Origin of the sequence: Antrihabitans cavernicola (assembly GCF_008297975.1) — a bacterium.
GTDB classification, from domain to species: Bacteria; Actinomycetota; Actinomycetes; order Mycobacteriales; family Mycobacteriaceae; genus Antrihabitans; species Antrihabitans cavernicola.
On record NZ_VLNY01000002.1, the window covers coordinates 225,185 to 282,855 of the forward strand.

The 57,671-nt window shown below is 64.7% G+C and carries 53 protein-coding genes and 1 pseudogene (2 of these 54 running past the window's edge); 31 read left to right on the forward strand and 23 right to left on the reverse strand.

Translation table 11 applies throughout. From position 1 onward, the window contains the following. Positions 1-448: the beginning of a type I pantothenate kinase gene (gene coaA / locus FOY51_RS04830; protein ID WP_149429071.1), read on the reverse strand. Its footprint begins 485 nt before the window's first position; the window shows 448 of its 933 coding nt (coding positions 1-448); the start codon lies at positions 446-448; its stop codon lies off the left edge, out of view. Positions 449-574: 126 nt separating this feature from the next. On the opposite strand from coaA, the gene FOY51_RS04835 reads away from it, so the two are divergent. Next, positions 575-1,798, forward strand: a complete 1,224-nt coding sequence (locus FOY51_RS04835; protein WP_149429072.1) for a DUF885 domain-containing protein — start codon at positions 575-577, stop codon at positions 1,796-1,798. On the opposite strand, the gene FOY51_RS04840 is transcribed toward FOY51_RS04835, so the two are convergent. Beyond that, entirely contained in the window at positions 1,743-3,122 is a 1,380-nt protein-coding gene (locus FOY51_RS04840) for an alpha/beta hydrolase (RefSeq protein ID WP_187776180.1), read from the reverse strand. The genes FOY51_RS04835 and FOY51_RS04840 overlap by 56 nt on opposite strands. Before the next feature lie 193 nt (positions 3,123-3,315). Between FOY51_RS04840 and FOY51_RS04845 the strand changes: the two genes are divergently transcribed. The 11 genes from FOY51_RS04845 to FOY51_RS04895 all read left to right on the forward strand — a co-directional run bounded on the left by FOY51_RS04845 (position 3,316) and on the right by FOY51_RS04895 (position 14,235). Further along, entirely contained in the window at positions 3,316-4,590 is a 1,275-nt protein-coding gene (locus tag FOY51_RS04845) for an HNH endonuclease signature motif containing protein (protein WP_149429074.1), read from the forward strand. Positions 4,591-4,639: 49 nt separating this feature from the next. Continuing rightward, on the forward strand, positions 4,640-5,935 hold the full coding sequence (glyA, locus tag FOY51_RS04850) for a serine hydroxymethyltransferase (protein ID WP_149429075.1): 1,296 nt from the start codon (positions 4,640-4,642) through the stop codon (positions 5,933-5,935). Between the two features lie 271 nt (positions 5,936-6,206). Continuing rightward, entirely contained in the window at positions 6,207-7,535 is a 1,329-nt protein-coding gene (phoH2, locus tag FOY51_RS04855) for an RNA 5'-3' helicase PhoH2 (RefSeq protein WP_149429076.1), read from the forward strand. Positions 7,536-7,618: 83 nt separating this feature from the next. Beyond that, on the forward strand, positions 7,619-8,215 hold the full coding sequence (locus FOY51_RS04860; protein WP_149429077.1) for a biotin transporter BioY: 597 nt from the start codon (positions 7,619-7,621) through the stop codon (positions 8,213-8,215). Continuing rightward, complete coding sequence (locus FOY51_RS04865) at positions 8,212-9,345, forward strand: AMP-binding enzyme (protein WP_149429078.1); 1,134 nt, start codon at positions 8,212-8,214, stop codon at positions 9,343-9,345. Before FOY51_RS04860 ends, FOY51_RS04865 begins: the two co-directional genes overlap by 4 nt. Further along, positions 9,342-10,466, forward strand: coding sequence for a thiolase family protein (locus FOY51_RS04870; RefSeq protein WP_235916118.1), 1,125 nt, complete (start codon positions 9,342-9,344; stop codon positions 10,464-10,466). The genes FOY51_RS04865 and FOY51_RS04870 overlap by 4 nt, the downstream gene beginning before the upstream one ends. After that, positions 10,463-11,143, forward strand: coding sequence for an energy-coupling factor ABC transporter ATP-binding protein (locus FOY51_RS04875; protein ID WP_149429079.1), 681 nt, complete (start codon positions 10,463-10,465; stop codon positions 11,141-11,143). Before FOY51_RS04870 ends, FOY51_RS04875 begins: the two co-directional genes overlap by 4 nt. Continuing rightward, positions 11,140-11,739, forward strand: a complete 600-nt coding sequence (locus tag FOY51_RS04880) for an energy-coupling factor transporter transmembrane component T family protein (protein ID WP_149429080.1) — start codon at positions 11,140-11,142, stop codon at positions 11,737-11,739. Before FOY51_RS04875 ends, FOY51_RS04880 begins: the two co-directional genes overlap by 4 nt. A gap of 48 nt (positions 11,740-11,787) precedes the next feature. Further along, positions 11,788-12,441: a L,D-transpeptidase family protein gene (locus FOY51_RS04885; protein ID WP_187776181.1), complete on the forward strand. Its 654-nt coding sequence runs from the start codon at positions 11,788-11,790 to the stop codon at positions 12,439-12,441. A 177-nt stretch (positions 12,442-12,618) separates the two neighbouring features. Further along, on the forward strand, positions 12,619-13,269 hold the full coding sequence (locus FOY51_RS04890) for an LGFP repeat-containing protein (protein WP_149429081.1): 651 nt from the start codon (positions 12,619-12,621) through the stop codon (positions 13,267-13,269). Between the two features lie 108 nt (positions 13,270-13,377). Next, positions 13,378-14,235, forward strand: coding sequence for an acyl-ACP desaturase (locus FOY51_RS04895; protein WP_235916119.1), 858 nt, complete (start codon positions 13,378-13,380; stop codon positions 14,233-14,235). A gap of 9 nt (positions 14,236-14,244) precedes the next feature. On the opposite strand, the gene FOY51_RS04900 is transcribed toward FOY51_RS04895, so the two are convergent. From FOY51_RS04900 to glpX, 4 genes are all read right to left on the reverse strand, one after another. After that, positions 14,245-15,882 (reverse strand): serine hydrolase, encoded by a 1,638-nt coding sequence (locus FOY51_RS04900; protein ID WP_503487659.1) that lies wholly within the window; start codon positions 15,880-15,882, stop codon positions 14,245-14,247. A gap of 72 nt (positions 15,883-15,954) precedes the next feature. Further along, positions 15,955-17,358 carry a class II fumarate hydratase gene (locus tag FOY51_RS04905; protein WP_149429082.1) on the reverse strand — a complete coding sequence of 468 codons (1,404 nt, stop codon included), beginning with the start codon at positions 17,356-17,358 and terminating at the stop codon, positions 15,955-15,957. A gap of 13 nt (positions 17,359-17,371) precedes the next feature. Next, positions 17,372-19,024 (reverse strand): fumarate hydratase, encoded by a 1,653-nt coding sequence (locus FOY51_RS04910; RefSeq protein ID WP_149429083.1) that lies wholly within the window; start codon positions 19,022-19,024, stop codon positions 17,372-17,374. A gap of 32 nt (positions 19,025-19,056) precedes the next feature. Next, positions 19,057-20,097 carry a class II fructose-bisphosphatase gene (gene glpX / locus FOY51_RS04915; protein ID WP_149429084.1) on the reverse strand — a complete coding sequence of 347 codons (1,041 nt, stop codon included), beginning with the start codon at positions 20,095-20,097 and terminating at the stop codon, positions 19,057-19,059. 116 nt (positions 20,098-20,213) lie between these two features. Here glpX and FOY51_RS04920 point away from each other — a divergent pair, with 116 nt between their 5' ends. Next, positions 20,214-20,789 (forward strand): DUF4245 domain-containing protein, encoded by a 576-nt coding sequence (locus FOY51_RS04920; protein WP_149429085.1) that lies wholly within the window; start codon positions 20,214-20,216, stop codon positions 20,787-20,789. A 20-nt stretch (positions 20,790-20,809) separates the two neighbouring features. Here the strand turns inward: FOY51_RS04920 and FOY51_RS04925 are convergent, their stop codons facing one another. The 3 genes from FOY51_RS04925 to FOY51_RS04935 are packed head-to-tail and all read right to left on the reverse strand — an operon-like array spanning position 20,810 to position 22,912. Continuing rightward, positions 20,810-21,043 (reverse strand): exodeoxyribonuclease VII small subunit, encoded by a 234-nt coding sequence (locus FOY51_RS04925; RefSeq protein ID WP_149429086.1) that lies wholly within the window; start codon positions 21,041-21,043, stop codon positions 20,810-20,812. Positions 21,044-21,047: 4 nt separating this feature from the next. Further along, a complete protein-coding gene (xseA, locus tag FOY51_RS04930; RefSeq protein ID WP_149429087.1) occupies positions 21,048-22,337 on the reverse strand; it encodes an exodeoxyribonuclease VII large subunit in 1,290 nt (429 codons plus the stop codon). Continuing rightward, the gene (locus FOY51_RS04935; RefSeq protein ID WP_149429088.1) at positions 22,334-22,912 is read right to left on the reverse strand and encodes a lipid droplet-associated protein; all 579 of its coding nucleotides are present in this window, start codon (positions 22,910-22,912) and stop codon (positions 22,334-22,336) included. Before FOY51_RS04935 ends, xseA begins: the two co-directional genes overlap by 4 nt. A 99-nt stretch (positions 22,913-23,011) precedes the next feature. On the opposite strand from FOY51_RS04935, the gene FOY51_RS04940 reads away from it, so the two are divergent. After that, positions 23,012-24,019, forward strand: coding sequence for a 4-hydroxy-3-methylbut-2-enyl diphosphate reductase (locus tag FOY51_RS04940; protein ID WP_149429089.1), 1,008 nt, complete (start codon positions 23,012-23,014; stop codon positions 24,017-24,019). Positions 24,020-24,032: 13 nt separating this feature from the next. On the opposite strand, the gene FOY51_RS04945 is transcribed toward FOY51_RS04940, so the two are convergent. Continuing rightward, the gene (locus FOY51_RS04945) at positions 24,033-24,884 is read right to left on the reverse strand and encodes a DUF6542 domain-containing protein (RefSeq protein WP_149429090.1); all 852 of its coding nucleotides are present in this window, start codon (positions 24,882-24,884) and stop codon (positions 24,033-24,035) included. A gap of 23 nt (positions 24,885-24,907) precedes the next feature. After that, positions 24,908-26,059, reverse strand: a complete 1,152-nt coding sequence (locus FOY51_RS04950; RefSeq protein ID WP_149429091.1) for a DNA recombination protein RmuC — start codon at positions 26,057-26,059, stop codon at positions 24,908-24,910. A gap of 100 nt (positions 26,060-26,159) precedes the next feature. On the opposite strand from FOY51_RS04950, the gene FOY51_RS04955 reads away from it, so the two are divergent. Further along, complete coding sequence (locus FOY51_RS04955; RefSeq protein WP_149429092.1) at positions 26,160-27,326, forward strand: exonuclease SbcCD subunit D; 1,167 nt, start codon at positions 26,160-26,162, stop codon at positions 27,324-27,326. Then, positions 27,323-30,301 (forward strand): AAA family ATPase, encoded by a 2,979-nt coding sequence (locus tag FOY51_RS04960; protein WP_149429093.1) that lies wholly within the window; start codon positions 27,323-27,325, stop codon positions 30,299-30,301. Before FOY51_RS04955 ends, FOY51_RS04960 begins: the two co-directional genes overlap by 4 nt. On the opposite strand, the gene FOY51_RS04965 is transcribed toward FOY51_RS04960, so the two are convergent. From FOY51_RS04965 to FOY51_RS04990, 6 genes are all read right to left on the reverse strand, one after another. After that, positions 30,252-31,406 carry an AI-2E family transporter gene (locus FOY51_RS04965; RefSeq protein WP_149429094.1) on the reverse strand — a complete coding sequence of 385 codons (1,155 nt, stop codon included), beginning with the start codon at positions 31,404-31,406 and terminating at the stop codon, positions 30,252-30,254. The two genes, FOY51_RS04960 and FOY51_RS04965, sit on opposite strands and share 50 nt — an antisense overlap. A gap of 13 nt (positions 31,407-31,419) precedes the next feature. Next, positions 31,420-31,914 (reverse strand): methylated-DNA--[protein]-cysteine S-methyltransferase, encoded by a 495-nt coding sequence (locus tag FOY51_RS04970; protein WP_149429095.1) that lies wholly within the window; start codon positions 31,912-31,914, stop codon positions 31,420-31,422. Beyond that, positions 31,911-33,371, reverse strand: a complete 1,461-nt coding sequence (locus tag FOY51_RS04975) for an AlkA N-terminal domain-containing protein (RefSeq protein ID WP_187776182.1) — start codon at positions 33,369-33,371, stop codon at positions 31,911-31,913. The genes FOY51_RS04970 and FOY51_RS04975 overlap by 4 nt, the downstream gene beginning before the upstream one ends. 55 nt (positions 33,372-33,426) lie before the next feature. After that, the gene (locus FOY51_RS04980; protein WP_149429097.1) at positions 33,427-33,618 is read right to left on the reverse strand and encodes a YbdD/YjiX family protein; all 192 of its coding nucleotides are present in this window, start codon (positions 33,616-33,618) and stop codon (positions 33,427-33,429) included. Further along, positions 33,618-35,903 carry a carbon starvation CstA family protein gene (locus tag FOY51_RS04985; protein ID WP_149429098.1) on the reverse strand — a complete coding sequence of 762 codons (2,286 nt, stop codon included), beginning with the start codon at positions 35,901-35,903 and terminating at the stop codon, positions 33,618-33,620. The genes FOY51_RS04980 and FOY51_RS04985 overlap by 1 nt, the downstream gene beginning before the upstream one ends. Positions 35,904-35,998: 95 nt before the next feature. After that, a complete protein-coding gene (locus FOY51_RS04990) occupies positions 35,999-37,366 on the reverse strand; it encodes a glycerophosphodiester phosphodiesterase family protein (protein ID WP_235916120.1) in 1,368 nt (455 codons plus the stop codon). A 187-nt stretch (positions 37,367-37,553) separates the two neighbouring features. On the opposite strand from FOY51_RS04990, the gene FOY51_RS04995 reads away from it, so the two are divergent. From FOY51_RS04995 to FOY51_RS05010, 5 genes and pseudogenes are all read left to right on the forward strand, one after another. Then, positions 37,554-38,756, forward strand: coding sequence for an EfeM/EfeO family lipoprotein (locus FOY51_RS04995; protein WP_149429099.1), 1,203 nt, complete (start codon positions 37,554-37,556; stop codon positions 38,754-38,756). Beyond that, positions 38,753-39,952 (forward strand): Dyp-type peroxidase, encoded by a 1,200-nt coding sequence (locus FOY51_RS05000; protein ID WP_149429100.1) that lies wholly within the window; start codon positions 38,753-38,755, stop codon positions 39,950-39,952. Before FOY51_RS04995 ends, FOY51_RS05000 begins: the two co-directional genes overlap by 4 nt. Positions 39,953-40,019: 67 nt before the next feature. Then, positions 40,020-40,343, forward strand: a pseudogene (locus FOY51_RS27775) (alkaline phosphatase family protein); the annotation flags it as partial. Positions 40,344-40,417: 74 nt separating this feature from the next. Next, positions 40,418-41,839, forward strand: coding sequence for a phospholipase C (locus FOY51_RS05005; RefSeq protein ID WP_253072995.1), 1,422 nt, complete (start codon positions 40,418-40,420; stop codon positions 41,837-41,839). A 160-nt stretch (positions 41,840-41,999) separates the two neighbouring features. Then, on the forward strand, positions 42,000-43,625 hold the full coding sequence (locus FOY51_RS05010) for an HNH endonuclease signature motif containing protein (protein WP_149429101.1): 1,626 nt from the start codon (positions 42,000-42,002) through the stop codon (positions 43,623-43,625). Here FOY51_RS05010 and FOY51_RS05015 read toward each other — a convergent pair. Further along, complete coding sequence (locus tag FOY51_RS05015) at positions 43,622-44,167, reverse strand: GNAT family N-acetyltransferase (protein ID WP_187776183.1); 546 nt, start codon at positions 44,165-44,167, stop codon at positions 43,622-43,624. The genes FOY51_RS05010 and FOY51_RS05015 overlap by 4 nt on opposite strands. Positions 44,168-44,226: 59 nt before the next feature. Between FOY51_RS05015 and ychF the strand changes: the two genes are divergently transcribed. Genes ychF through FOY51_RS05030 form a run of 3 tightly spaced genes read left to right on the forward strand, consistent with a single transcriptional unit; the run spans position 44,227 to position 46,943 of the window. After that, positions 44,227-45,306, forward strand: a complete 1,080-nt coding sequence (ychF, locus tag FOY51_RS05020; protein WP_149429103.1) for a redox-regulated ATPase YchF — start codon at positions 44,227-44,229, stop codon at positions 45,304-45,306. A gap of 30 nt (positions 45,307-45,336) precedes the next feature. After that, positions 45,337-45,987, forward strand: coding sequence for a class I SAM-dependent methyltransferase (locus tag FOY51_RS05025; RefSeq protein WP_149429104.1), 651 nt, complete (start codon positions 45,337-45,339; stop codon positions 45,985-45,987). Beyond that, positions 45,987-46,943 carry an NADP-dependent oxidoreductase gene (locus FOY51_RS05030; RefSeq protein ID WP_149429105.1) on the forward strand — a complete coding sequence of 319 codons (957 nt, stop codon included), beginning with the start codon at positions 45,987-45,989 and terminating at the stop codon, positions 46,941-46,943. The genes FOY51_RS05025 and FOY51_RS05030 overlap by 1 nt, the downstream gene beginning before the upstream one ends. Here the strand turns inward: FOY51_RS05030 and FOY51_RS05035 are convergent. Then, the gene (locus FOY51_RS05035) at positions 46,930-47,541 is read right to left on the reverse strand and encodes a class I SAM-dependent methyltransferase (RefSeq protein WP_149429106.1); all 612 of its coding nucleotides are present in this window, start codon (positions 47,539-47,541) and stop codon (positions 46,930-46,932) included. The genes FOY51_RS05030 and FOY51_RS05035 overlap by 14 nt on opposite strands. A gap of 100 nt (positions 47,542-47,641) precedes the next feature. Here FOY51_RS05035 and FOY51_RS05040 point away from each other — a divergent pair, with 100 nt between their 5' ends. Then, entirely contained in the window at positions 47,642-48,076 is a 435-nt protein-coding gene (locus FOY51_RS05040; RefSeq protein WP_149429107.1) for a YybH family protein, read from the forward strand. A gap of 49 nt (positions 48,077-48,125) precedes the next feature. Here FOY51_RS05040 and FOY51_RS05045 read toward each other — a convergent pair whose 3' ends face one another. After that, entirely contained in the window at positions 48,126-48,833 is a 708-nt protein-coding gene (locus FOY51_RS05045; protein WP_235916121.1) for an alpha/beta fold hydrolase, read from the reverse strand. A 32-nt stretch (positions 48,834-48,865) separates the two neighbouring features. On the opposite strand from FOY51_RS05045, the gene FOY51_RS05050 reads away from it, so the two are divergent. From FOY51_RS05050 to FOY51_RS05060, 3 genes are read left to right on the forward strand one after another with little or no spacing between them, the layout of a single operon-like run. After that, positions 48,866-50,302: an MDR family MFS transporter gene (locus FOY51_RS05050; RefSeq protein ID WP_149429108.1), complete on the forward strand. Its 1,437-nt coding sequence runs from the start codon at positions 48,866-48,868 to the stop codon at positions 50,300-50,302. A gap of 33 nt (positions 50,303-50,335) precedes the next feature. Then, positions 50,336-50,755 (forward strand): VOC family protein, encoded by a 420-nt coding sequence (locus tag FOY51_RS05055; protein WP_149429109.1) that lies wholly within the window; start codon positions 50,336-50,338, stop codon positions 50,753-50,755. Between the two features lie 44 nt (positions 50,756-50,799). Then, positions 50,800-51,630, forward strand: coding sequence for an alpha/beta fold hydrolase (locus tag FOY51_RS05060; RefSeq protein ID WP_149429110.1), 831 nt, complete (start codon positions 50,800-50,802; stop codon positions 51,628-51,630). Here FOY51_RS05060 and FOY51_RS05065 read toward each other — a convergent pair. Both FOY51_RS05065 and FOY51_RS05070 read right to left on the reverse strand, forming a co-directional pair. After that, positions 51,627-52,766: an FAD-dependent oxidoreductase gene (locus tag FOY51_RS05065; protein WP_149429111.1), complete on the reverse strand. Its 1,140-nt coding sequence runs from the start codon at positions 52,764-52,766 to the stop codon at positions 51,627-51,629. The two genes, FOY51_RS05060 and FOY51_RS05065, sit on opposite strands and share 4 nt — an antisense overlap. A gap of 23 nt (positions 52,767-52,789) precedes the next feature. Next, entirely contained in the window at positions 52,790-53,440 is a 651-nt protein-coding gene (locus tag FOY51_RS05070) for a TetR/AcrR family transcriptional regulator (RefSeq protein WP_149429112.1), read from the reverse strand. Positions 53,441-53,515: 75 nt separating this feature from the next. Between FOY51_RS05070 and FOY51_RS05075 the strand changes: the two genes are divergently transcribed. Further along, on the forward strand, positions 53,516-54,994 hold the full coding sequence (locus tag FOY51_RS05075; protein ID WP_149429113.1) for a cryptochrome/photolyase family protein: 1,479 nt from the start codon (positions 53,516-53,518) through the stop codon (positions 54,992-54,994). Positions 54,995-55,009: 15 nt separating this feature from the next. Here the strand turns inward: FOY51_RS05075 and FOY51_RS05080 are convergent, their stop codons facing one another. Next, positions 55,010-55,279 carry a hypothetical protein gene (locus tag FOY51_RS05080; protein ID WP_149429114.1) on the reverse strand — a complete coding sequence of 90 codons (270 nt, stop codon included), beginning with the start codon at positions 55,277-55,279 and terminating at the stop codon, positions 55,010-55,012. A 254-nt stretch (positions 55,280-55,533) separates the two neighbouring features. Between FOY51_RS05080 and FOY51_RS05085 the strand changes: the two genes are divergently transcribed. After that, positions 55,534-56,868, forward strand: coding sequence for a wax ester/triacylglycerol synthase domain-containing protein (locus FOY51_RS05085; protein ID WP_187776218.1), 1,335 nt, complete (start codon positions 55,534-55,536; stop codon positions 56,866-56,868). A gap of 47 nt (positions 56,869-56,915) precedes the next feature. Beyond that, positions 56,916-57,671, forward strand: partial view of an arabinosyltransferase domain-containing protein gene (locus tag FOY51_RS05090; RefSeq protein ID WP_371830405.1) — the start only. It continues 2,535 nt past the right edge of the window; only the first 756 of its 3,291 coding nucleotides appear in the window; the start codon lies at positions 56,916-56,918; its stop codon lies beyond the right edge, outside the window.

The window sequence follows — 57,671 nt, forward strand, 5'->3', positions numbered from 1 at the left end:
TTTCCGGAAATCCCTTGCGGTTCATGATCCCTCGACGGGTGAGCTCCGCCGTGGAGTACAGAAATCCGTCCGTCGTCACCAGGTCGACGCGGGGATGGTGCTCCCACCGCGCGAGCAAGGCTTGCAGCACGCGGGCGGTGGTCGACTTGCCGACGGCAACGCTGCCCGCGACGCCGATGACGAATGGGACCTGTCGATCCGGATGCTTCTCGCCGAGGAATGTCGCCGTCGCCGCGAAGAGCCGTTGGCGTGCGGCAACCTGTAGGTGAATCAACCGAGCGAGCGGAAGGTACACCTCCGCAACCTCTTCCAGGTCGATCTGCTCACCGAGGCCACGAAGCCCGATCAGCTCTTCCTCGGTGAGGACGAGGGGAGTGGATCGCCGCAACGTTCGCCATTGCTTGCGATCGAACTCGACGTACGGACTCGGTTCGCTCACCCGCGCCATACGTGGCCCCGACACTCGCACGTTACGTGCACTACTGCGCTGGTGAATTCCAGATGCATAGAGGGATTGTGCGCGACGGGAGCAGGCTGCGCGCCTCGGGGTCGATTCCAGCTAGTGTCGGCAACCATGGGAACCGCGCCGGTCGTCGAAGAATATCTACTGCTCGGCCTGGCGTTCGACCGCCTCGAAGAGGGCTTTGTCGACGCGTACACAGGCGATCAGGCACTGCGCCGACAGACCGAAAACGCGCCCGCCCCCGAGCCGCGTGAGCTTGCTCGCACTGCCGCCCGACTGCGCGCCGAGGTGCCTGCCGCAGGTCTGTCCGAGGACCGCACCGAGTTCCTCGACGTGCATCTACGCGCGCTGGAGTGCTCCGGTCGTAAGTTCGCGGGTGACGACATCGGCTTCGTCGACGAGGTCGAGTCGTACTTCGATGTCCACATCGAGCCCGGCAACGTCGACGACTACCGAGAAGCGCACCGGCAGATGGACGAGGTTCTTGCCGGGGCCGGCGATCTGGCCGGACGCGTGCGCGCCCATCGTGCGGCCGACGAAATCCCGCCGGAGCGGTTATCGGAGTGCGTGGCGGCGTTTTCCAGCGCACTGCGCGATCTGGTTCGCGGGCAATACCCGCTGCCGCCGAACGAGCAGGTGGAATACGAGGTGGTGGGCGACAAGCCGTGGTCGGGCTTCAACTACTACCTGGGTGACTTCCGGTCGAAGGTGGCGATCAACTCCGACCTGAAGCAGCACATGGCGCATCTACCGTCGCTGATCGCTCACGAGTCCTACCCCGGTCATCACACCGAGCACTGCCGAAAAGAAGCCGGTCTGGTCGCGGGCGGCCAGGCCGAGCAGACGTTGTTCCTGGTGAACACGCCGCAGTGCCTGATGGCGGAAGGTCTCGCCGATCTGGCGTTGGCGTCGATCGTGGGAAAAGGTTGGGGGCTGTGGGCGCAGGAAATCTACGCCGACCTCGGCCTGCGGTTCGACGGCGAACGCGCAGAACGACTTTCGACTGCGTCGGCGAAGCTGCTCGGTGTCCGCCAGGACGCGGCGCTGCTGCTGCACGACCGGAACAAGAGCCAGGACGACGTCGCAGAATTTCTGCAGACATGGACCTTGACGACGCCGGAGCGGGCGCGGCAGTCCCTGCGTTTCCTGTCCTCACCGCTGTGGCGTGCCTACATCAGCACTTACGTCGAGGGATATCGTCTGCTCGGCGGCTGGCTGGACCGGGCGGCGGATGTGGCCGAGCGCTCCGACCGGTTCAGGCGGTTGCTCGACGAGCCGCTCACCCCGGGACGGCTGCGCAGTGAGAACCGCGAGCAGGCACCGTCAGGTCGATGAGGTAGCGGTCGGCAGCTGTTGTGGTGCAAGCATTTCGGGGATAGCTGCCGTGGCCCGGCCCGTCATAGGTGAGCAGCGTTGCACCCGGTGTGTTGCGCTCGACACCGAGCGCCCACTCGTACGGCGTTGCCGGGTCGTGCAGACCGTTCATGATCAGGACGGGCGGTGTCGCCGGACGATTCGGAACGTGTGGCGGATTCGGCGGTGCCGTCGGCCAGCCGGAACAGAGGCTGCCTGCGGCCCACGCGAAGTGGGCTCGCAACGTGGGCGCGTTCCGGTTCTGTTGCTGCCAGAGTTGTTCCCACTGCTGTTGCGACGAGATATCGAAGTGCCAATCCGAGCACACGATCGTCGTTGGCATCGCCACACCGCCGTCGTGCACGGGCGGTGGTGGCTGTGCGGGAACGGGGCCCGTCTCGAACATGGTCGCCAGCGCGGGCCAGTCGGGCTTGTAGAGCAGCTGTGTTGTTGCCGAGCTCAGCTGCAATAGGTCGGTACTTGCAGCGCGAGCACCGTAAACCGCGTGCACGTCCTGGCCGTGCAACACACACGCGGTGTCCCGATCGCACCATGCCGCGAACTGGTCGAAGGTGTCCTGTCCGGCTCGGGCCTCGCTCGCGAGGAACGCATCGCCGTCGAGGCTGTGGTCGTCGACGCTGTCCAGCACCAACGCGCGGAGGTGGTCCGGGAACAACTCCGCGTACGACTGGCCGGGCATCGTCCCGTACGACCGGCCGTAGAGCGAGATCCGATCGTCGCCGAGCGCCCGTCGCAGCGCCTCGATGTCGCGGGCGACGCTCACAGCGTCGAGGTGATCCATGAGTGGGCCCGTCCGCGCGCGGCAACTCGCGGCGAGCTTCTTGGCATACGACTGCACGTCGTCGAGGCGAGCGCCCTTGTCTGGAACCACGTTCGGCATCGTCGCGGCGAGTCCCGCGTCGCAGGTCACCGGATGGCTTCGCCCGACGCCACGGGGATCGAAGCTGACGACGTCGAATCGCGAGTTCAGCTCCGGCGAGAATTTCGGTGCAGCCAGCAGATCGTCGACTCCGGAGCTGCCGGGGCCGCCGGGCATCGAGATCAGCGAGCCGATCCGGTGCGCCGGATCTGTCGCCGTGCGTCGTGCCACTGCCATCTCGATGGAATCGCCGTCCGGCCGAGCCCAGTCGATCGGAACCCGCACCGACGCGCACTCGACGTCTGGATGCTGAGCGCACGGGCTCCAATCGATTGTCGGTGCCGGCTCGGCTGTCGTTGTGCACGCAGTTGCCGATCCGCCGAGTAGGGCGCACGCAAGTATCGCCAGCGCGATCGATGACCTCATGACACCAACACTTGTGGTGCACAGAGCTCCGACGCATCCCCTGGAGTATTGGACGCTCATCGACGAACCGCTGACCCGGCGCGGCTCGAGCTGACCTCGCCACGGTGTAGCGCGGGGCGTCCCCGCGGGGACGTGATCGTGTCGGACCCCGTCGATATGATTCGAACAATCATTCGATAGTCGGGGGGCGATTGTGGGTAACGAATCCGAGAGCAGTGAAGTGCAGAGCAGTGAACTCGGTTCCAGCGCGGTCGAGCGAGTAGCGCTCGAGGCGATGGAAGTGGAGATCTGTTCGCTGGCGGGTCAGATCGCGGCGGCGACTGCACGATTTCTGCAGGTGCTTGCGAAGTTCGACGAACTGGGCGGGTGGGCAGGCCCAGGGATACATTCGTGCGCGCATTGGTTGTCGTGGAAATGCGGGATGAGTCTGCACACCGGCCGCGAGCACGTCCGTGTCGCGCGGGCGCTGAAGCCGCTACCCGTTGTGCGGTCAGCGTTCGAGAAGGGCCGTGTGTCGTATTCGAAGGTCCGCTCACTGACTCGGGTGGCAACGCCCGAGAACGAGCAGCGGCTCGTCGATATTGCCTTGACGGCGCCCGCCGCTCACCTGGATCGGCTCGTCGCCGGGATGAAGAAGGTCACGAGCGAACCGGCGCCGAAGGAGTCGCGATTCGTGGTGCGTTGGCGGTGGGACGTGGCGACTGGGGACTTCGTGGTGTCAGGGCGAGTGTCTGCGCAGGACGGCGCACTGCTGCTTGCAGGCTTGGAACGTGCTGAACGGGAACGCAATCGAACCATCGCCGATGGTGCGGACAACGAGGTTCCACGTCCCCTCGGGGACGTCGGCCCCGCGATGGTCGCGATGGCCGAGATGGCCAACGGCGCCGAGTCGCCAGTCGTCGGTAGGCCCTCGGAGGTGATCTTCCTGCACGAGGACGGCGCGACTCGCGTGCACCAAGGGCCCGCTCTCGAGGACGCCGGTGCTGCCGAAACGTTGTGCGATACGCAGGTGCGCCGGGGTAAGACCAGGAAGGGCGCTGTCCTCGACTTCGGACGCACGCGGCGCATCACTACTCCGAAGCAGATGTTGGCCTTGATCACGCGGGACAAATGCTGTCGGACGCCGGGATGCGGGCGAACGAGGTTCCTGCATGCCCATCACGTCAAGTTCTGGGGTGCCGGCGGGAAGACGGATCTGGACAACTTGATCTTGCTCTGCGGAACGTGTCATCGGGCCCTGCACAAGGGCTGGTTTCGCGTCGTCGTACTGGGGGATCAGCAGTTCGAGTTCCGAGACTTCCGCGACAAGGTGATGGAGCCTGCACCGTCGATACGTGGGCGCGCGGACAAGATGTGGGATCCGCTGATCGCGCCGAACGCGATCGTGCCGGGATGGGACGGCGACCCACTCCGCATCGAGTACGCGGTATCGCTACTGCTCGACGAGAGCCAGCGGGCGGCCGCGTAACGAAACACCGGGCCAAGCCAGCGCAGCGGCTTCAAATAGAGTGTCGGACGTGACTGAAACCGCTGCTTCCGTGAACTCTGCCTCGCTCGACGACTTCGATCCCGAGGTCGCCACCGCGATGGCAGGCGAACTGGCCCGCGAGCGTGACACTCTGGAAATGATCGCGTCGGAGAACTTCGTTCCGCGTGCGGTGCTGCAGGCGCAGGGCAGCGTGTTGACCAACAAGTACGCCGAGGGTTACCCGGGTCGCCGCTACTACGGTGGGTGCGAGCACGTCGACGTCGTCGAGACGCTGGCCCGCGACCGCGCGAAGGCCCTGTTCGGCGCCGAATTTGCCAATGTTCAGCCGCACTCGGGCGCGCAGGCAAACGCTGCTGTGCTGATGGCGCTGATGAATCCGGGCGAGAAGCTGCTCGGCCTGGACCTGGCCCACGGCGGCCACCTCACGCACGGCATGCGGCTGAACTTTTCGGGCAAGCTCTACGAGGTCGAGTCGTACGGGGTCAGCAAGGAAGACCACCGCATCGACATGGACGAGGTCCGCAAGATCGCCGTCGCGGGCAAGCCGAAGGTGATCGTCGCAGGCTGGTCGGCATACCCGCGCCAGCAGGACTTCGCCGCCTTCCGCTCCATCGCCGACGAGGTCGGCGCGTACCTGTGGGTCGACATGGCGCACTTCGCCGGGCTCGTCGCAGCCGGTCTGCACCCGTCGCCCGTCCCATTTGCCGACGTCGTGTCGACAACCGTGCACAAGACCCTCGGCGGACCCCGCTCCGGCCTGATCCTGGCGAAGCAGGAATGGGCGAAGAAGTTGAACTCTGCGGTGTTCCCCGGCCAGCAGGGCGGGCCGTTGATGCACGTCATCGCAGCCAAGGCCGTCGCGCTGAAGGTCGCCGCCACCGACGAGTTCAAGGACCGTCAGTCTCGCACCCTGTCCGGTGCCAAGATCCTCGCCGAGCGGCTGACCGGCGTCGACGTCAAGGACAAGGGCGTTTCCGTGCTCACCGGTGGCACCGACGTGCACCTGGTGCTTGTCGACCTGCGCAACTCGCAGCTCGACGGCCAACAGGGCGAAGACCTGCTTCACGAGGTCGGCATCACCGTCAACCGCAACGCCGTTCCGTTCGATCCGCGTCCGCCGATGGTGACCTCCGGTCTACGGATCGGTACTGCCGCCCTGGCCACCCGAGGATTCGGCGACGCAGAGTTCACCGAGGTCGCGGACATTATTGCGACCGCATTGGCCGGTGGTTCGGACATCGAAACACTGCGCGGCCGGGTCACGAAACTGGCACAGTCGCTGCCGCTGTACGAGGGTCTCGAGGACTGGAAACTGCTCGGCTGACACTGCTGGGGCGCCCGGTGATTGCGTTAACAATCTGTTCACCGACACGCCCACTGCAGGGGCGGGTTCGCGAGTGCATCGGTTGTAGCGTCGGCACTACGGACAGCGGGGAAGCGGTCCGTGCGGGAGGTTCCGATCATGACTGAGATTCGCAGTCTGAGGGGGCCGGCACCCGGCCCTTGCGGGCGCTGACACACGTCGGCTACTGCTCGGAACGGACCGGTCCAGCGAGTGAATTTGCGCGGGTGCCGTGCAAATGTAGGAGCCTCACGTGACTGCAACACGCTCGGTCTCTGGAAGTGCAGCCGTCCGGACGTACGTACTCGATACGTCGGTACTGCTGTCTGACCCTTGGGCGGTGACCCGATTCGCAGAGCACAACGTCGTGCTCCCGTTGGTGGTCATCAGCGAGCTCGAAGGTAAACGCCATCACCACGAACTGGGATGGTTCGCGCGCGAGTCGCTCCGGATGCTCGACGATCTACGGCTGTCCTACAGCCGCCTCGACCGACCTGTGCCCATCGGAAGTTCCGGCGGCACGTTGCAGGTGGAGCTCAATCACACGGACCCGACGGTGTTGCCCGTGGGCTTCCGCACCGACTCCAACGATTCCCGAATTCTGGCCTGCGCCTTGAACCTTGCCGCCGAAGGCAAGGATGTGACGCTGGTCAGCAAGGATATTCCGTTGCGTGTCAAAGCCGGTGCTGTCGGCCTCCCCGCCGACGAGTACCACGCACACGACGTGGTGCCGTCGGGCTGGACCGGTATGACCGAACTCGACGTGGCGTCGACGGACATCGACTCGCTGTTCTCCGAAGGTGTCATCGACCTGGACGAGGCCCGAGAACTGCCGTGCCACACCGGAGTTCGGTTGCTCGGCGGGTCGTCGAGTGCGCTCGGTCGGGTCACGCCGGACAAGCGGGTGCAGTTGGTGCGCGGCGAGCGGGAAGCGTTCGGCCTGCACGGTCGCTCGGCGGAACAGCGCATCGCGCTCGATCTGCTGCTCGACGAGAGCATCGGCATCGTCTCGCTCGGTGGCAAAGCGGGAACGGGCAAGTCCGCCCTGGCGTTGACGGCAGGTCTGGAGGCGGTGCTCGAGCGGCGCACCCAGCGCAAGGTGGTCGTATTCCGGCCGCTATACGCCGTCGGCGGCCAGGAACTCGGCTACCTGCCGGGTAGCGAGAGCGAGAAGATGGGGCCGTGGGCGCAGGCGGTCTTCGACACGCTCGACGGGCTCGCCAGTCCTGAGGTGATGGAAGAAGTCATCAGCCGCGGAATGCTGGAGGTACTGCCGCTCACCCATATTCGCGGTCGGTCGTTGCACGATTCCTTCGTGATCGTCGACGAGGCGCAATCGTTGGAACGCAACGTGCTGCTGACGGTGTTGAGTCGATTGGGCAGCGGGTCGCGGGTGGTGCTCACCCACGACGTCGCCCAGCGCGACAACCTGCGGGTCGGGCGTCATGACGGCGTCGCCGCGGTGATCGAGAAGTTGAAGGGCCACCCGCTCTTCGCGCATGTGACCCTCACCCGCAGCGAGCGTTCCCCGATCGCCGCGTTGGTCACCGAGATGCTCGAGGAGTTCGGTCCAGGCGAGTAATGCGCGTGCCGCGCAGGTGAGCGTTTTGTTGGTCTCCACACCCAGAAAACGCTCACCTGCGGCGGAGCCGCTAGAGTCCGCTGGTGTCCGTTTCACAATTCTCAGCACGCGAGCTCGCACAGATTGCCGTTTTCGCCGCACTGATCGCGGCCCTCGGACTGCCCGGTTCCATCAGCGTCGGCATCGGATCGGTGCCGATCACGCTGCAAACACTCGGCGTGATCCTGGCAGGCGCCATCCTCGGTGCGCGCAAGGGCACGTTGTCGATCCTCGTCTTCATCGCGCTGGTCGCGATGGGCCTGCCGTTGCTCGCGGGCGGACGCGGCGGCCTCGGAGTGTTCGCCAGCCCGACCGTCGGTTACATGATCGGCTGGGCGTTCTGCACGATCTTCATCGGTTTCGCCACCGCGCGGATTCTGCCGCAATACCCGCTGTGGGCGGGCCTGATCATCAACGCTGTCGGCGGACTGGTGATCATCTATTTCTTCGGCGTGCTCGGTCTGCTGCTGCGAACAGATCTCGGCATCGGAGCGGCGATCACCACCAACGGTGCCTTCGTTCCCGGTGACATCGCGAAGGTCGTCGTCGCGTCGATCGTTGCGAAGAGCGTGCACCGCGCGTACCCGGGTTTGATGCAGCGTGACCGTGGCACAACGACATTGGAGTCGTCGCAAGCGTGAATCTTGCGCTCGGTGGCCATTCCGACGCACCGGCGATCGTGTGGTCGGGTCGGACATACACCTACGCCGAGCTCGCTCACATCGTCGACGACTGGCCACGAACCGCACACCACGACGCGGCAACGCTCGACGTTCCCGATGCGCTGGCCTGCGTATTCGCCGCCGCCGCGCAGGGTTCGAGTGTTCGCGTGGTCGATCCACTCCTGACGGTCGATGCGGACGTACCGGATGGCGCTTTCCTGCTGGTGGCAACGTCGGGTTCGTCCGGCAATCCGCAGCGGCTCGCTCGTAGCGTCGAATCCTGGACCGACAGCTTTCCCGCGTTCACCCGGCTGACCGGATTGTCCGCCGCCGATCGTGTTCTGATCACCGGGCCGCTGCACGCCACGATGCACTTGTTCGCCGCCGTGCACGCGCTCTCGATCGGTGCCTGCGTGACCGATGATCCGACGACGAGCACTGCGGCACATGCAGTTCCGGCGGTTCTGCGGACACTGATCGATTCGGCGCCGGCGTTGCGAATTGCCGTGGTGGCCGGAATTGCATTGGACCCCACCGCATCCATGGCCGCATCCCGGCGGGGGATCACGGTGATCGAGTACTACGGTGCCGCGGAACTGTCGTTGGTGGCGGCGCGGGTGGTGCCCGAGCCGTTGCGGGCCTTTCCAGGCGTCGACCTCGAGATTCGCGACGGATGCCTCTGGGTGCGCTCACCGTACGTCGCAAACGGTGGCGAAGAGTGGCGCAGCGCAGGCGATCTCGCGACCCTGTACGACGACGGGACGATCGTGGTGCACGGCCGTGCCGACGCCGCAATCAACGTCGGCGGAGCGACGATCATCGCCGAAGATGTGGAGCGTGTCCTCGCCGCCATCGACGGCGTTCGGGGCGTCGCAGTGGTCGGCACTCCCCATTCGGTGCTCGGTGAGATCGTCACCGCCGTCGTGGAACTCGACCCCGACACCGACCTTGCCGCGGTTCGCGCAACCGCACGCGCGGCGCTACCGCACCAGGGCGTGCCGCGGAAGTGGCTGATCGAGCGCCGCCTGCCCCGGACGGCAAGCGGGAAGGTGGCACGGGGTCAGGTGCGCGCCGCTCTGTTGCGCTCGACTCTAGGATCAGACGCGTGAGCACCCCCGTCTTGATCGCCGCGCGGCGTACGCCGATCGGCAACGCGGGGCACGGCCTGGCCGATCTCACCGTTCCCGACCTCGCCGCACCCATTCTTGCCGCGGTGGCCGCGGACCTGCGGGCCAACGACATCGACATCGAGATCGACGATGTGGTGCTCGGCAACTGTCTCGGTCCGGGTGGCGATCCTGCGCGTGTGTCGGCGCTACAGGCCGGACTGGGTAGCGAGGTTCCCGGCGTTACCGTCGACCGGCAGTGCGGATCTGGGCTCGACGCCGTGATGCTCGCGGCGCAGCGGGTGCGCAGTGGCGAGGACAAGCTGATACTCGCGGGCGGTGTCGAGTCCGCGAGCACCGCGCCGTGGCGCTACTGGCCGCCTGTCGACGGTGGCGATCCCACTCGATACACCCGGGCGCCGTTCGCGCCCAGCGGTTTTCCCGATCCGGACATGGGTGTAGCTGCCGACGATCTTGCGCGGATCCGCGGGATCTCACGCGAACGGCAGGACCGCTATGCGGAGCGATCACATGCGCGGGCCGCTGCCGCGGATTTCGGTGCGGAGACAGTGCCGATCGGCGAGATCGACAGAGACCAACGCATTCGGGCCGGGCTCACCGCGCAACGTCTCGGCAGGTTGCGACCGGCCTTCGGTGCCGGCGGCACCGCAACCGCAGGCAACTCGTGCGGAATTTCCGATGGTGCAGCGGCTTTGGCCGTCACCACCGCCGAGGTCGCGTCCGGCGTTCCCGCGCTTCGTGTGCTCGGCGCTGCGGTCGGCGCGACGGATCCAGCTCTGCCGGGGTTGGGACCGGTCCCCGCCATCCGAAAGGTGCTGCAACGCTGCGGCGTCGGGATCGACGACATCGGCGTAGTGGAGATCACCGAGGCCTTCGCGTCGGTGGTGCTCGCTGTGATCGACGAGTTCGACATCGATCCCGAGGTGGTGTGCCCGCAGGGTGGTGCGATCGCCATGGGTCACCCATGGGGTGCGTCCGGTGCAATCCTGCTGGTGCGGTTGGCAGCTCAGATGTTGCGCGAGGGCGGGCCCGCGCTCGGCCTCGCCGCCTGCGCCATCGGCGGTGGCCAAGGAGTGGCGATGTTGGTGGAGCGGGTGTCGTGAGCGTCATTCGATTCGACGGCGTCGGGCACTCGTTCGGTGACCGGACGGTGCTGCGCGACATCAGCATCGAGCTGTCGGAGCGCCGCATCGGCATCATCGGTTCGAACGGTTCCGGCAAATCGACGTTGGCGCGGATGATCAACGGCCTGGTGAAACCGAGCCGCGGCAAGGTCTACGTCGACGATCTCGATGTCGCCAAGAAGGGTGCAGACGTCCGCCGCCGCGTCGGATTCGTCTTCACCGATCCCGACAACCAGATCGTGATGCCCACCGTGGCCGAGGACCTGGCCTTCTCGCTGCGACGCACCAAGCTGGACAAGAGCGAGGTGTCGAAGCGCGTCGACGAAACGTTGTCGCGTTTCGGATTGGAGAACCATCGCGATCACCCCGCGCATCTGTTGTCCGGCGGTCAGAAGCAGTTGCTCGCGATCGGAGCGGTGCTCATCCGCAGGCCCGAGGTGATCGTGGCGGACGAGCCGACAACCCTGCTCGACCTTCGCAACGCCCGCATCGTCACCGGTGTGCTGTCCAGCATGGAGCAGCAGGTGATCGTCGTGACACATCAGCTGGGGTTGCTCGACGATTTCGATCGGGTGATCGTGATCGACGACGGCGTGATCGCGTTCGACGGTAGTGCCGAGGACGCCGTTCCCGCATACCGGAAGCTGCTTGCGTGATCGGTCTCTATTATCCGGGATCGTCTGTCCTGCACCGGCTTCCGGCCGGTGTGAAACTGGCGGCGATGCTGGTCGGAATCATCGTGCTCGTCGCAGTGGTTCGCTCCCCGATCGGCGTCGGCGTTGCAGGTGTCATCGCCGCCCTCGGCTTCGTCGTCGCTCGCATTCCTGTGTCGGTGGTGATCGCTCAACTGCGTCCGTTGCTGTGGATGGTCGCGATCATCGCGGTGTTTCAGATACTGATCACCGGTCCCGCCCGCGCCGTCGTCGTCTGCGGTGTTCTGGTGCTCAGTGTTGCTCTGGCAGCGCTGGTCACGTTGACCACAACGGTCACCGCAATGCTCGACACGTCGCAACGCGCACTCGGCCCGCTACGACGGTTCGGCGTCGACCCGGAGCGCGTAGGTCTGTTGCTGGCGTTGACGATTCGTTGTGTTCCGCTGCTGTCGGGAATCGTGCGGGAGGTCGCCGAAGCCCGCAAAGCGCGTGGCCTGCAATGGTCGATCACCGCCCTCGCGACACCGGTGATCGTCCGCGCGCTGCGCACCGCAGATGCGTTGGGGGAGGCGCTTGTTGCTCGGGGAGCGGACGACTAGCTCCGCGAAAGCGTTGACACCAGGCACGTTTGCGCATAACCATGAGTGATGCGCACTTCGGCGACGGCCGCGGTATTCGGAATGGTGGCGCTCTTCGCGCTGGTGCTGGCACCGACCGCGGGTGCGCAACCATCGACTCCCTGGTTCGACAATCGCGTCGGTGCGGCCGTCCAGGTGGTGTCGGTTCGGGGTGACGGCGGCACCGGCGCCACGGTGGAAGCGTGGCAACGCGGGCTCGATGGTTGGGACCGCGTTATCGCTCCGATTGCCGCGTTCGTCGGATCGGACGGCATTGCGCCACAAGCGGTCGACGGCGTTCCGGCAACGCCCGCTGGTGTTTTCGCGCTGCCGTCGGTGTTCGGCACCGGTCCCGCGCCCGGTGGATTCTTGCCGTATCGGCAGGTCGGCCCGAACGATTGGTGGGACGGCGACGTACAGAGTCCCACCTACAACACCCATCAGGTCTGTGCGCCGGGGACGTGTCCGTTCGACGAGAACGAAAGCGAACGACTGGCGATTCCGGAGTATCGGTACGCCGTGGTGATGGGCGTCAACGCCGCGCGGACACCCGGTGGCGGTGGTGCCTTCTTCATGCATGTCAGCGACGGTGAACCCACCGACGGTTGCGTGTCGATGACCGAGGGCGCCTTGGTCGGAATCATCCGGTGGTTGCTTCCCGGTGCGGTGGTCGCGATCGAATAGTCCGAGAATGCGTCGCTCGAAGGAATGAATGGGCGCAAACCATTCGAAAAATTCGCTGGTAATCACCTGATTTACCGGACGACCGGAGGTTTGCCGTGCTGTTGCGGGCATTCGGCGCTACGCTACGCGAGGGTAGCGTGAATTACGTCGCCCATACCTGATGCGAGAGGATTGAGTATGCAGCACATCGCTCGTCGAACAGCTGGATTCACCGCGGCATTTGCCGCAATCGCCTTGATTGCCGTTGGTTGCGGCGACGACTCCAAGACTCCAAGTGTCGGCGACCTGACTGCCTCCGCCAAGTCGGCAGTTTCTTCGGCCACCGATTCGGCCAAGTCTGCTGTCGATAGTGCAACCGCATCCGCGGGCGCTTCCGGTTCGGAAGGCGCATCGGGCGCAGAGGGCTCGGGTGCAGAGGGCTCGGGCGCAGCCGGCTCGGGCGCAGCAGGTGCCGAAGGCGCCGGCGGCACAACCCAGATCAACACCCCGTCGGGCGAGGTCACCGTCGCAGGTGGCGTGCTCGACAAGTACAAGTCGGTCGGCGCAGACACGGGCACCCTCGGGCTCCCGACCGGTCCTGAGCAGACCGACAACAAGGGTGGCAAGTACCAGGAATTCGATGGGGGCATCATCTACGCGGGCGCCAACACGCCTGCACACATCGTGTGGGGCGAAATCCGTAAGGCATGGGAAGCCGATGGCGGCGCCAACGGCCAGCTCGGTGCCCCGCTGACGGACGAGCACCCGATCGCGAACGGTCTCCAGAGTGATTTCGAGAACGGCAACATCACCTACATCAACGGACAGACCGCGGTCGTCCCGAAGTAAGTGCTGGCTGATGCAGTAAATCTCTTCTGACGCGTGGCGGTCATCCGGTGAGGGTGACCGCCACGCGTTGTTTTTCCAACCGTCGCGTCCAACCGTTACCGTGGTGCGGTGCCTTCCACGGAATTGAACGACAAAGACCTGCTCGACGCCCTCGCACCAGTTGTCTCGGACAACCTGGAACGCCACATCGCCGTTGCCGATGTCTGGCAGCCGCAGGACATGGTGCCGTGGGACGACGGCCGGAACTTCGATTTCCTCGGCGGAACCGATTGGGCGCCGGAACAATCCACGTTGAGCGATATCGGAAAGCTCGGGCTTACGGTCGGCGTCCTCGCTGCCGACAATATGCCGTCCTACCACCGCGAACTTGCTGGCCGGCTGGTCAGCGGTCCGTGGTGGCGCTGGGTCGGCAGGTGGACCGCGGAGGAGAACCGGCATTCGATCGTGCTGCGGGACTTCCTGGTCTTGACTCGCGCAGTCGACCCGGTCGAACTCGAACGCGTCCGCATGACCCATATGACGACCGGCTACAGCCTGCCTTCGTTGCATCTGCTCGAGATCCTCGCGACCGCCGCGTTCGACGAGGCCGCCTCGGCGATCCGGCATCGCAACACCGCCGCGCAGTGCGGTGACAAAGTCGCAGCAGCTATCTGTGAACGAATTGCGACCGATGACGAGCTGCAGACGAAATTCTTCGCGAACCTGATCGATGCCGCGCTGGATCTGGCTCCGGAACAGACTGTCAACGCGATTGCCGAGAGAGTGCGAGAGTTCCGAGTTCCCGTTATTCCATTGCCCGGCGACCGCGACAGCACCGGCGAGTTGGCCACCGCGGGAATCTACGATCCCGCACGTGAGACCGAACTGGTATTCGGCCCCTTGATTGCCGAATGGAATATTGCTGGGCGGACATTCGAGCCTGCCGGTGAACAGTCTCGCGATGAATTGGGGAAACTTACCGTTTAATGCGCCCGATCACCGGGTGAACCGTCCGAGGCCGTCGTCGTCCAAGTACTCGACGGTGAGTGCGTTTCCGGCGAAGGTGGCCTTGGAGATGCTCCCGGGTGGCGCGTTCTCGCTGTTGAGCGTGAACGTGAACGTGTCGCCGTCCCAATGTGTCAGTGGATACGACTGGCCCTTCGGGCCGAGCCCGAGTACCAGTTTGCCGTCCTTTTCCGATACGACGGCAGGTCCCCAGTAGTCGCTGTTGTATGTCCCGACATAGGTGGCATTGGGTTGTGCGGCAGCAGCATTGGGCGGCGGTGTCTTCCCGATCAGTGATCCGGTCGGATTGCTCTCCGCGGCGAAGGCGTTCTTGTACAACGTGCGCCAGTCCTGACGGACCTCACCGAACTGGACAAGATCGGAGAATTCGGCGGTCAGTGTCTCCGGAACACCGGTCGGTGCCGCGTTGGTCAGCGCGATGATCGCAACATCTGCGGACGGAAGCACCACGAAGTTGGTTCCGGCCCCGAGGGCGAACGCGCCGGAGTGGCTGTACTGAGCACGACCGGCGGACGTGATCGAGACGTTGAAGCCGTAACCGTAGTAGCCGGACCGCGAGTCGGGTGTGCCTGCGGGACTGGACACGATCTCGGCCGTGACGGCGGGTAGCAGTGCATCCGGCTTCACGATTTCCTTGCCGTCGTATTTGCCGTCGGCGAGCAACATCGCCAGCCAATGACTCATGTCGTCGACCGACGAACTCACACCTCCTGCCGGCGACTGCGCGTCGGGTTGGCGCTGTGACTGTGCCGGCTGGGCGACATACTTGTCGCCGACCTTGACATGGCCGACAGCGTGGTCCGGCTTCGCTTCGAAATCGGCGAATCGTGAACTGGTGGAGGACATTCCGAGGGGCCCGTAGATAGCCTGCTGCGACAGTGTCTCCCAATCGGTGCCTGCGGATGCCGCCGTGGCCTCCGCTCCCGCCGTCACGCCGAAGTTGGTGTAGTGGTAGGTGATTCGGAACGGGTCGAGTGGCACCAAGCGGAGTCGCTCCAGCACCTGGCGCCGGTCGTAGCCGAGCTCCTCCAGCTTGTCGCCCGCGTGGTCGGGCAATCCCGATCTGTGCGCGTACATGTCGGCGATGGTCACCTTCGGCGTCACCGTGGGGTCGTCGAGAGCGAACCAGGGCAGCTTCGACACCAGCGGTGTGTCCCAGTCGATCGCCCCGGTTCCGACCTGATGGGCGATGACCGTCGAGCCTACGGATTTCGAGACCGACGCCAGCTGGAAGACGGTATCTGCGTCCACCTTGTCCGGCTTGCCGATGTCTCGCACACCGAAGCCCTTGGCGTACACGGTCTTTCCGCCGTGCACCACAGCAACCGCCATGCCGGGAATCCCGGATTCCTTCATCAGCGAATCGGCCAGGCCGTCGAGCTTGCCGATCGCGTTGTCGACTGCGTTCTCGGGAAGGGCGACGCCTGCAACCTGACCCGGCGACTGCTGTGGCGACGACTCCGCCGACGATCCCGACGGTGCCGCCGCACTCGAAGAGCCGGACGAGGAATCATCGGACGTGGATGCTGTGCATCCGCCGATCAGAGCCACTATCGACACCGCTGCAGCGACGGACATCGTGCTCCGTCGGCGGTGCCCCACACGCATTGTCGACCAGGTGCGCAGCGTCATGAAACGACGTTAGTCCTCGGGTGGTCCCCGAGGGAACAGCAATTTGTGCTATTCCTTTACCTTTGCCATCGCAAGGACGTCGAGTCGTTTGTCCAACTCTTCTTCGGACAGCTTGTCGCCGACCAAGCCGCGATCGATCACGGTCTGCCTGATGGTCTTCTTCTCTTTCAACGCCTGCTTCGCGACGGCTGCGGCTTCCTCGTAGCCGATCGCGGAGTTCAGTGGCGTCACGATCGACGGGGACGACTCGGCGAGTTCCTTGAGGTGCTCGACGTTTGCCTCGAGTCCGCTGACGCACTTGTCTGCGAACAGGCGTGAGACGTTGGCCAGCAACGTGAACGACTCGAGCAGGTTGCGAGCCATCATCGGGATGTAGACGTTGAGTTCGAACGCACCGGACGCGCCACCGAACGCGACGGCCGCGTCGTTGCCGATGACCTGAGCGGCGACCTGCGTAACTGCTTCCGGCAGTACCGGATTCACCTTGCCAGGCATGATCGAGCTGCCGGGTTGCAGATCGGGAAGCCGGATTTCGCCGAGACCGGTGAGCGGTCCCGAACCCATCCAGCGGATGTCGTTCGCGATCTTGGTCAGCGAGACGGCGATGGTGCGTAGCGAACCCGATGCTTCGACGAGGCCGTCACGCGCAGCCTGCGCCTCGAAGCTGTTCTTTGCGGGCGCCAGTGCGTCTACGCCTGTCGACTTGACCAGTTCCGCAACCACTTTCGGACCGAATCCGTCCGGTGCGTTCAGTCCCGTCCCGACGGCGGTACCGCCGATGGGCAGCTCGCCCAAACGAGGAAGGGACCCGCGTATTCGTTCGACCCCGGCCTCGATCTGACGGGCGTAGCCACCGAACTCCTGACCGAGGGTGACCGGCACCGCATCCATGAGGTGGGTGCGGCCCGACTTCACCACGGTCCTCCACTCGACAGCCTTACCTGCGAGGGCCTGCTGCAGATGCTCCAAGGCCGGAATCAGATCCGTCACTGCGGCTTCCGTTGCGGCAAGATGCGTAGCGGTGGGGAAGGTGTCGTTCGACGACTGCGACATGTTGACGTGATCGTTGGGGTGCACGTCGCAGCCGTTGGCCTTGGCAATGGAGGCGATCACCTCGTTGGCGTTCATGTTGGAGCTGGTACCGGAACCGGTCTGGAACACGTCGATCGGGAACTGGTCGTCGTGGCGGCCTTCGGCGATCTCGTTCGCCGCGGCGATGATCGCGTCGGCCTTCTCCGCATCGAGTAGGCCGAGATCCTTGTTCACCTGAGCGCACGCGGCTTTCAGCAAACCCATTGCCCTTATCTGCGTGCGTTCCAGTGGACGCCCACTGATCGGGAAGTTCTCCACCGCGCGTTGCGTCTGTGCCCGCCACAGGGCGTCGATGGGCACGCGAACCTCGCCCATGGTGTCGTGTTCGATTCGGAATTGCTGATCGTCACTCGCACTCATGGGACGCCGTCTCCTAGGTTCGTATTGGAATACTCCGGAATACCACCGACTCCTCCGCTGGGTTCGCGAAGAAGTCGTTCCCCTTGTCGTCTACAACAATGAACGCGGGGAAATCTTCCACCTCGATTCGCCACACTGCTTCCATACCCAGTTCGGGGTATTCCAGAACCTCGACCTTCCGGATGCAGTCGAGCGCGAGACGCGCGGCGGGCCCGCCGATCGATCCGAGGTAGAAGCCGCCGTGTGCCGCGCATGCGTCGGTGACCTGCTGCGACCGGTTGCCTTTCGCGAGCATGATCAGCGAACCGCCTGCCGCCTGGAACTGTTCGACGTACGAGTCCATGCGTCCGGCTGTGGTAGGGCCGAACGACCCCGACGCGTAGCCCTCCGGGGTTTTGGCCGGTCCCGCGTAGTAGACGGGGTGGTTGCGCAGGTACTCGGGCATCGGTTCGCCGGAGTCGAGCAGGTCCTTGATCTTGGCGTGTGCGATGTCACGCGCGACCACCAATGTTCCTGTCAGCGAAAGACGAGTCTTCACAGGGTATTTCGTGAGTTCTGCACGAATTTCGTCCATCGGCCGGTCGATGTCGATCCGTACGACTTCTTTGTTGAGCGCCGCGTCGTCCGTATCGGGCAGGAAACGCGCCGGATCTTTCTCCAGCTGTTCGAGGAACACGCCGTCGGCGGTGATCTTCGCGCGGGCCTGCCGGTCCGCAGAACACGACACGGCGATGGCCACCGGGCACGACGCACCGTGTCGGGGGAGTCGAACGACGCGGACGTCGTGGCAGAAGTACTTGCCACCGAATTGCGCTCCGATGCCGATCTTCTGGGTCAGCTCGAAGACCTTCTGCTCGAGTTCCAGATCGCGGAAGCCGTGGCCGGAGGGCGAACCCTGCGTCGGCAGCTCGTCGAGGTAGTGCGCGGAGGCGTATTTCGCAGTCTTGAGGGCGAATTCGGCGCTGGTGCCACCGACCACGATCGCCAGGTGATACGGCGGGCACGCCGACGTACCGAGGCCGCGGATCTCCGTCTCGAGGAAGCGGAGCATCGCCTTCTCGTTCAGGACCGCCTTGGTCTTCTGATACAGGAACGACTTGTTCGCCGAGCCGCCACCCTTCGCCATGAAGAGGAACTTGTAGGCGTCGCCGTCCGTCGCATACAACTCGATCTGCGCGGGCAGATTGGAGCCGGTGTTCTTCTCGTCCCACATGGTGATCGGCGCCAACTGCGAATAGCGCAGGTTCAGCTTGGTGTAGGCGTCGTAGACACCCTGGGCAAGCGCCTCGTCGTCACCGCCCTCGGTCAACACGTTCTGCCCGCGCTTGCCCATCACGATCGCGGTGCCGGTGTCCTGGCACATCGGCAGCACACCCGCAGCAGCGATGTTCGCGTTCTTCAACAGGTCCAGCGCGACGAACTTGTCGTTCGCGGACGCCTCGGAGTCGTCGAGAATCCGTTGGAGTTGCTCGAGGTGCGCTGTTCGCAGGAAATGCGAAATGTCGTGAATCGCCTCGGCAGCCAGCGCCCGCAGCGCCTCCGGTTCCACCTTCAGGAAGGTTCGGCCGCTCGCCTCGAAGGTGCTGACACCCTCGGCGGTGACCAACCGATACGTCGTGGGGTCCGGACCGCTGGGCAGCAGGTCCGTGTAGTGGAAGTCGGGCATGTGGCGTCCTTGCAGTGCGTGTTCGGAAATACTCAGGGCATCGGCGGAACGGCGCCGTCAACACCGTGGAAATCGATCGACGAGTATTCACCAAGCTTCGCGAGCCGGTGGTACGCGTCGATCATGCGGACGGTCCCGGACTTGGAGCGCATGACGATCGACTGTGTCGACGCGCCGCCGCCGTAGTAACGAACGCCGCGCAGCAGGTCGCCGTCGGTGACCCCGGTGGCGCAGAAGAAGACGTTTTCGCCGGAGACCAGGTCCTCGGTGCCCAGCACACGGTCCAGATCGTGACCGGCGTCGATCGCTTTCTGGCGCTCGGCATCGTCGGTCGGAGCGAGCTTGCCCTGCAGTGCGCCACCCATACAGCGCATCGCTGCGGCCGCGATGATCCCCTCGGGCGTGCCACCTGTGCCGATCAGCATGTCGGTGCCTGAATCGGGACGTGCTGCCGCAATGGCACCGGCAACGTCGCCGTCGGAGATCAGCCGAATTCGAGCGCCGGTATCGCGTACCTCCTGGATCAGGGGGATGTGGCGGGGACGATCGAGGATGCACACCGTCACGTCGGAAACCGACGCCTTCTTCACCTTCGCGACGCGCTTGATGTTCTCGGCGACGGGCGCGGAGATGTCGATGACATCTGCGGCGTCGGGGCCGACGGCAATCTTTTCCATGTAGAACACGGCGGACGGATCGAACATGGAGCCGCGCTCGGACACGGCGAGCACCGAGATGGCGTTCGGCATGCCCTTCGACATCAGCGTGGTGCCGTCGACGGGGTCGACCGCGAAATCGCAGTCCGGACCGTCGCCGTTGCCGACCTCTTCGCCGTTGTAGAGCATGGGCGCTTCGTCTTTCTCGCCCTCGCCGATCACCACGACACCGCGCATGGTGACGGTGTGAACGAGTTGGCGCATGGCATCGACTGCGGCGCCGTCGCCACCTTCCTTGTCGCCGCGACCCACCCAGCGACCGGCGGCCATTGCACCGGCTTCGGTGACGCGCACCAGCTCGAGAGCAAGGTTGCGATCAGGGGCCTCGCGGCGACTCGATGTGCTGCTGGCCGTCATGCGCGGTGCCTCCTGAGGGATCGGGTGCCAGGCACCCTGGTGGGAAAACTCACTCTCAATTCTCGCAGAGGCCCGCGATTGGTCGCACGCGGGTTGGTGCTGGGATAGTGGACTGCGTGGCATCCGATAAACCGCGCATCCTGCACAGCAGTAAAGACATGATGTTCTCGCTCATTCCGCTGGTCATCATGTGCGTGATCATCGCCGCGATAGCGAGCCAATGTGCTTTTCGGCCCGGCGGACCGAAGGAAGGGCCGATTCCCAACTTCGACGTCGATGCGTCCCTGAAGTACGACGCGAGCGAGCTGGCGTTCCCTATTCGGAACCCGCACGTACCCGACGGGTGGAAGCCGAACTCCGGCAGCCGCACCAAGGTGAACGGTCCCGGCGGGGGCGATGTGAGCACGGTCGGCTACATCACCGACGCAGGCGCGTTCATGCAGCTGTCGCAGAGCAATGCCACCGAAGATGCCCTGGTGCCTGCGTTGTTCGGTGATCGGTCGGCCACCGGTTCCAACGAACTCGACGGTCACACCTGGGTGATCTACGCGGAGAAGGGGAGCGAGCCGCTGTGGGTCGCCGACTTCACGCAGGTTCGCGTTCTACTCAAGGGTGCGGGCACTACGGACGAGTTCACCGCACTCGCCCACGCCGTCGACGCCGCGACGCCGCTGAAGTCTCGAACCCCCTGAAATCTCGAACCCCCTGAAAGTCAGCTCTCCTGTGCAGCCTCGGCCTTGGCGAGCGCATCTTCGACCCGCTTGCGCGCGCCCGCCAGGTGTTCCTCGCAGCGACTCGCCAGAGCTTCGCCGCGCTCCCACAGGGCCAGCGATGCATCGAGGTCCAAGCCGCCCTGCTCGAGTACCTTCACCACATCCACCAGTTCGTCGCGGGCGGCTTCGTAGCCCATCGTCGAGATGGGCGTCGCGTCGTCGTTCTGTGTCATTCGTCTAGCTCCGTTCGTCGTTCTTGCCAGCTGGTGTCGGACCCAGCGATGCGGCATTGATCGCTCCGTCCGCAACGCGGATTCGGAGCTGCGCGCCGGGCGGTGAATCCGCAACGGAACGCAAGATATGAGGTTCATTTCCCGCTGAAATGCGTTGCACCACAGCGTATCCGCGAGCAAGGGTTGCTGCGGGGCCCAGCGTGGACAGGCGTTCGCCGAGGTGGCGAATCGCGGTGTCCGCGCCATCGAGAGCCCGCAGTACATCACGTCGGGCGGCGTCGCGCATCCTCTCGACCTCGTCGTGGTGGCGATCGAGTGCGCGAAACGGTTCGGCGAGTACCTGTCTGCTGCGGACTTGCTGCAGCGCTCTGGATTCGCGCTGCACCCAGCCACGCAGGGCAGATGCGGATCGATCGCGCAGTTCGTCGACCAGGTCTTGTTCTGCGACGGCGTCCGGAACCACGCGCTTGGCGGCGTCGGTGGGGGTGGCAGCACGAACGTCGGCGACATAATCGCTGAGCGGACTGTCGGGTTCGTGGCCTATAGCGCTCACGATCGGGGTGGTGCAGGCGACGATGGCGCGGCAGAGTGCCTCGTCGGAGAACGGCAACAGATCTTCGACGCTGCCGCCGCCGCGGGCAAGGATGATCACGTCGACGCCTCGATCGCCGTCCAGTTCGGCCAGCGCAGTAAGCATCTGCGGCACCGCCGTCGGCCCTTGCACGGCGGTGTTACGAACCTCGAATCGCACTGCGGGCCAACGCTGCTGGGCGACGGTGAGGACGTCGCGTTCGGCTGCGCTGGCACGACCGGTGACGAGACCGATCGTGGTGGGCAGAAACGGAATCGGGCGTTTGAGCCGATCGTCGAACAACCCTTCGGCGTCGAGCAGGGCGCGTAGGCGTTCTATCCGCGCCAACAGTTCGCCGACGCCGACGGCGCGAATCTCGATGACGCGCAACGAGATCGTTCCGCGGCCGGTGTAGAAACCGAGCTTGCCGTACATGATCACTCGGCTGCCCTCGGTGAGGGGAACGGGCGAACTACGCAGCAGGTCGGGCGAACACGTCACGGTCAGCGACATGTCGGCTGCGGGATCCCGCAACACGAGAAAGGCCGTCCGGGTGCCAGGGCGAACGTTGATCTGGGTGATCTGACCTTCCACCCAGACGCTGCCGAGTTTGTCGATCCACTGTGCGACCTTGGTCGCGACCGAGCGGACCGGCCACGGATGCTCGGCCGAATTGGACGTTCTGGCCTGTGACTGCGCGGGGTCGGTGGGTGACTGCGTCACTTCGCCTTGGCGGATGCGATGCGATTGGCGAGCATCGTCTGGAAGGGCGCGCGGGAGAGCGTCTTGTCCTCGTAGTCGAGGAGGGTGGTGAGCTCGTCGACCGACAGCGAGCGCAGACGCGCGCGCAACTGGACCAGCGTCAGCGTCCCGTAAGCGAGGTATTGCGCGATCTCCGGTTCGTCGGTGCTGCCGTTGGTGTGCTCCGGCTGCTGCAGCGGGGCGGCGGCCGGGGGCGAGCTGATCTCGTCGGCATTGGGCGGCATCGAATACAGCGCGAACCTGCCCGGATTCGACGATCGCTGCGTCACATCCGCGTCGTCGGACTCGAGTTGATCTTCGTCGAAGGAGGCCCACGCCGGCTGGGGCTCGTCACTGTCGAGAAAACGGCCGAAAACTTGATCGCCGCGGATCGCGAGACTGGTGATGAATTGCTGGAAATGCATCCCCGTCTGCAGTGTCTTGCTGAATGCCGTCATCGGCAAAGTCACTGCAGTCCCCGGAATCTTCCGGGTCTCCTCGAGGACGTAGGCGGCAGCCCCTGCCGCGATGCGCGCGAAATATGGAGGACGGATCATGCACACAGAGTGCCTGATGACTGTGACATTTGGTAGCTGAGGGGTCGTTTGCCCGTTGTCAGCGTCGCCGGCGGGCGCCCGCCCCGTATCGTGGGTGCCATGTCTTCCGCGGTACCACTCAATGTCGGAATCACTCGCTCGGCGGCCACCGGAACTGCCGGGGCGGGGGTCAAGCGCGTGCTGCTCGCGGAGCCGCGCGGTTATTGCGCGGGCGTCGACCGCGCCGTCGAAACGGTGGAGAAGGCGCTGGAGAAGCACGGTGCGCCGATCTACGTGCGCAAGGAGATCGTGCACAACCGGCATGTCGTGGAGACGCTGACGGATCAGGGCGTCATCTTCGTCGACGAAACGGACGAGGTGCCGGAGGGATCGTTGCTGGTCTACTCCGCACACGGTGTTTCGCCCGCCGTGCACGTCTCGGCGGCCGAGCGGAACCTGCGCACCATCGACGCGACGTGCCCCCTGGTGACCAAGGTGCATCAGGAAGCCAAGCGGTTCGCGCGCGATGACTACGACATTCTGTTGATCGGCCACGAAGGCCACGAAGAAGTCGAGGGCACCGCGGGTGAGGCGCCGGACCACGTGCAGTTGGTCGACGGCCCGGCCTCGGTCGACAACGTGACCGTGCGCGACGAGAACAAAGTCATCTGGCTGTCCCAGACCACGCTCAGCGTCGACGAGACGATGGAAACGGTCGCACGGCTACGCGAAAAATTTCCGCTGTTGCAGGATCCGCCGAGCGACGACATCTGCTACGCCACCCAGAACCGGCAGGTCGCGGTGAAGGCGATGGCGCCGGAATGCGATCTGGTGATCGTGGTGGGTTCACGCAACTCGTCGAACTCGGTCCGGCTGGTCGAAGTGGCGCTCAATGCCGGCGCACGGGCATCACATCTGGTCGACTACGCCCGCGAGGTCGATCCGGCCTGGTTGGACGGCGTTCAGACCGTGGGCCTGACATCCGGAGCGTCGGTGCCGGAGGTGCTGGTGCGGGGAGTCATCGACTTGCTTGCCGAACACGGATTCGCCGACGTTCAGTCGGTGACCACCGCGAACGAGACCTTGGTGTTCGCGTTGCCGCGAGAATTGCGCGCTGCCCGTACCTAGGTTGCCGAGCAGGTCAGCGATCGTAGGGCGGCTGTTCGCGCCTGCGATAGCGAACCTGCGGCGCTGGATGCGCGGGAACGTCCGAGCGTGAACGGAGAACCGGCGCCGAGCGGGTGTGCTGCGGCCGGTAGTCGGTTGCAGCAGGCTCGGTGCGCGTCACCCGGGGCGGCGTCACGCGAGGGGGCGGGGTCCGGCGCGACCGCGTTTGCGGCTGGGCAACCGGGCGAGGACCGGTCGCGGGCGGTGGTGTCACCGGAGTGCGGAAGCGATCTTCGGCGCGTGTTGCGGTCGCAACCGGTGCCGCGGCGCGGGAGCTGCGGGCAGCACGACTCGTCGGTGCTGCGGAACGCGCGCCCGGTCGGGCAGTTCCTCTCGTTCCCCGCGACGGTGCCACCCGGGGCCGACGCGACCGCGCGCTCGACACTCCGGATTTGTGGTGTGCCAGGTAGAGCCGAGCGCCGCCGATGACCAACGCGGTCAGCGTTGCGACCAACATCCACGGGAACCGATTGACCAGTGGAATCGCGACGTTGAGCAACACGTCTTTGATCGACGTGCCGCCGCCCTTCGTGAAGTACTGATACGCCAACGGCACCGCGACGAACAGAATCAACGGCGGTTGCACCATGGTTGTGAAGATCGCCTTGTGCCGGACGGCGAGGACGGCGACCAGGCAGCCGAGGAAGTAGAAGAGACCGAACACCTTGGTCAGTTCCGTGCCGCGCGCTGCATCGATAACCAGACCTAGCAGTGTGAATCCCACCGCGATGAGGACCGCAACGCCCGCAGAGACACCACGAACCGTCGGGACCACCGACCGCTGTGCCACAGGCACGGCGGCACGAGCGCGTTGAGAAGCAGACACACAACGACACTAACCGTTCAACCTTAGAAAACGTCTTTGGCATGTCCGCTCGTCGACGAGATGTTGCTCATTCCGACCGCCCGCGGCCACGATTCCACCTGACTCACCTCCTTGCTCTCTCCGTCGTAGAGTTCGAGCTCGTCGAGTTTGCGGGCTGTCACCAATACCCGCGACTCCATCGACGCAACGGTGTGATTGAACGAATCGACCGCCTTTCCCAGCTGTGCGCCAAGGCGATCCAGATGAGTACCGGCCGTTCCGAGCCGGCTGTACAGCTCTCGACCCAGTTGATGGATGGTTGCTGCGTCGCGACTGAGAGCTTCTTGGCGCCACGTATGCGCAATGGTGCGCAGCAGCGCGATCAGTGTGGTCGGAGTTGCGAGAATCACATTTCTGGCGAAGGCATGCTCGAGCAGGTCGGCGTCGGTGGTGAGCGCGGCGTCCAGGAACGCATCGCCGGGGAGAAAGAGCACCACGAACTCCGGTGTGGGATCGAACAGTTCCCAATACGCCTTGTCCGCGAGCTGATCGATGTGTTTGCGCAGCTGACGGGCGTGGCGAACCAGATGCGACTCCCGGCTCTGCGGATCCTCGTCCTGTGCCGCGTCCAGGAACGCCGCGAACGGCACCTTCGCATCGACCACGATCTGCTTGCCGCCTGCCAGGTACACCACGAGATCGGGGCGGGCGCCGTCGCGCGTGACCTGGGTGTCGAAATCGCAATGCCGAACCATCCCGGCCAGCTCCACGACGCGCTCCAGCTGGATCTCACCCCACCGCCCACGAATCTGTGGCGCGCGCAACGCGGTGACCAACTGCGTCGTCTGTGTCGAGAGCAACTGGGAGGTGCGGTGCATCCCCGCAACCTGCTCACGTAGTCCCGCGTACGCCTGCGCGCGGGTGCTCTCGACCTGGGCAACATGGCGGTCCAGCGCCCCGACCGCTTCGCGGAGCGGATCGACGAGCGCCGCAACCTGCTGGCCGATGGCGGTCGAGTGGCGACGGGCCGCGTCCTCACCCGCGGCCCCGACGGACTGATGCAGCAGCCGCTCGTTGTCACGCATCGCGGCTAACGTTGCCTGTGCGCCGGTACTGCGCGCCGCATGCAGCAGCCAGCCGAGCGCAAAGCCCACAGCGAGTGCGAGTGCGAGGCCCAAGGCGGTGGTCGCGGTCATGTGGGGGATAGTGCACCACCCCACCGACAAGTCTTTTCGGACGCGCGAAACGCGGCCGGGCTCACCGATTCTGTCGGTGCGGTCGCCTACCGTCGGCGACATGAGGATCTTGCACACTTCCGATTGGCACATCGGGCGCACCTTTCACGGTGTCGACCTGCTGGCCGATCAGGCGCGTGCCCTCACGGCCATCGCGGAACTGGTAGCGGAACACGCGGTGGACGTCGTCGTCGTACCCGGTGACATCTACGACCGTTCCATTCCGAGTGCCGACGCCATCGTCGTGTGCAACAACGGATTCGAGGCGATTCGTGCCGCAGGCGCAGTGATCGTCGCGACGTCCGGCAATCACGATTCGCCCGCCCGGCTCGGCGCCGCAGCAGGTTTCGCCTCCGCAGGCGGATTGCATCTGCTCACCCGCGTATCGGATGTCGACAGCCCAGTGCTGCTGGAGGACCGACACGGGACTGTCGCCTTCTACGGAATTCCGTACCTGGAACCGGAGACCACCCGTGGGGAACTCGGTGTGCCGGAAGCCCACTCGCATGCCGAGATACTCGACGCGGCGATGGCTCGGATCAGTGCCGACATCGCCGACCGAGACGGCGTGCGATCGGTGGTGCTCGCGCACGCCTTCGTGGTCGGCGGGAACGCAACCGGTTCCGAGCGGTCGATCTCGGTCGGCGGCGTCGAGACGGTGCCGCTGTCGGCGTTCGACGGCATCGGCTATGTGGCGCTGGGCCATCTGCATTCGCCGCAGACGCTGTCGGACTCGGTGCGCTACAGCGGATCCCCGCTTCCGTACTCGTTCGGCGAAAGTTCGCACCGCAAGGCCGTGTGGATCGTCGACATCGACGCCGACGGCGCGTGCGCCGTCGCCCGTCACGATCTGCCCGTGGTGCGCGGGCTTGCGCAGCTGACCGGCAGCATGGACGAATTGTTGACCGACGGCCGGTTCGCCGAGCTGATCGATCACTACGTCTCGGTGGTGCTCACCGACAACGAGCGACCGGTCGACCCGATGCGTCGTCTACAGGAGCGCTTTCCGCATGCCATCCATGTGGAATGGGAACGGCCGCAGGGTGTTACGGCGCTGCCGTATCGGGATCGGGTGCGCGGGCGCAGCGATGTGCAGATCGCGCGCAGCTTCCTCACCGACGTGCGCAGCGAGCCGTCGGTGGGCGAAATGACGTGGATGGAAAAGGCTTTGGCGGCGGCTGTGCGCGAACCGGTCGAGTCGACACCTGCGTGGGATGCGACCGCATGAGGCTGCATCGGCTGAAGGTCACGGCATTCGGTCCGTTCGCCGAGACCGCGGAGGTTGACTTCGATGCCCTCGGCGCGGACGGGCTCTTTCTGCTGCACGGCCGCACCGGGGCAGGTAAGACGACTGTCCTCGACGCAATTGCGTTCGCGCTGTACGGAACCGTTCCCGGCGCACGTCGCGATGCCAAGCGTCTTCGCTCCGATCACGCGCCTGCGGGCACCGTTCCGAAGGTGCTGTTGGAGGCGACCATCGGTGGGCGGCGATTGCGGCTGGTGCGCAGCCCAGAGTTCCATCGACCCAAGCTTCGTGGCACCGGGATGCGATCGGAGCCCGCGAAGGCGACGTTGACCTGGTTGGACGGTCGCGGCCAGAACCTCACGCGTCTCGTCGACATCGGCGACGAGGTCAATCGACTGCTCGGAATGAGCGCCGACCAGTTCTTTCAAGTTGTCCTGCTGCCGCAGGGCGAGTTCGCCCGATTCCTGCGGGCCGACAACGAGGATCGCGAGAAGCTGCTGGAAAGGCTTTTCGACACGCAACGATTCGGCGATGTCGAGACGTGGCTTGCCGAGCGGCGCAAGGAGAGCGCAGCAGAGCTGGGTGGGCAAACGCTCGCTATCGATCGGCTGGTTGCCCAGGTGTGCACAGCGGCAGGCTCCGACGGTCCCGAGGTCGGTGCCATGGAGTGGGCTCAGGATCTGCTCGCGACTGCGCGGGCGGCCAAGGAGTCGACGGACGCCGATCTCGCCGCTCGAACCGCGGCGTCGGATCAGGCCGCAGCCCGACTGGCGGACGATCGCCGCATCGCCGACCTCCGCAAGCGCAAGAAGGCCGCAGAACTACGGCTCGACGAATACCGAGCTGGGCACGCGTACCGCGACGCCATGGTGCGCGAACTCGCCGCGGCGCGCCGAGCCGTACCGGTGACGGCAGCCGCAGCCGAACTGGATGCGAGTGAACATGTTGCTGCGCAGACTGATTCGGTGCGGAGAAAGGCGTCGGCGTCAGTCGTAGTTCACGGTGGTGCTGCACTTGCCGCTGCCGTGTCCTGGCCACCCGCGGTTGCCGATGTGGCGATCATCGATGATGCGACTCGATCGTGGACCACGGAGATCGGCACGCTCGACGAAGTCATCGAGGACGTGCGAACAGCCGCGGCACTGCGGCGTGAACGCGACGACCGGGCTGTCGAACGCGAGCGACTGTCGGCTCGGATCGAGTCGCTGCGGACCACACGCGATGCGATTCCCGCTCGGCTGCGGGAGACGGAAGTACAGCTGCGTGCGGCGGTGGAGAACGCGGCGCGCGCGCCAGGGTTGGACGCCGTGCGTGCGGCGGCAGCCGACGCGGCCACGGCCGCAATCGAACTCGGCAAGCGTCGCAGGGCGCGAACACGGGCGCAGAGGACACTCGAGGACGCTCGCTCCGCGCACACCGATGCGCGGGAACGAGTTCTCGACCTGCGTGAACGGCGCCTTGCCGGGATGGCGGCAGAACTGGCCACTGCGCTGACGGACGGCGATCCGTGCCAGGTGTGTGGATCGATATCGCATCCGAAAATCGCTCGACCGGCGGATGATTCGGTTACGAAGGCCGACGAGGTGACTGCGGCAGCCGACGAGCACAGGGCAGCGGCCGCGCTCGACCGCGCGATGGCGGCGGTGTCGACGGTCGAGCGAGAGATCGATGCGCTGATCGGACGTGGCGGCGACCGTGATCGTGCGGTCCTGACGGCCGAGTTGACCGATGCGACCGCACGATTCGAGGCTGCGACCGCGGCAGCCCAGCGAGCCGCGCAGCTGAGCACGCACATCGACCGACTTCGTGTGGAAGAGTCGACCGTCGCCGCGAACCTGCGGGATGTGGATAATACGTGCGCGGCAGTGCTGGAACGGATTTCGGCGATCGAAGAACGAATCGCACAACTGGAGAAGCGCATTGCGGGGGCGGCCGGCGACGACGAGTCCGTCACAGCGCGACGCGCGCGGTTGGACGCACTGGCGAGGGCCGCCACCACGTTCCGTGATGCTCGTGCAGCGGCACAGGCCGCAGCCGATGCGGTTGCCGCGCTGCAGGCCAAGCTGGACATCGTCACCGCGGAGGGGGCATTCGCCGACGTCGCTGCTGCTGTTGCCGCGGCGCGTACGCCCGTCCGGCTTCGCGCTGTCGAATCCGAACTCGCTGCCGCCGACGAGGTTCGCGTGCATGCCGAAGCGGTTCTCGCCGAGCCCGACATCATGGCCGTCCGCGATCATCCGCCGACCGATCTGCCGCAACGAGAAGCCGACGCGCTTGCGGCAGGGGCGGCTCTCAACGTCGCGGTGGCCGCCCACGCCGAAGCTGCCCGTCGGGCAAGTCAGTTGGAAGACCTGGTTGCTCAGCTGTGGGCCGCGACCGATCGACTGAGCCCCCTGCAAGCGCGTCACGACGAACTTGCGGGCGTCGCCGATCTGGTTGCCGGGCGTGGTCAGAACGCGAAACGAATGTCGTTGCGCTCGTACGTGCTTGCGGCTCGACTGGAAGAGGTGGCCGCAGCGGGAACAGCACGGCTACGCAGAATGTCCGGTGGTAGATACGAATTCGTGCACTCCGACGCCCAAGGCCCGCGAGGCAAACGCGGTGGGCTCGGACTCGAAATTCGCGACGACTACACGGGCGCGATTCGGCCTGCGAAAACCTTGTCGGGAGGCGAAACCTTTGTCGCGTCACTGGCATTGGCATTGGGCTTGGCCGATGTGGTGGCCGCGGAATCGGGCGGCGTTGTGCTGGACACCATGTTCATCGACGAGGGCTTCGGCAGTCTGGACAACGACGCACTCGATGCCGTGATGGGCATACTCGACGAGCTCCGCGCAGGCGGACGGGTCGTGGGCATCGTGAGTCACGTCGACGAGATGCGTCAACGAATTCCGAGCCGCCTACACGTCATTCGGGGGCGGGCAGGCTCTCGGCTGGAGGCTCAGCTGGCGGTGTAGCCGGCTCGGGATCATCCTCTTCGGGCCCGCCGGTGCGCTGGTCGATCTGTTCGCCCAGGTAGCGCACCAGCACGGCGCCGACCGCCGCTGCGGGTACGGCAAGGAACGCGCCGATGATGCCGAAGAGCGAACCGCCCGCGGCGACGGCGAGCAGCACGACGACGGCGTGGAGGTTCATGCTGCGACTCTGCAGTACCGGCTGCAGCACATTGCCTTCGATCTGCTGCACGGCGACGATGATCGCGAGCACGATCAGCGCGGTGGTGAAACCGTTGGCCACCAGCGCAACGAGCGCGGCGAGCGCGCCGGCGACAAATGCTCCGACAATCGGAACGAAGCCGCCGAGGAAGGTGATGACGGCAAGCACCAGTGCAAGCGGAACACCGAGGATCACCAGGCCGACGCCGATGAACACCGCATCGATCAAGCTCACCAACGCCTGAGTTCTGATGAAGCCGCCCAGGGTGTCCCACATCCGCGACAGCACTTCCTCGATGTGGCTGCCGCTCTCCCGACCCAGGACGCGGTGCATCCACGGGATGAATCGCGGACCGTCCTTGATGAAGAAGAAAGACAGAATCAACACGAGGCCGAGCGTCACCAGGACGGACGTCGCGGCACTGACTCCGGTGAACACACCGGACGCGATCTGCGATGCGCTCGACTGCAGGCGATCGACGATCGCTTTGACCGCCGAGTCGAGCTGCTCGTCACGAACGTTGAACGGTGGCCCCTGCAGCCAGTTACGAACCTGATTCACACCTTCGGACGATCTGTCCGCCAGCTGGGGTGCCTGATCGACCACCGACGGGACGATCAACGCGACGACCCCCCCGAGCACGGCGAAGAACAGCAGAATCGTCACTGTCGCGGCGGCAGCAGGGGGCAAGCCGCGCTTGGTCATCGCACGCGTCGGCGGCCACAGCACGGTCGAAATGACCACCGCAAGCAGCACCGGCAACACGATCACCCACAGTTTGGCAGTGACGAAGCCGAGTACCCAGGCGCCGGCTGCCACTGCCACGATGCACAGCGACCACTTGGCAAGCCAGAAGATGCCTTTGCCGATCACATCCCCGCGAGCAGGGGCATTTGTCGCGTTCATGCCCCACAGCTTCTCATCCTTCGTGAGCGATCAGCCAGCGTTTCGCATCGAGCCCCCAACGGAATCCGCCGAGAGAGCCGCCGATGCGCACCACCCGATGGCACGGCACGAACAGTGCGGCTGCGTTGCGGCCGCAGGCGCTCGCCGCTCCGCGGGGTGCGTCGGGACGTCCGGCGAGAGAAGCGAATTCCGAGTAGGTCACCGGTGCGCCTGCTGGAATCGTGCGCAGCACCGACCACGCATGCTCGAGAAACTCGCCGGAACGCTGCACGACGGGGACGGCGTCGATGGCCACGAGATCGCCGTCGTGATAGGCCGTGATCGCGGCGGTGACCGGGCCGAGGTCGCGTCGTCGACGGAGTTCGGCAGGCCGCAGCGTCGAATGCACAACGGGCCGAAGAGTTTCGGTGTCGGCCGTCCAACCGGAGGCAAGCACGGCACCGTCCGCGTCGATGATGGCGGTGAACGGCCCGATCGGAGTATCGACGGTGGCGTAGTGCGCGATCATCGGTTGACCAACGCTGTTCGCCAGAGGTGCATCGACACGTAGGACCGCCACGGTGCCCACCGGTCGCAATCGCGTAGGTCGAGTCCCAGACGTTGCGCACCCTGGCGCAGCACCAGATCGGTGTCGAGCAAGATGTCGGGGTCCGCGAGCAGCCGCATGCTGACGTAGTCGGCGGTCCAGGGACCGATGCCGCGTAGCGCCAGGAGTTCGGCGCGCAGATCGCCGATCGTCCTGCCCGCGTGCAGGTTTACGTCGCCGTCGGCAATCGCGCGTGCCACATCGACGATCGCGGTGACGCGCCGGGCAGGGCCGGTCAGAACGTCGTGGCCGTGTTCGGCGACCGCCGCCGCGGTGGGGAACAGACGTGTCACGCCCTCGTGCGGTGTATCGATGGGCTCGCCAAGGGCGTCGACCAGCCGGGCGGTGTGCGTCGCAGCCGCAGCGAGCGAGATCTGCTGCCCGATCATGGTGCGTAGCAGCAACTCTGTGCCGTCGAGGTTGCCCGGAACTCGGATGCCCGGGGTCGACGCGACGGCAGCGGCGAGTTGGGGGTCGTCGCCGAGAGCGGCGTCGACGGCCACCGGATCGGCGTCGAGATCGAGGAGATGACGGATCCTGCTTACTGCGGGCGCAAGATCACGCATGTCGGCCAACGACAGATCCGTGCTGACGAATCCCGGCTCGATCCGCAACGACACGCTGCCGTTGCCATGCGGCAGTCGCAAGCTGCGGGCGTACGAACCATCGCTCCATGTCTCTACCGATGGCACTGCGTGGGCGGAGAGGAACCAGTCGATCCACGACGGATTCAGCGGTGTCCGATAGGGGAGCCGCAGCGTGACGGTGCCTTTCGTGGAGAAGGCGTTCGGTCGCCTCTCGGCGTCGTCGCGCATCCGCGACGGCGTCATCGCGAACACCTCTCGGATGGTGTCGTTGAATTGGCGGATGCTCGTGAAGCCTGCGGCGAATGCGATGTCGGACATCGGCATTCGAGTCGTTTGGATCAACAGGCGAGCGGTGTGTGCGCGGTGTGCCCGTGCCAGCGCGAGCGGGCCTGCACCGAGCTCGTCGGTGAGCACGCGGGTCAGCTGGCGCGTCGAGTAGCCCAGTGTTTCGGCAACCGAGCCGACGCCGCCGCGTTCGACGGCGCCGTCGGCGATCAATCGCATCGCGCGCGACGCCAGATCCGATCGCGTGTTCCACAACGGCGAGCCCGGCACCGCATCGGGCGCACAGCGCAGGCAGGCGCGGTAGCCGCCGTGCTGTGCCGCCGCGGCCGTGGGCAGAAAGATGATGTTCTCCGGGTTCGGGACCCGAGCGGGACACGATGGCCGACAGTAGATTCCGGTCGTGCGGACGGCGGTGAAGAACTGGCCGTCGAACCGCGAATCCCGCGACGACACGGCGTGGAAGCACCGTTCGAAGTCGAGGTAGGGCGGAGTGGTTGCTGTGGTCACGTCACCACTGTGGCAGTGCTTCCAGCCCAGCGCTAGCGGAAATCGGCCATCGACGTCAGCAGCAGCGCGACGCCGGATTTGCTTCGGCTTCGGCGTGACGGTCACGCCAGTACTCACGCTCGCTCGGAATGGGCTCGTCGGGATGGCGTACCTGCATGTGTGCCACGTAGCGGGCGTAATCGTGATCGCCCATCACCGATGTGAACCACCACGCGACCGATCGTGCGGCCTCCGCAATCCGAGGCATCAGTGGCCTCCGCGCGGGCGAGCAGCGCCGGGCGCGCGGACCTTGCCCTCGGCAACCAGCTGGTCCCATTCCTTCTGTACTTCGCGCTCGGCAGGCGTCGGGATGAAGCCGGTGGGCGCGAAGATCTTCGACGGTTCCACCGGTGATTCGGTCGACGGCATACCGCCGCTTCGGAATGCCTTGATACACGTCAATGCTCCGGTGATCGCGACGATCAACACGAGCACGGCGAACACGATCGACAACGTGCCCTGGATGAAGGTGTTGCGAATGACGGCATCGATAGCTTCGGGTGTTTTCGCGGTGCCGAATGTGGTCTTACCGGCGTCCTTGGCGGCCTGGAATGCGCTGTGCTGAGCCCAATATCCAACGGCGCGGTCGCCCGAGAAGATCTTCTGCCAGGACGCGGTCATCGTCACGATCAGGTCCCACGCCAACGGAATGCCCGGTATCCACGCCCACTTGAACAGCCCCTTCTTCATGACGATCGTCAGGATCACCGTGAGAGCGATGGCCGCGAGCAACTGGTTCGCGATACCGAACAGTGGAAACAGGGTGTTGATGCCGCCGAGCGGATCGGTGACACCCATCAGCAGGATCGAACCCCAGGCGAGCACGATGATCAGCGAGCAGATCCAGGCTCCGACTCGCCACGACGGGTCCTTGAATCGGCCGATCGCTCCGCCGAAGTTGCCGAGCGAGTCCGACAGCATGAACCGTGCGACGCGCGTTCCCGCGTCGATGGTGGTGAGAATGAACAGTGCCTCGAACATGATCGCGAAGTGGTACCAGAACGACTTCATGCTGTCGCCGCCGAGGAACGAGTGCAGTACCTCCGACATGCCGACCGCGAGTGTCGGTGCACCGCCGGTACGCGAAATGATGGTCGTCTCACCGACATCCGACGCTGCCTGCGCCAAATCGGCGCCGCTGATATTCGCGCCCGAGAGGCCGAGGCCGTTGACGTAGGCGGCTGCGGTATCCGTGGTGGTGCCGGTCAGCGCAGCAGGTGCGTTCATGGCGAAGTACAGGTGCTGGTCGAGAATGCACGCCGTGATCAGGGCCATGATCGCGACGAACGATTCGGTGAGCATCCCGCCGTATCCGATGATCCGGGTATGGCTTTCCTTCTCCAGCAACTTGGGAGTGGTGCCAGACGCGATCAGTGCGTGAAAGCCGGACAGCGCACCGCACGCGATGGTGATGAACAGGAACGGGAACAGCGACCCTGCGAACGCCGGGCCGTTGCCCGCGTGGGCGAACTGCGACACGGCGGGCATCTTCATGTTCGGGTGTGCGAACAGGATTCCGATGGCCAGTAGGCCGATGGTGCCGACCTTCATGAAGGTGGACAGATAGTCGCGCGGGGCGAGGAGCAACCAGACCGGCAGCACCGACGCGGCGAAACCGTAGCCGATCAGCAACCAGGCGATGGTGACCTTCGACAAGGTGAACCAGTCTGTGCCCCAACCGGTATCGGCAACCCACTGGCCGGAGACGATGGCCAGCAGGAGAAGCACGAAACCGATCAGCGAAATTTCGGAGACCTTGCCCGGTCGCAAGAATCGAAGGTAGACGCCCATGAACAGTGCGATCGGGATGGTCATCGCGAGAGAGAAGACACCCCATGGGCTTTCGGCGAGCGCGTTGACCACGACGAGCGCGAGCACCGCGAGCAGGATGACCATGATGACGAGCACACCGACGATCGCGGCAATACCGCCGACCACGCCGAGTTCGTCGCGGGCCATCTGACCGAGGCTGCGACCGCGTCGTTTCGACGACGCCCACAGCACAAGGAAATCCTGTACGCCACCGGCGAATACGACGCCGACGATGATCCAGATGGTGCCCGGCAGGTAACCCATCTGCGCGGCCAGCACGGGGCCGACGAGGGGCCCGGCACCTGCGATGGCCGCGAAGTGATGGCCGAACAGGACCCGTCGATCCATCGGCATGAAATCTTTGCCGTTCTCCAGGATTTCGGCGGGTGTCGCCCGATCGTCACGCGGCTGGACGATCTTGTACTCGATGAAACGAGCGTAGAAGCGGTAGGCGATGACGTAGGTGCAGCCTGCAGCGATGACGAACCAGACCGCGCTGACGCTTTCACCGCGGACGATGGCGATGACCGCCCAGGCGACCGCGCCGAGCAGAGCGATCGCAGCGAAGATTCCCTTCTTCACCGGGGTGACCGGCGTTCGATCGACAACGCCGACCGGGGGTAGGTCAGGATCGGTCCGCAGGTATTCGATGTTGCCCTGCGGAGCCTCTTTGATCGCCATCGTCGTCTCCTCGTCGCTGGTGCGGGAGCCACTCTAAGGCCACGCTAGACCGCACCGCAGCAACTTGACAGGCGTCGGTTTTGTCGGGACTCGTTCTAGTGCCCCAACTCCTTGTCGAATGCCTTGCGCGCGTCGACACCGGTGTTGGTGAAGTCGGTGAACACGCCGTCGACGCCGAGCCGGAAGAACTTGGCGAACTCGGCTTTCGGGTCGCCGTTGTAGTCCGCCGCCAGGTACTTCTTCTCGTCGCGGAACGTGAAGACGTGCACGAACAATCCCGCGGCGTGCGCATCCGTCACCAACGAGGTCGGCGGCTGCGTGGTCGCTGCGGCGGTGGAGCTTTTGAACGCTGGATCCGCCGGGTACGGATCGATTTTCAGTGGGACGATCTGCGGCTTCCACGGGCCGATGCCGTCGGCATAGGTCTTGACCTCCGCAAGCCCCGCCGGAGTCAGCATCGCGTCGAACCACCTCGGGTCGCCTGCGACGGTCCAGTCGTAGGGGCGGCCGGTGACGATGTCGTCGTAGAGCACCTTGCCGGTGCGGTAGTCGACGTCGTAGCCGTCGACCAACTGCACGATTTTGGTCTTCAGGCCGTGGTCGTGCAGATAGCGCAGGCTGCCCGGCTCGAAGCTCTGCACGAAGATCGGCGCGTCCTTGGAGTTGAGGCCGTTGTCGTCGACCGCCTTGACGATCGCGTCTTCGAGCGGATGGCTACCGGGTGCGCCGCAGCCGTTCGCGATCGCCTGTTCGTCGTTCCAGGTGGGGTTCTTGGATTCGGGGTAGACCGAGATCGTCCGGCCCGTGGACTTGGACTTTGCCTTTGCGATATCGACGATCTGCTGGAAGGTGAGAATCGGATACTTGCCGTTGAATTCGGTGGGTCGCTCGGCCGCATCGTCGTAGGTGGTGCCGCCGAACCACTTCTGGAGCTCGGCGACCGTGAAGTCGGTGATCGACCAGTCGTTCGTGTGGTCTTCGCCGTCGACGATCAGCGACTTCAGCACCGACTTGGGGTCGGCCGGGTCCGTCTTGTCCACCAGGTAGGTCGCGGGTCCGGTCGCGGGCGTGCTCGGCCAGGAAACGGGGACCGCAATCCCTGGCACCGTGCGTTTGCGGGCAGCGACATCGGGATTGGTCTTGGCCACCTCGGCGACGTTGGTGTTGTCGCTGAGCCATGGGTTGTGTCGCGCGACCAGCACACAGTCCTTGGACAGGTGCAAGTCCTCTTCGAGTGCGTCCGTGCCGTCGTCGGCGGCGAGCTCGTAGGAGGGCTGCGTCTCCTCCGGGCGCAGCCCCGGCAAGCCGCGATGCCCGATCACCAGCGGCTGCTTTCCGTCGAGCGTGGTGTACGGCTTGGCGGCCTGGTTGGACTCGTCGCTGCCGCAGGCGGTGAGCGCACCCGCTCCCAACAGCGTCAATGCGGATACGACGGCGATCGAGCGCCGGTTGACGATCTTCACGAATTCCCCCGAAGGTCCGTTCGACGAAATGTCTGGTCCAACCGACTATGCGGCGCGTGGGAAATATGCGCGCTCCGAGCGGGATGAACACTAGGCAAACTCATATTGCGGTGTCCGAACGATCCCATTTGTCCATCGAACGGTCGGTTAGCCTTCGGCGCGATAAGCAAGTCGACCAGGGGCCGCAATGACCGAGGATGCACCGCACGCGACGCGCAGATGGCGTGCGCTGGCCTTGGCATGCGTTGTGTCGGCGGCGGTCGTCGCTGCCGGCGTCGTGGTCGAGACAGTCTCTGCGCGTGACGATTCCGGGCCCACTGCGGCTCCGCTCGATCCCGACGTCGCACTGCCGCAACAGTCGGTCGATGCGAAGCTCGACGGCTGCGTCGACAGCCCGACCGCGCGTGACGGTAGGCAGGTCTTTCGGGTGCGGAACACGACGGCAGTGCCGGTGGATTTCGAACTCACCGACGCCGATGGGAAGGTCGTCGGCGAAATCGAGGCGCTCGGCCCGCAGTCAACGCGTTCGCTCGACGTGAGCGTCGGTGCGGGCCGGTATCGGTTCGTGTGCATGTTCGACGATGCGCGCGCCGTCACCAGCGCGTCCTTCGCGCTGGCGGGGGAGTCCACGGGTGGCCCGGTCGCTGCGCCGCTGAGTACACAGGATCTGACACCGGCGACGCTCGCCTACGAGCACTGGGTGACCGGTCGGCTACCCGATCTGGTGGCAGGCGCGCAGCAACTTCGAGACCAGCTGGGGTCTGCGGATATCGAAAATGCGCGCGCGACTTGGGTATCCGCGCACCATCTCTACGAGACGCTGGGCGCCGCGTACGGCGCGTTCGGCGATGTCGACACCGCGATCGACGGAACGGCCACCGGCCCGGACTTCTCGGGATTCCATCGGATCGAGCAGGGGTTGTGGGGCAGCGAACCTGCTGCGGCCCTGCTTCCAATCGCGGATCGGCTGGTCGCCGACACGCAGCGATTGCAGGAACAGTTCACGTCGACGCACGTCGATCCGCTCGATATCGGTCTACGCGCACACGAAATCAGCGAGGACACGCTGCAATTCGAGCTCACCGGCCGCAACGACTTCGGATCGCACACCGGTCTCGACACGGTGGCTGCCAACCTGGACGGCACGCGAGAGTTGCTGGATGTGTTGCGGCCGTTGCTGACTCCGAGGTACTCGGCGCTTGCAGAGGTCGACAGCGAGATCGCGAAGACGCGCGATCTGGTCGTCTCGCTGGATGCGAAGTACCTTCGGAGTGTTGCGATTCCCGCGGTGGCGCCGATCGACAGGCAGCGGGTGGACGGCGCGGTGTCGCACATCGCCGAACTGCTGGCGCCGGTCGCTGCGCTGTGCGACGTCAGGCGGACCGGATGACGCCGCAGCTTCCGCGGCGCGCGCTGCTACGCGGCGGCGTCGGGTTGGCGGGTCTGGCGGCGGCAGCGTCGACGCAGGCAGTGCCGGTGGCCAATGCCGTTGCGGCCGTGCCGTTTCACGGTGAAAATCAGGCGGGTATTCTGCCCGAACCGCAGCCGTACTCCGTGGTGCTGGCGGCGAATGCGATCGCAGGCAGCCGCGCAGAGCTTGCGGATCTGTTCCGGACCATCACCGATCGTGCGCGGTTCCTCACGGCGGGCGGGGATCCGGATCCGGTCGGGATCACGGCGCCTGCCACCGATTCGGGAACCCTCGGTTCGACGATTCCCGCCGGTGGACTCACGGTGACGCTGGGCGTCGGCGCGTCGCTGTTCGACGATCGATACGGCTTGCAGAGCAGGAAGCCGACGCGCCTCGATGTGATGACGCCGTTCCCCGACGACGATCTGAAACCCGAATGGTGCCACGGCGACCTGAGTCTCGTCGTCAGTGCGCCCGAGCGTGACACCGTGCTGCATGCGGTGCGCGACATCGCACGCAACACCAGGGGTGGCATGCAATTCGCCTGGCGCCAAGATGGATTCGTTCCGCCACCACGACCGTCCGGAGCGCCGCGCAACCATTTCGGGTTCAAGGACGGGACGTCGAATCCCGATGTTCGCGACCCGGGCACCATGAAGCGACTGGTGTGGGCGGCGTCGGACGATCAACCGTGGACCGCCGGCGGCAGCTACCAGGTGGTGCGGCTGATTCGCATGCTGGTGGAATTCTGGGATCGCATCTCGGTGGGTGAGCAGGAAAACCTCTTCGGACGAGCACGTGCGACGGGTGCGCCCCTGGACGGCACCGTCGAAGGCGATGTTCCGGACTACTCGCGCGACGGCACCGGCAAAGTGATCCCACTGACCAGCCATATGCGCCTTGCCAATCCGCGAACCGACGACACCGACGACTCACGGATTCTGCGTCGGTCGCACAGCTACGACGCCGGGCTGGACACCAACGGAAACCTCGATCTGGGACTGGTTTTCGTCTGTTACCAGCAAGATATCGCGCGGCAGTTCGTCGCGACACAGACAAGGCTCGATGGTGAGCCGCTGTCCGATTACATCTCTCCGTTCGGGGGCGGCTACTTCTTCGCGTTGCCCGGAGTTCGCAATCAATCCGACTATCTCGGCCGCAGGCTGTTCGAGTGATGTCTTCGAAGGAAGGGCCCGTTCGATGAGATCGAAACGTCCACAACATACTTCGCGCAGGGTTGCGATGAGGCTGGGCCTGTTGGCCTCGGCTGGTCTGCTCGCCGGTGGGTCGCTGCTTGCGTCCGCTCCGGTGGCATTGGCCGACGACGCAACAACGGCGACACCGATCAAGCATGTTGTCGTCATCTTCGGCGAGAACATCTCGTTCGATCACTACTTCGGCACGTACCCGAAGGCGGCGAACCTCGAGGGCGAGAAGCTGCAGGGATCGGATACGCCTGCGGCGCAGTTCACTGCCGATCCGGCGACGCCGAAAGATGTTGCCAACCTGACGAACACCGGGTTGGACGGCGACAAGAACCCGAACACGTACAAGCCGTTCCGGTTCACACCGGAGCAAGCGGTGACGTGCGATCAGAACCATGAGTACAAGGCAGAGCAGAGTGCCACCATCGCGGCGCGATGGACAAGTTCATCGAGTCCACCACCAAGGACAAGTGTGCGAGCGCCGGCGCGAACATGTACGAGACCGCAGGCGAGACCATGGGGTACTACGACGGCAACACCGTCACCGGCCTGTGGAACTACGCGCAGAACTATGCGTTGAACGACAACAGCTTCGGCAGCGTCTTCGGCCCGTCCACGCCGGGCGCATTGGACCTGATCTCCGGACAGACCCATGGCGTGCGGTCCTACGATCCGGTGTCGTTGGCGCCGACGGCGACTCCTGACGAAAGCTTTGTCGAGTCACCGAGCCCCGAGGGTGTCGGCACCGTCATCGAAGATCCGGATCCGTTGTACGACGATTGCTCGAACGGCAACGACCGGTCGGCGAAGTCGAACCTTGCCGGCATGGAGGGGCAGAACATCGGGGATCTGTTGAACAAGAAGGACATCAGCTGGGGCTGGTTCCAGGGTGGCTTCCGTCCGAGTGCGGCGTGGGACGGCCAGGACGGGCATTACGCGACGTGCAAGACCGGACACAAGACTGTCGCGGGCGGCAAGCAGGACGACTATTCGCCGCACCATCAGCCGTTCCAGTACTACAAGTCGACGGCCAATCCCCATCACCTCGCGCCTGCAACGCCCGAGGAGATCGGCCACAACGGCCAGGCGAACCACCAGTACGACCTCACCGATTTCGATACGGCATTGTCGCGCAACGCACTTCCGGCCGTCACGTTTCTGAAAGCGCCGAAGTACCAGGACGGTCATGCCGCGAACTCGGATCCGATCGACGAGCAGCAGTTCGTCACACATGAGGTCAACCAACTGCAGCAGTCGGATTCCTGGAAGGACACCGCGGTTGTGCTCGCTTACGACGACTCCGATGGTTGGTACGACCACGTTGCCGCCAAGCTGCTCAACGGATCGTCGGATCCCAAGCAGGACACGCCGATGTGCAGTGATCTTGCGGCCGCGACTCCTCCCGTAGGCGGCTACCAGGATCGGTGTGGCCCGGGCACTCGTCAACCGCTGCTTGTGGTTTCGCCCTATGCCAAGAAGAACTTCGTCGATCACACTGCCACCGAGCAGACGTCGATCCTGAAGTTCATCGAAGACAACTGGTCGGTCGGGCGGATCGGCGACGCATCCTTCGACGAGCGTGCGGGTTCGATGAATGCGATGTTCGACTTCGGAAAGCCCCGCACGGACAAGGTTTTCCTCAACGAGGCCAACGGTTCCGTCGCCGCTGACGCCGCGTCGGCCAAGACGCCTCCGCAGCAGTCGAGTGTCAACCCGTCGGCAAGTGCATCGTCGGATACGTCGAACGACGACGGCACCAACGTATGGAAGATCGTGATTCCGATCGTGATCGTGGTGGCGTTGTTGGCGCTCGGCGCATACGCGTACTTCCGGAGCAGGCGCCCGCAGGCGCGGTAGTTGTGGTCGAATAGTGTTGCAGCGCTGCAAGAACTCCTTGCCATCGAACATGTGTGCGAGTACAATTGGGGCATGTTCGATGGGGGTTTCATTCCAGGGGATTTGACGACGGATTTGCCGTTGTTCGAGGCGTTGTCGTCGGTGGTGGTGCGGGGAGAACGTGTGTGCGTTCGAGAAGGTCACGATTGCTGCGGAGTTGTGGGATGTGTGGTTCGAGCGTGATGTTGCTGCGGGTGGGGATGTGATCGTCGATTGCGGTAACAACGCGCTCGCGGAGATTGCGGTGCGGATCGGGTGTTCGAAGACGATGGCCGAGAACTATGCGTTGCTCGGCCTCGATCTGCGGTTGCGTTTGCCGTTGACGCGGGCGGCGTTCGCGGCGGGCGGGTTGGATTATGCGCGGGTGGCGAAGATTTCGCGGTCGTTGGGCGGGTTCACTCCGGCCACCGTGGCCGCAGCGGAACCGGAGGTCGTTGCGGCGGCGCGGAGTCTGTCGCCGGGGCCGTTGGGGTCGGCGATCGAGCAGATCCTGATCCGGATCGCCCCCGACGAGGTCGCGGAGCGCCGGATTAACGCCACCCAGTGTCGGCGGGTGCGGAAGCGTCGTGATGGTGATCTGGGTGTGTTCGAGGCGGTCCTCTCACCAGAAGAGTGTGAGGCAACGTGGCAACGCATCGCGGAGGTGGCCGACACTGTCTGCACACACGATCGCCGGAACAGGCAGTACCGGTTGGTGGATGCGTTTCAAGCGTTGATTCATGGTGAGAACCGGTTGCAATGTAAGTGTGGTCGTGCTGATTGTGTTGCTGCGGAGAAGGTGTCGGCGAAGCGGCGGACCCCGTTGGTGCAGGTGTCGATCGATGTCGCGACGCTGCTGGGGTTGTTGTCGAACCCGGCCTATCTCGAAGGGTACGGTCCGATCGATCCCGCGTTGGCCCGCGAACTTGCCGCCGACGGGACCTGGCAGGCCATGTTGACCGAGGCCCTCGAGATGGCACAGAAACTGGGTCTCGTCGACGAGGACGCCGATGCTGCATCTGAGGCCACGCCGACAGTCGATCCGGCTGAACCTGCACCGGTGCAACCGGATTCGGCACAGCAGGATTCGACCGAAACACCGGATGCGGATGCGCCGCCCGCCGAGCCTCCGGCCGCGAAGCCACCGCGTGCGTGTGTGTCGGTGTTCCACGGTCGCGGTAAACGGCGCAAGGCGGGGTGGTTGCCGGAGTTCGGGTCGACACCTGTGTTGTCTGATCCGGCGACGGCGGAGCTCTCACCAGCAGCGGTGGCCGAGCTGGTGGCTAATGCGATCGCGAAAGATCCGCAACTCGCGAACGGAGAACACCCCGATGGGCATGGCGGACATTCCACACCACCACCGGGTGCATCGGAGTACCGACCTGATGCGGAGACGGTGGCGATTGTGCGGGCCCGGGATCGGCATTGCCGATTCCCGGGGTGTCGGGTGCCGGCGAAGAAGTGTCAGGTTGATCATGTGATTCCGTTTCGCCATCACGCCCCGCATGCCGGTGGGTGGACGATTCCGTCGAATCTGCAATGCCTGTGCGCTTTTCACCATCAACTCAAGACGATGAAGCTGTGGTCCGCGAAAATGTTGCCCGGCGCCATCATCATCTGGACCAGCAGCTACCACACCAGCCACATCACCCTTCCGGATGGCGGAATGACGGCGTCACCACCGGATCCCGATCTGATCCCGAAGATCCGCAACGGACCAGATAAATGGGAACCACCGGAAATCGACCAGGGCGAGCCGCCCTTCTAGTGAGCGGCGAGGACGGCGGGCTCGAAGGTGAAAACCACGTAGTCACGGTCGTCGAAGGTGAAGGCGCCGGTCTCGTGCATGCCGTAATGGCGATGCACCGCAAGCGATTTCTTGTTGGCAACCTCGACGAAGGCGGCGCCGCGATCGAATCGGTCCTGCAATGCGGCGCACAGGGCAACCAACAGCTTGGTCATCACGCCGCGTCCTTGGAACTTCGCGCTCACCGCGACCGGCCCGTAGAGAAACAACGTCGAGTCCGGGTGCGCGGCGGTTGCGACATCGGCGGTGAGCTTCGGCGGCCCGGCGTGCATCGAACCAGGCGCGCTGGTCATCGCAAATCCAGCAAGTACGCCGCCCTCCTCGGCGATGAACACGCCGGTGCCATCTTGAAAGCGTGCGAGAACCGAGTCGTCCATGGTGCCTTGGACGAATCCGCGTTCGGCACGCTGGGCCGCGGTCAGATTGTCACCGCGGGCCTCGGCCATGAGCGAGAGAATGGGCGCTCGGTCGTCGGGTCCGGACAGGCGGATGGTCAGAGACATGAGGCCATCGTCGCAGTCTCTACAGTGCATTGGACGCACCTGCGTAGACTCCAAAGACCGTGAGCCTTACCCTCGGAATCGTCGGACTGCCCAATGTCGGCAAGTCCACCCTGTTCAACGCCCTGACCAACAACGATGTGCTGGCCGCGAATTACCCGTTCGCCACCATCGAGCCCAATGTCGGGGTCGTTCCATTGCCCGACAAGCGGCTGGACAAGCTTGCCGAGGTGTTCAGTTCTGAGCGCATCGTGCCTGCCGTCGTGTCGTTCGTGGACATTGCAGGCATCGTCAAGGGCGCATCCGAGGGCGCCGGACTTGGCAACAAATTCCTTGCCAACATCCGTGAGGCCGACGCGATCTGCCAGGTAGTTCGCGTATTCGCCGACGACGACGTCATTCACGTCGACGGTCGGGTAGATCCGAAAGCCGACATCGAGGTCATCGAGACCGAGCTGATCATCGCCGACATGCAGACTCTCGAGAAGGCGATTCCGCGCCTGGAGAAGGAAGCGCGCGTCAAGAAGGACCGCAAGCCGGTGCTCGACGCGGCGCTCGCTGCGCAGGCCGTTCTCGACGACGGCAAGACACTGTTCTCGGCACGTGCAAAGCTGGACGGTGAGCTGCTCAAGGAGTTGTCGCTGCTCACGACGAAGCCGTTTCTCTACGTGTTCAACGCAGACGAGTCCGTGCTCACCGACGACGAGAAGGTCGCCGAGCTGGCGCGCTCCGTAGTGCCAGCCGACGCCGTGTTTCTGGACGCCAAGGTGGAGCAGGAGCTGCTCGAACTCGACGCCGAGTCGTCGCTCGAACTGCTCGAATCGATCGGTCAGACCGAGCCCGGTCTGCACGCTCTTGCCCGCGCCGGTTTCCATACGCTCGGCCTGCAGACCTACCTGACGGCGGGGCCGAAAGAGGCGCGTGCGTGGACGATTCATCAGGGCGACACCGCGCCCAAGGCGGCGGGCGTGATCCACACCGACTTCGAGCGCGGATTCATCAAGGCGGAAATCGTCTCTTACGACGACCTGATCGCGGCAGGCTCGATGGCGTCCGCCAAGGCTGCGGGCAAGGTGCGTATGGAAGGCAAGGATTACGTCATGCAGGACGGCGATATCGTCGATTTCCGGTTCAACGTCTAGCCCGGCTATCGTCGCCGATTCGGTGGTTGGATGAGCGTCATGTTGCTCGCTGATCGTGCACTCGCCGCTATTGCTTGCCAGCTGGGACAACCGACTGGATTTGCCGGCCGCGTGGTTGGACGGCTACTCAACCGAGGCAACCGCTCGGTTGTGATCGCAGCGATCGACGCAGCCGACGTGGCGGTTGGGTCGGTGGTTGCTGACATCGGTTTCGGCGGCGGCGTCGGCCTCGATGTTCTGCTGCAACGCGTCGGTGCCGCTGGTTCGGTGCACGGCGTCGAGATGTCACCGACAATGCTCGCTGAGGCGGGCCGCCGGTTCTCCGATGACATCGCTGACGGGCGGTTGCGCCTGCATGAAGGGCGGATGGAGAATTTGCCGCTTCCTGACACATCGCTGGATGCGATCATCTCGACGAACACTATCTACTTCGTCGAGGAACTCGCGACTGCTCTGCGTGAACTCGTTCGAGTGCTGCGGCCGACGGGCCGACTTGTGTTGGGAGTCGGCGACCCTGATCAAATGTCGAAAATGCCCTTCACGCGACACGGATTCCGACTGCGGCCGATGGAGCAGGTTATCGACGCGATTCGCGAGGCCGGATTCGCGCGGGTCGACGATCGGCGGGTAGGTGACGGACCAATGGGTTTCCACATTCTGGTGTGTGTGAAGGTGTTGTAGTGAACGAGCACAGCACTCCAACGACCAACCCGAGCAGGGCGGTTCGGCTCGAGACGTTCGGCGGCCCAGAAGTCCTGGAGCTTCAAGAGATACCAGCGCCGCAGGCAGGCGCGGGACAGATTCGTGTGCGAGTCACCGCGGCAGGCCTGAACCCGATGGACTGGTTCATGACCTCCGACGCAGAAACCGGTGCCCGGTTCGGCTTCAGCCTGCCGATCGGGTTCGGGACCGACTACGCGGGCGTAGTGGACCAAATCGGTGACGGCGTAACAGAATTCGCGGTCGGCGACAGAGTATTCGGCGGCGCACTTTCCCGCGCGATCGCCGACTTCGTTGTCGTAGAGGTGGCAGGGACTATTGCGGTCGGCGGCCAAGCCCATCACACCCCCGACGGCATCGACGACAACACCGCCGCCGTCCTCACGATCGCAGGCTGCACCGCCGCAGCCGCTCTCGCCGTCGTCGATCTCGGACCGGGCGACACAGTGCTCATGGGTGGCGCTGGGGGTGGGGTCGGGGTCTTTGCCGTCCAGCTGGCGCGCCTCGCGGGGGCGCGGGTGATCGGGACTGGATCGCCGACGTCGGCGGACTTTCTACGCAGCCTCGGCGCTGAGCCGGTCACCTACGGTGACGGTCTGGCGGACCGCGTCCGCGACCTCGCTCCGGACGGCATCACTGCCGCGATCGACCTCCATGGGTCGGAGACAGCGCAGGTCGCACGAGAACTCGGTGTCGCAGACTCTCGCATCACCACTATCGCCGGCCAGATCGACGGGATCACGCCGGCCAACGGCGCCAACGCCGTCCCCGGCACTCTGGAAGAGATCGCTCGCCTGGTCGCGACGAATGACCTCCGGGTGCCGATCGCGGCAGCTTTTCCGGTCGAGCAGGTCCGCGCCGCTGTGGAACTGCAGGCCGGTCGCCACGTGCAAGGCAAGGTCGTTATCGAGCTCTAGGTGCTGGACGAACCGCGAGCGCCGCAACAGCTCGCATCTTTTCGGTAGCCGCGCGCTGGCAACGATCGACCTCGGTGAACCCGGCAGCAGCGAGCAGCGCGTTCATGTCGTCGATCGGCCAGCGGTATGCGGTGGTCACCTTGTGTTCGAAGGGTTCCACTCGATCACCCTCGAAGAAACCGACGACGAGGGTGCCGTCCTGATGCAGCGCTCGTCGTAATCGGGTGAAGGCATCCGCGAGTTCGCTTGGATCGCAATGGATCAGCGAGAACCACGTGAGGATTCCGTGCAGCGACCCGTCCGGCAGGTCCAGGGTGTGCATCGAGCCAACCTGGTAGTCGATGTCCGGGCGACGTGAGCGTGCGTACTCGATGAACTCCGGCACCAGGTCGATACCTCTTGTGGCCACGCCGAGGTCGGTCAGATACTCGGTGAGATGGCCTGGCCCGCAGCCGGCGTCGATCACCACACCATCGCAGTCGCCGAGATTTCGCTCGAGGAACTCGAGGTCCGCAGGATCGACTTCGCCGAGCGACCCGCACACCTCGATGTACCGATCGGCGAGGGACGAGTAGCTGAGCCTGATGGCGCTGTCCACGGCGCAACTCTAATCGGCACCACTGTCGAGAAATGCCCGTCAGGTTCGACGTCCCTGTCGGAAGCGCCGATCGACGGCGTCGATGGAAGAGGAGAACCCGATGGACGACCAGACTCTCATCCGTGCACTCGTCGCCGACCGTTGTTCGGCCATGAATCGTGGCGACGCGAAGGCGATCGTCGACCAATACACCTCCGACGCAGTCATCTACAGCCTCGCGCCACCGCTGAAGCAGCCGCCGAACGGCACCCGCGACCTCACATCGCTGCAGGCATGGTTCGACGAGAAAGGCGGCCGCGTCGGCTCCGAGGTACGCGATCTAGAGGTGACGCTCGCGGGCGACGTGGCGTTCTGTCATTGCCTCGAATCGATGGGCGCACCCGACGACACCCCTGGGGAGAAGTTCGCCCTGTGGTTCCGCACGACCCTGGGGTTGCGGCGCATCGATGATCGCTGGCTGATCGTGCACGAGCACACGTCGACGCCGTTCTACATGGACGGATCGATGCGAGCCGCCCTGGACCTGCGGCCCTAGCCTCGGATGCCGGCGGCAATCGTCTCGGCGACAAGCTTCGGGTCGTCGATCATCGGAACATGACCGACCCCCGGCAGCACCGTGAATTCGGCACCTGGCAGACGCTGGCGCGCGATCGTGCCGTTGACATCCGGCGGCAAGATCCGGTCCTCGCCCGACCACGCCAACGTGATCGGGCAGGGCAGCGGATCGAGCGGCGCGAACTCCTCGTCCCGGACCGCAGCAGCACGGGTAGCGGCGGCCGGGACAACCGTGTGATGGCCAGTGACCGGCGAATCTTCGCGACGCCGTTGCTCTGACTCTTCTCGCCCGCCGTCCAGAGTCCGGCAGGTGACAGGGCACAGACCGACGCCGCTCGTCCGCGTCGCGCCAGCTCGATCGCCATCCAGCCGCCCAACGAATTTCCTGCGAGATGCGGCCGGTCGAGGCCGGCATCGTCGAGTACGCGATCTGCGTCGTCGACCAGCCGCGATACCGTGGTCGGCCGGTCCGGAGGCGGTCCACCGCGGTGGCCGGTCGCGGTCGGGGCGATCACGTCGAAGCGTCCGGACAGCAACGGCACGACGTCGTCCCAGACATGGGCGGACATCGTGACGCCGTGCAGCAGAACGAGTGACGGTTTGTCGGTGGCCACGCCTGCCAGTGTGGCACGCGTCCTGCCGAGCCCGTCGGGCTCGAAAATGATTCGATATTTCCAGCTCTGTGGTGTCGAATCGTGGACGTCGTATTCGTCGTATTGGTAAGACGGCAGCCACACGGGCTCCCGCGCAGAAGATTCACGGAGTTGTCATGACTGTCGCTACCGATGCCGACAAGTTTGCCGAAACAGGCGAGACCAGCGGAAAGACGCCGACCGTCATCAAACTGTTGGTCGCCGCGACATTCGTGGTGATCCTCAACGAGACGATCATGATCAACGCGATGCCGCGGCTGATGGTCGACTTCGAGGTCACCGCTCGCACGGCGCAATGGTTGTCGTCGGTCTTCATGCTCACGATGGCCGCGGTGATTCCGATCACCGGTTGGTTCCTGCAGCGCGTTACGACGCGCACCGCGTACACGGTGGCGATGGTGGTGTTCGGTATCGGCACAACACTGGCCGGGCTCGCCCCGACGTTCGGTGTGCTGTTGGTAGGCCGCGGGATTCAGGCAGGCGGCACAGCTGTGATGATGCCGCTGTTGATGACGACCTTGATGCAGGTTGTGCCGGAACGCGATCGCGGCCGGGTCATGGGGAACGTCACGCTCGCCATATCGGTGGCACCGGCCCTTGGCCCCGCGATCTCGGGTCTCATTCTGCAACTTGGATCCTGGCGTTTGATCTTCGCGTTCGTGCTCCCGGTCGCGATTGCGGTGACGCTGTTCGGGTTGCGCCATCTGACCAACGTCGGTGAGACGAAGTCCGATCCGGTCTCCTGGGTCAGCGTCTCTCTGGCCGGATTCGGCTTCGCCGCATTGGTATACGGCCTCAGCGAGATCGGTGCGCGGAGCGGTGGGCAGCTGAGCGCGATCATCGGCATCGGCGTGGTGCTGGTCGCCGCCTTCGTGATGTATCAGCTCCGCCTGCAGCGCACGGGAACTCCGCTGATGGATCTCCGGACGCTCACGCACCGGAACTACGCCGTCACACTCGCGCTCATGGCCGTCGCGTTCATGGCGTTCCTCGGTTCCATGATCCTGCTGCCCTTGTACCTGCAAGATCTGCGGGGCCTGTCGGCTGTGCAGACCGGCCTGCTGGTCATGCCGGGTGGAATCGCGATGGGCTTGCTGGGTCCGCGTGTCGGCCGGATCTACGACCGCAACGGCGCACGGCCACTTGTCATTCCGGGTGCGATCGTCATGGTTGCCGCACTCGCGGCGTTGAGCCGAATCCAGGCGGACACCCCATACGCGCTGATATTGACGATCCACGTGATCCTGATGGTGAGTCTGGCCGCCATCTTCACTCCGGTATTCACCCTCGGTCTCAGCGCCCTGCCGCCGGAGCTCTACTCGCACGGCAGTTCATTGCTCGGAACCTTGCAGCAGGTCGCAGGTGCAGTCGGTACCGCAGCACTCGTCGTGATCATGGAGAACAGGTCCAGCCACCTCGCCGCAGCCGGATCGACATCGGACGCAGCATTCCTCGGCGGCTTGCAATGGGCGTTCGTCGCGGGCGCCGTCATCGGCGTGATCGTCGTCGTCCTTTCGCTCATGCTCCCGGCAAGAAACACCGACCACGCTTGACATCAACGGTGCTCGAGGTTGCACAGTCGACGTATGAACCGGCAACCCTGGCCCAACGGATTCGACGTCGCCCAGATCCGAATATCGCGACCCACGGATCGACTCGACGCCGTGATTGGCTTCTACGAAACCGATCTGGGATTGCTGCGCATCGGCGACTTCGTCGACCACGCGGGGTGGGACGGCGTCATGCTCGGTCTGCCCGGTACCGATGTGCATCTCGAGTTCACCTCGCACGTGGACGGAACTCCCTGCCCTGCGCCCACTTCCGAAAACGTTGTGGTGCTCTACTTCCCCGATGAATCCGCCATGAGCACGGCGGCGGAGAGGATGACTGCCGCGGGCCACGATCCCGTCGAACTCGACAATCCCTACTGGGCCGCCAACGGCGGCGTTGCCTTCGAAGATCCCGATGGTTGGCGAGTACTACTCATGCCGACAGCGCTTGTATGAAAGCCAGCCATCAATGCGACACCCTGTACTCCTAGGGTGGAGCCATGACCACGAACCAAGCGATCACCGTCGGCGAGTACGTGTTCGACGTCGACATCAGCGGACCGGTCGATGCCGAAACCATCGTCCTTCTACACGGCTTTCCGGAATCGAAGGAGGCGTGGGGACCGCTGACGGACTCGTTGATCGAGGCCGGCTTCCGGGTTGTCGCGCCCAACCAGCGCGGCTACTCGCCCGGCGCACGACCTACCGATGTCGCCGCTTACGAGATCGAGCACCTGACCGCGGACATCATCGGGCTTCTCGATGCACTCGATCTGCCGAGCGCGCATCTGGTCGGCCACGACTGGGGTGCGATCGTCGCGTGGTTCGTCGCGGGCCGACATCCCGAGCGGGTTCGCACCCTGACCGCTGTGTCGATTCCGCATCCCGCTGCCTTCGGGTGGGCATTGGTGAACGACCCGGATCAGAAGGAGCGATCGGGATACTTCACGCTGTTCCGCCAGGTCGGCAAGGCGGAGGACGTGCTCTTGGCCGACGACGCCCGCAGGCTCCGCACCATGTTCGGTGCCACCATCGATGCCTCGTACGTCGAGCCGCATGTTCGCTTGCTCACCGAGCCGGGTGCGCTGACTGCGGCGCTGTCCTGGTACCGCGCAATGACCAAGGACTTCGCGAACCTCGGGTCGATCGAGGTCCCGACCACGTACGTGTGGAGCACGGGCGACCTTGCCGTCAGCAGTGCCGCAGCCGCGAAATGCGGCGAATATGTCAGCGGCCCTTACGAAGTGGTGCAACTCGACGGCGTCAGTCATTGGATCCCCGAAGAGGGCACAGGGCGATTGTCAGAGGCTGTGCTCAACCGGGCTCGCTAGTCGTTCACGAACTCCGCCATCATGTCGATCAGCCCCTGCGGCGCATCGGCACGGAAGCAGATCTCGAGGCTTGCCGCCGATTCTGCCGCCGCAGCTTCACTGCGTGGAAACAGCGACGCCTCGTACTCGGCGAGTGCGGTTTCGACATCGTCGCGATGTCGCGCTATCGAGGCACCGAGCTCCGCGCCGTCGAGCATGGCGAGGTTCGCGCCCTCGCCGGCAAACGGCGACATCACGTGCGCCGCGTCGCCCAGCAGCGTGACTCCCGGAGTCCGTTCCCAGCGGTGGCCGACTGGTAGCGCATGGATGGGGCGGGGGACCAGCTCGCCGTCCGCGTCCCCGAGCAATGCTTGCAGGCTGGGGTCCCATCCGGAGAAGTGCTCCAGGACAGCGGCTTTCGCGGCGACCGTATCGCGGAAATCGATCTCGTCGTCGATCGACCAATCCGCAGGCACGACGAGTGCTGTGTAGATGTGCAGTGCGCCGTGATCGTTGTGCGCGAGAAAGCCCTTTCCCTCGCCCAGCGCGAACAGCATGCCCCCGCCGACGACCTCCGCGCTCTGTGGATGTTTGGTATCGACATCGAGAAGAGTGGACTCGACGAACGACAGTCCCGAATAGATCGGCACCGCGTCGGAGACCAGCGGGCGCACCTTGGACCACGCGCCGTCGGCGCCGATCAGCAGATCGGTCGTGAATGCCTCGCCATCGGCAAGGGTCACCTCGTGCCTGCCGTCGCCGAGCGTGCGAACCGCGGTGACCTTCGATCCCCAGCGAATGGTCTCTGCAGGTATCGCGCCAAGAAGTATGTCGCGCAACGTACTTCGGTTGATCTCAGGGCGCTCGCCGTCCTTGCCGTCGTCGGACACGAGGAGGGTGGCGTTCTTGTCGAGGATACGCATGGCTTCGCCGCCAGGATGGATCTGTGCGTGAAACTCGTCGTACAGTCCGGCGGCCCGGATCGCCGCTTGGCCGGAATCCTCGTGCATGTCCAACATCCCGCCTTGATAGCGCGCGGTGGGCGATGCGTCCAAGTCGTATACGGCAGAGCCGATTCCATTGACGTGCAGTACTCGCGCCAGCGTGAGCCCGCCGAGTCCTGCGCCGATGATCGTGATGGCTTGATGTGTCGACATGTCGGAACCCCTTTCGGGAGTAGTCACTTTCGTGGTGTGTGCAGCGTCCCGTTGATCAAGACGCGAAATCCCCAGGCCAACCGCTCCTGGCCGGTGCCGGACAGCAATTCGGATCTGACCGCAACGATCCGCGGACGGTCCTGTTCGCGGATCGCTGTCCGAAGTGCGTCGAAGTCGGTGGTGGCCGACGCATGCTCGGCCGCCGTAGCGGTGCCGAACTGCAGTAGCAGGTCGACAGCCCACGCGGCGCGCTCCGGCGCGATCCCGCCCTGGTGAAGCAAGGCGAGCAATGCCTCCAGCAGGTCCAGATAGTTGTCGCCCGACGGTCGCGCCACCAGTGCAGACTGCGCAAGGCCCGGATAGTCGAACAGCACGGCCGTGTACGACGTGAGAACCTCGATCAGTCGGGCGGACCAATCACCCTCGCCGTCAACCGGTTTCAGGTCGATGGAGCCGAGCAACTCGTCCAGGACTGCCGCGTGCAGCTCGGCCGTGTTGCTGACATATACGTACAGCGATGCCGGACCGGTATCCAACGCTTGCGCGAGACGGCGCATCGTCACTCGATCCAGGCCCTCGGCGCGCATGATCTCGATCGCCGAATCGATGATGCCGGATCTCGTCAACGCTGGTTTGGCCGGACGTTCTCTGCGGCTTCGGGGTGCGGCGGGCATGATTCGAGTGTAACGAACATGTTCGTTACGAACAAGTTCGTTTTGATGGCACCGCAAGATGGGTATGGATGAAAAGTGACGACGACGGCATTGTGGCTCTTCGGCGACCAGTTGGGCCCGCACTTTCATTCGACCGCTGAACACAGCGGTCGCGACGTGCTGATCGTCGAATCGGCAGCGGTGTTTCGCAGACGGCGGTTTCACCGGCAGAAAGTGCAGCTGGTCCTGTCCGGGATGCGCCACCTTGCCGAGGATCTCGGCGATCGAGCCACCTACCTGCGCGCCGACACCTATCGGGAGGCTCTCGCGGAGTTCGGTCGACCTGTTCTGGTCTTCGAGCCCACCTCACATGCTGCCGCGGCATTCGTGGCGAAGCTGCACGACGAGGGGCTGGTCGAGGACGTGTTGCCGACTCCGATGTTCGCGCTGTCTCGTGCCGATTTCACCGATTGGGCCAAGGGGCGCAACCAGTTCCGCATGGAGACCTTCTACCGCGAGCAACGCCGCAGATTCGAAATTCTGATGGACGGCGAACAGCCCGTCGGTGGCCAATGGAATCTGGACGCCGAGAATCGGGAACCGCCACCCAAGGGACAATCGACCTTGGGTATCGAGCCGCCGTGGTGGCCCGACGAGGACGACATCGATCGCCAGGTTCGGCACGATATCGACGAGATGAACCTCGACACCGTCGGTGCCGACGGGCCACGCCGATTTGCCGTGACAGCCGACGAGGCCGCGAAAGCCTTGGCGCACTTCATCGAACACCGGCTCGATACCTTCGGCCCGTACGAAGATGCCGTGCTCGCCGACGACTGGACCATGGCGCACTCGTTGCTGTCGGTTCCGCTGAACCTCGGCGTTCTGCACCCGCTGGATGTGGTCTACGCCGCCGAACAGGCACATCGCGACGGCGCGTCGTTGGCCGCTGTCGAAGGCTTCATCCGGCAGGTGATCGGATGGCGGGAATACGTGTGGCACCTGTACTGGCACCTCGGTCCCGACTATCGAGACAACAACCAATTGGACGCGCACACAACGCTTCCCGACTGGTTCACCGATCTGGATTCCGACCACGTCGACGCGGCCTGCCTGTCGCAGACGTTGCGCGATCTGCACGAGCACGGCTGGGTGCATCACATTCCGCGACTGATGATCCTCGGAAACCACGCCTTGCAACGCGGATACGACCCCGCGGCGCTGACCGATTGGTTCGCCACGGTATTTGTCGATGGCTTTGCCTGGGTGATGCCGGTGAACGTGATCGGGATGAGTCAGCATGCCGATGGTGGGCTGATCGCGACGAAACCGTATGCATCCGGTGGTGCGTACCTCCATCGTATGACCGACTACTGCGGCGACTGCTCCTACAACCCGAAGAAGCGGCTCGACGAGGATGCGTGCCCGTTCACTGCCGGGTACTGGGCCTTCGTTCATCGGCATCGCGCGCGCCTGGCCGCCAACAACCGGACGGCCCGGCAGGTGTCGTCGATGAACAGGCTTCGCGATCTCGACGACGTCCTCGAGCAGGAGGCCCGGCGGACCCAGTTCTGATCAACCCAGTTCTGATCAACCCAGTGAATCGGCTTCCTGGTTTGCTCCTGTCAGTACGCCCAACTCTGCGGCGATCAACGCGAGGCCCGCGATGCTGATCTCGTCCGATTGTGCAAGGGCGGCGAGGGCGCCATGCATCTCGTGCCAACCGACATCCTTCGGTTCACCCACGAAGCGGACATCGTTTTCGATGTCGCCCAAGTATTTGCCGATAGCAACGATCAATTCAACGCGGTTACCGAGTGGGGCGGGCTGCTCGTCGGGGTGATATTCGAAATCGGGCATCGCTGGGTGCGTCCTGTTCTTTTCCATGGAGACGGTCTGCTCAGCCCTGCGAATTTCGTATTCTCAAAGCTCCAAAGATGATCATGTAACAGCTGCGGCGTCGTGGTCGAATCCGTTCAACTGTTGGTTAACTCACTATTTGCGATGCGGGTGACATGGCTCGCTCGTCAGCGCAAGACGGGAATAACCACTGGTGGACTACAGTGCGAATCGTGGCTTACTTCACGTTCCGGGCAAGCCCGTTTGCGCCGCGGATGGCCCCACGTGACGCACAGATGCTGTGGCTTTCCGAGCGGGTTCCGAGTGATCAGTTCCTTTTGTTCGCATTTGCAAATGCCACCGAATCGGCCGCCGAACTCGAACAATTCGTGATCGGTCGAGCTCGACGAATCGACGACCTGGGTATTCGGGTGTCGACCGTGCCCGGCAATCTCGACTTTCCGTATTGGGCGCCGCACGATCCCGGCCCCGACCAAGTCGTCGAACACGAGTTGGCCGATTCGACGTGGACGGGTCTCACCGCCGCCGTCGCCGACCTGTTCGGCGACCCGCTCGACACCAGCGTGAGTCCGTGGCGGCTGCACATCTTCTGCGACGTGGTGGGCGCTCCTGGTTGCAACGGTGCCGCTGTGGTCGCCGTTCTGCAGATATCGCACGCCCTTGCCGATGGGCGACGCGCGTCGGCGATCGCCAGGGCGCTGTTCGGGTCCGACGAGCCTGCGCCGATGTCGGGTCGCCGTCCCGCCGCACCACCTGCCGCCATCGCCGCCGCGCTGGGGGCCGTCCGGCTGCCGATCCGTACCGGTCACACGTTGGTTCGCGGTATCGGTGCCTACAGTGCACAGCGCGAACTGGCCCGTCTCGTCGATGCGGGAGAGCTGCCTCCGGAGAACCCTGGCCTCGAACTCGCGCCCCTCAATGCCGATCCAGGGCCCGCGCGGGTTCGCATGATCATCTGCTCGTCGACGGACCTGCGCGCCCCTGGAATCACGGTGACCGTTTCTGTGTTGACCGCGATCTCGTCGGCGCTCGCCGCGTTTCTTAGCTCCTCAGGTCGACTCGGCGCCGAAGTCACCGTTGCCATGGACTCCGACACCGGCGCACGCAACAACTTCCGCAACGTCGGAGTCGACCTGTTTCCCGACGAATCCAACCTTCTGACCCGTGCGCACCTGATTTCGGACGCCCTCGAGCAACGCCGACTTCGCGCCCGCCATCCGGCAGCTACCGCCCAGGGCAAGGTGACTCGCGCGTTGCCGGCGCCGATGCTGCGTGCCGAAATTGCCGGATATCCACTCGACCAGGTTCCGCCGACCGTGAGTGGCAACACCGTCGTGTCCAGTGTGTTCCGCGGTGCAGCCGACTTGCGACTCGCCGGAGGGTCGGTGCAATTCACGGCCGGATTTCCCGCCCTGTCTTCGGTGATGGGGCTCACGCACGGCGTGCATGGGATCGGCGACACCGTGACCGTATCCATCACCGCTGGTCAGGTGGTTCTTCCCGATATCGATCGGTACGAGCAGCTGCTTCGAGGCGCGCTGACCGACGTGGCACAGGCATTGCGCATGGCCCCGAAATCGGGGGCATGATTGCCGACGCGAAGGATTCTCAGGTCGGTCCGCTAGCATCCCGAGACGTGGTTGACAGCGATGTACGGACGGTTCCGCCGGCTGGTAAAGGTCCGACGACCGATCCGAACAGTCAGGAATCTCCCTCGCGGCGACGCACTTATCGCATCGCCGCGGTTGTCACAGCCGTTCTCGGGATCCTGCTGACCATTGCGACTCCGCTGCTTCCGGTCGATCAGCAACAGTCGAGCATTACATGGCCGCAAGGCGGCAGCACCCGCGCGATCGACGTACCGCTCGTCTCGTACTCGCCGGTGACGTTCGACGCGACTATTCCATGCTCGGCGGTAGGCGATCTGGCCGGTGCGAACGGCGGCATCCTGATGTCGACATCCCCGCAAGGCGCACCGAATGCAGAGAAGTACGGTCTGGTCGCCAAGGTCACCGCGGCGTCGTCGCCCGGTGGCGCTCGGCTGGAGGTCGTGCAACGCGAACGCACGCTCCTGGCACAGTCGGTCGACGCATTGCCGCCCAACTGCTCGGTCGTCATCGATTCCAACCCGACGCGATCGTCCGTCGAACTGACCGGTTCCGGCACTCCGGCGACCGTCTTCGAAGGTGACCTGCGCCCGCAGGTCGTGGGCATCTTCAGCGATATCAAGGGTGCGCCGCCAGCCGGCCTGCAGGTGCGCTCAGAACTCGACTCGCGCTTTTCGAGCACGCCGACGACGCTGAAGTTGCTCGCGATGATCATCGGGTCGATCATGACCGTGCTGTCGTTCATTGCGCTGCATCTGCTCGACAACAGCGACGGTCGCCGATCG

Coding starts and splice junctions, on each gene's coding strand:
- FOY51_RS04835 (WP_149429072.1), top strand. CDS start 575: ATGGGAACCGCGCCGGTCGTCGAAGAATATCTACTGCTCGGCCTGGCG.
- FOY51_RS04840 (WP_187776180.1), bottom strand. CDS start 3,122: ATGAGGTCATCGATCGCGCTGGCGATACTTGCGTGCGCCCTACTCGGC.
- FOY51_RS04885 (WP_187776181.1), top strand. CDS start 11,788: ATGCGCACTTCGGCGACGGCCGCGGTATTCGGAATGGTGGCGCTCTTC.
- FOY51_RS04890 (WP_149429081.1), top strand. CDS start 12,619: ATGCAGCACATCGCTCGTCGAACAGCTGGATTCACCGCGGCATTTGCC.
- FOY51_RS04900 (WP_503487659.1), bottom strand. CDS start 15,882: ATGCGTGTGGGGCACCGCCGACGGAGCACGATGTCCGTCGCTGCAGCG.
- FOY51_RS04905 (WP_149429082.1), bottom strand. CDS start 17,358: ATGAGTGCGAGTGACGATCAGCAATTCCGAATCGAACACGACACCATG.
- FOY51_RS04910 (WP_149429083.1), bottom strand. CDS start 19,024: ATGCCCGACTTCCACTACACGGACCTGCTGCCCAGCGGTCCGGACCCC.
- glpX (WP_149429084.1), bottom strand. CDS start 20,097: ATGACGGCCAGCAGCACATCGAGTCGCCGCGAGGCCCCTGATCGCAAC.
- FOY51_RS04925 (WP_149429086.1), bottom strand. CDS start 21,043: ATGACACAGAACGACGACGCGACGCCCATCTCGACGATGGGCTACGAA.
- FOY51_RS04935 (WP_149429088.1), bottom strand. CDS start 22,912: ATGATCCGTCCTCCATATTTCGCGCGCATCGCGGCAGGGGCTGCCGCC.
- FOY51_RS04940 (WP_149429089.1), top strand. CDS start 23,012: ATGTCTTCCGCGGTACCACTCAATGTCGGAATCACTCGCTCGGCGGCC.
- FOY51_RS04950 (WP_149429091.1), bottom strand. CDS start 26,059: ATGACCGCGACCACCGCCTTGGGCCTCGCACTCGCACTCGCTGTGGGC.
- FOY51_RS04955 (WP_149429092.1), top strand. CDS start 26,160: ATGAGGATCTTGCACACTTCCGATTGGCACATCGGGCGCACCTTTCAC.
- FOY51_RS04960 (WP_149429093.1), top strand. CDS start 27,323: ATGAGGCTGCATCGGCTGAAGGTCACGGCATTCGGTCCGTTCGCCGAG.
- FOY51_RS04965 (WP_149429094.1), bottom strand. CDS start 31,406: ATGAACGCGACAAATGCCCCTGCTCGCGGGGATGTGATCGGCAAAGGC.
- FOY51_RS04970 (WP_149429095.1), bottom strand. CDS start 31,914: ATGATCGCGCACTACGCCACCGTCGATACTCCGATCGGGCCGTTCACC.
- FOY51_RS04980 (WP_149429097.1), bottom strand. CDS start 33,618: ATGCCTCGGATTGCGGAGGCCGCACGATCGGTCGCGTGGTGGTTCACA.
- FOY51_RS04985 (WP_149429098.1), bottom strand. CDS start 35,903: ATGGCGATCAAAGAGGCTCCGCAGGGCAACATCGAATACCTGCGGACC.
- FOY51_RS04995 (WP_149429099.1), top strand. CDS start 37,554: ATGACCGAGGATGCACCGCACGCGACGCGCAGATGGCGTGCGCTGGCC.
- FOY51_RS05000 (WP_149429100.1), top strand. CDS start 38,753: ATGACGCCGCAGCTTCCGCGGCGCGCGCTGCTACGCGGCGGCGTCGGG.
- FOY51_RS05005 (WP_253072995.1), top strand. CDS start 40,418: ATGGACAAGTTCATCGAGTCCACCACCAAGGACAAGTGTGCGAGCGCC.
- FOY51_RS05015 (WP_187776183.1), bottom strand. CDS start 44,167: ATGTCTCTGACCATCCGCCTGTCCGGACCCGACGACCGAGCGCCCATT.
- FOY51_RS05025 (WP_149429104.1), top strand. CDS start 45,337: ATGAGCGTCATGTTGCTCGCTGATCGTGCACTCGCCGCTATTGCTTGC.
- FOY51_RS05040 (WP_149429107.1), top strand. CDS start 47,642: ATGGACGACCAGACTCTCATCCGTGCACTCGTCGCCGACCGTTGTTCG.
- FOY51_RS05050 (WP_149429108.1), top strand. CDS start 48,866: ATGACTGTCGCTACCGATGCCGACAAGTTTGCCGAAACAGGCGAGACC.
- FOY51_RS05055 (WP_149429109.1), top strand. CDS start 50,336: ATGAACCGGCAACCCTGGCCCAACGGATTCGACGTCGCCCAGATCCGA.
- FOY51_RS05060 (WP_149429110.1), top strand. CDS start 50,800: ATGACCACGAACCAAGCGATCACCGTCGGCGAGTACGTGTTCGACGTC.
- FOY51_RS05065 (WP_149429111.1), bottom strand. CDS start 52,766: ATGTCGACACATCAAGCCATCACGATCATCGGCGCAGGACTCGGCGGG.
- FOY51_RS05070 (WP_149429112.1), bottom strand. CDS start 53,440: ATGCCCGCCGCACCCCGAAGCCGCAGAGAACGTCCGGCCAAACCAGCG.
- FOY51_RS05080 (WP_149429114.1), bottom strand. CDS start 55,279: ATGCCCGATTTCGAATATCACCCCGACGAGCAGCCCGCCCCACTCGGT.
- FOY51_RS05085 (WP_187776218.1), top strand. CDS start 55,534: ATGGCCCCACGTGACGCACAGATGCTGTGGCTTTCCGAGCGGGTTCCG.